Genomic DNA, 57296 nt, shown 5'->3' with positions numbered 1-57296 from the left:
CACATTGCCGGGGCTGTAAAAGCCTTGCGCAATGGTGGGGTTATTGCCTACCCCACGGAGGCAGTTTGGGGTCTTGGTTGTGACCCTCTGGATCAGTCAGCCGTTCACCGTATCCTTGCCATGAAACATCGGCGCCAGGATATGGGGCTGATCATGATTGCTTCAAATATTTCCCAGTTTGAGCCGTTTTTAAGCGGCCTGCCTACACCTTACCTGCAGAGACTTGAAGACAGTTGGCCCGGGCCGCAGACTTGGCTGGTACCCAACAATGGAGCTGCTCCCTGCTGGGTTACCGGGGGACGTGAGACGTTGGCGCTGCGGGTGACCAGCCACCCGATTGCCGCGGCCCTTTGCCAGAAATATGGTGGGCCGTTGATCTCTACTTCCGCGAATCCCCATGGTCGTCCACCCGCAACGTCCCGGCTCAAGGTCGAGCTGTATTTTCATTCTCTGCTTGATGCTGTGGTGCCTGGCCCTCTCGGTGGTATGCAAAAACCAACGCCAATTATCAACCTGTTAACCGGTGAGACGATCCGCACCGGTTGATGTACCTGCTTTATCCTTTTTTCAGAGTGTTGCGGTTGTCATTGCCGTCCTGGCAAAGCAAACTTGCGCATCCTGCATTGATGTCCAGCGAGTAAAAACCATGACCGACAAGCTAGCCGTTAAAAATTACCTGCTTGAATTGCAGAATCGCATTTGCGAGGGTTTGCAGGCAGAAGATGGCGGCAGTTGTTTTCAGGAAGACAGCTGGGTTCGTGAGGAAGGGGGTGGCGGTCGCAGCCGGGTGATTACTGGCGGCGCGGTGTTTGAGAAAGGAGGTGTAAATTTCTCCCATGTGCACGGCAACCAGCTCCCCCCATCAGCTACAGCGGCGCGGCCGGAACTCGCCGGACGCTCCTTTGAGGCCATGGGTGTTTCCCTGGTGATGCACCCGGAAAATCCCTACGTGCCGACCTCGCATGCCAACGTACGTTTTTTTATCGCCGAAAAAGAGGGAGAACAACCCGTCTGGTGGTTTGGCGGCGGCTATGACCTGACTCCTTACTACGGCAACCAGGAGGACTGCCAGCATTGGCACAGAACGGCCAAGGCAGCCTGTGAACCCTTTGGTGAAGAAATTTATCCTCGCTTCAAACAATGGTGTGACGATTACTTTTATCTTAAACACCGCAGTGAGCCGCGTGGAGTTGGTGGCCTGTTTTTTGATGATTTCAATGAGCCCGGCTTTGAGCAAAGCTTTGCCCTGATGCGTGCGGTGGGAGACAGCTATCTGGATGCTTACGGACCCATCGTTCAGCGTCGCAAGGGTGCTACCTGGGGAGAGCGTGAAAGAGAATTTCAGCTCTACCGTCGAGGGCGCTATGTAGAGTTCAACCTAGTCTATGATCGGGGCACGTTATTCGGCTTGCAGACCGGCGGCCGTACCGAGTCTATCCTGATGTCGCTACCACCCCTGGTTCGCTGGGAGTACAACTGGCAACCGGAACCGAACAGTCCCGAAGCAGAACTATATGAGATTTATTTGCAGCCCAGAGACTGGGTTTGAAGGAAAAGAGAATGACTGATCGCTACGCAGTTTTTGGTAACCCTGTTGAGCAAAGTAAGTCCCCTACTATTCATGCAGCGTTTGCTGCCCAGACCGGGCAGACGATGACCTACAGTAAACAGCTGGTTGCGCTGGATGGTTTCAGTGAGGCTGCGGAAGCCTTTTTCGCCGCAGGTGGCAAGGGCTTGAACATTACCGTGCCCTTCAAACAGGAAGCCTACAGTTTTGCAGCACGATTGACAGCGCGGGCACGGCATGCCGGTGCCGTAAACACTCTGGCGTTACAGGATGATGGCACAATTCTCGGGGACAACACTGACGGTGTTGGGATGGTGCAGGACCTTCAGGAAAACCTTGGCTGGCAGATTCGTGGCAAGAAAGTACTGGTGCTGGGTGCCGGTGGTGCCGTACGCGGTGTGCTCGAACCCCTCTTGGAGCAACTGCCACAGCATGTGGTGATTGCCAATCGTACCATCGACAAAGCTCTACAGCTGGCCAAGGGCTTTGCTGAAATGGGTTACCTGCTGGGCTGTGGTTTTGACATGCTGGAAGGGCAGCAATTTGACCTGGTCATCAATGGCACCAGCGCCAGCCTGGCAGGAGAAGTGCCACCCCTGCCAAATGATTTGCTCACCGCCGATGGTCACTGTTACGACCTGATGTATGCGGCGCAACCCACGCCATTTCTCGTCTGGGCACGGCAGCATGGGGCGCGAGCCGTGTCCGATGGCCTGGGTATGCTGGTCGAGCAAGCGGCGGAATCCTTCAAGCTCTGGCGTGGGGTCAAACCGGAGACTAAACTGGTGATATCGGAATTAAGGGACAACCTGACGTAAGGGAGTGGATCGGTGATGAAGCATATTCTGAAAGTAGTAGCTGCGGCGATCTGTTGTCAGTGGCTAAGTTTGGCAGCGAATGCATCTGAAGGCTTGTGGATCGATGTGCGATCAGCAACAGAGTATGAACAAGGTCATTTGCCTGGGGCAATCAATGTTATCCACACTGAAATCGGCTATGCCATTAACAGTCTCGCGCCAGATAAAAATCAGTCTATCAGGCTGTATTGCGGCAGCGGTCGTCGAGCGGGTATAGCGTTGCAGACCCTGGAAAATATGGGTTATACCAAGGTCAGCAACGAGGGTGGTTACAGCGAGCTGATCAATAGCCAGTAAACCAGAAGGGTTTATTCGGCGTCGTTGCGCCAGTCACCGGAGGCCTCTGCCAGATACTGATCTTTCAGTTTGACGTAATTGCCGGGTGAATAAGTGAAAAACTCCCGCTCCTTGTCGCTGACAGCCCTTAATAATCTGCAGGGGTTGCCCACGTAAAGGTTGCCGCTCTCAAGGCGTTTCCCCGGCGGTACAACGGTACCCGCACCAATAATGACTTCATCCTCGACGATAGCGCCATCATTCACGATGGCACCATTCCCGACCAGAATACGATTCCCCAGGGTGCATCCGTGAAGAATCGCACCGTGTCCAACAATGACATCATCACCGATGGTCAGGGGCCAGCCGCCCGGATTGAAGTGGCTGGCGTGGGTGATGTGAAGAACGGCCGTGTCCTGCACATTGGAGCGATTGCCAATAGTGATACGGTGCATATCACCGCGAATCACGGCACCGGGCCATACGGACACATCATCGCCCAGGGTGACATCGCCTATCACCGTGGCGGCCGGGTCCACATAGACGCGGGCTCCCAGTGTTGGGGTGATGTCTTTATGAGGGCGAATGTTGTCGGTCATACTATTTTCTCGCAAAGTTGCTGTTGATATGAAGTTATAATAACGCCCATCCGGGCACTCTCAAACCTCTCTGTGGTGTGTCTTGTGTAGTTCAATCAATATCAGCGGGCAAGTGGATTCTGTCGCCATGTACAGTCAAAAAAAACGTTTTATCGCTGGAGCTGTTTGCCCGCGCTGCAATGCAATGGATAAGATCGTTGTGTTTTCAGAAGATGGAAAAGACTACCGGGCCTGTGTCAGCTGTGATTTCAGAGAACAGATGTTTTTGCAAAGCGCTCCCCGAGAACTCGAGACGCGCGTCAATCGTACCGAAGCTGAAAAGCAGGCAGAAGTGCAACCGGTCAAGCTGATCGATCCAGGCAAGTAAAAAGCGTAATTAATTGATCAACACCCGGGCAGACTGGCTGTTGAGCAGAAGATTGACCGATAGATTATCCACCAAGCAGGGCCAGCGTTGCAGGTCGCTAGCCCAGCGACTGCTCCGATCCACCTTGCATGCCTCGGGCACCAACACCAGATCCCCTCCCTGAAGATGATCCGCAATGATGTGGACAGCATGGTCGAGCTGGTTGGCGAAGGGCTCGCCAATGAGGTGATGAATGATCAGGTTGGAGCGTGTCATGTCCATGGGAACCAGTGGCATATTATAGCGGGACATGAAGCGGTCATTGACCTCCTCAATCAGCCGGTGAGCCAGGTAGGACTCATCCATCAGTGCGTTGAGCCCATCATGGCCGTCGATGAGGTTCGGAGGTTGGATAAAAAATTCCTTGGCAATTTGCATGACCGGCTCAGTGTAGTCGGTAATGTCACACTCGCTGGCAATAGTATCTACCGCATCAATAAACTCAGGCACCTGGTCAATGTAGTGAATAATAAAATTGAGCAGGGCTGGCACAATATTTTCTGGAGGCAGCTGAATGGTGTGATGGAGCCTGGAAACTCTGGCCTGCATCAGGCGTGCAAGCTGGCCAGTGGCTTGTTCATGTGATTTGGCGGCGGCGATGGCCTGGCGGATGTTGACGGTATCCATACACAAAAACTAGTTGAGAGAAATGAAAAGGCAAAGAACATCTTGGCATAAGACATCGTCAATCCTGGTCTATCAGGTTTTGTGTGCTATCCATTGATGCCGTCGAGTGTACCGATAGAACAACCACCCCATTAGCACGCTGCGCGACGCCAGAAAGGAAAGGTAGGCGAGCCACAGCCCGTGGTTGCCCATGGGCCGGGCAAAAAACCAGACGGGTAAAAAAACCACTAGCACGGCCGCGATCATGGTTTGTTGCATGGCGTGGGTTTTTCCGCTGCCGATAAACACGCCATCGGCCATAAAACAGATAAGGCCAACCAGCGGCAGAGCAACCAGCCAGGGCCAGTAAACCAGGGCTGCCGAAGTCACTGCGGGCAGACTGGTAAACAAACTGACAATGGCGTGTGGTAACAGCCAGTAGAGAGCGGTGGCCACTAAGGCGATAACAAATCCCCAGAACGTGCTGTTGTAGCAGAGTTGAAGAAAGCGTTCCGTTTGCCGGGCACCAATAGCCTGGCCGGTGAGAGCCTCCGCGGCGTGGGCGAATCCGTCCTGGGTAAATGCCACCAATAATAGTAGTTGCATCAGGATGGCGTTAGCCGCCAAAACGGCATCACCCTGCCGGGCGCCTTGGGCGGTAAAGAAAGTCATGGTGAATAACAGCAGGGCAGTTCGCACAAATAAATGGCGATTGACGGTGAAAAATTCACGGTATTGATGCCATTTGCCCAACTGGCGCCACTGCCAGTTGTGGTCAAGGGTGCGAAGCTTGATGGATACCAGAGCCAGTGCGGTGAAGACGCCCAGATACTCGGCTGTGAGTGATGCCAGTGCGGCCCCCCGGCTGTTCCAGTCAAAACCAATGATGAACAGGAAATCCAGCACAATGTTGGCCAGGTTGACAATCAGCATGACGGCCAGGGTGGTTCGTGCCTGTTGCAGGCCCAATAGCCAGCCGATGGTGCAGTAAGTCATGAAGGTGGCTGGTGCGGCAAAGATTCTGATCAGGCAGTACTCGGTGGCTAGGGGCATGACTTCTGCTGAGGGACTAATCAGGTGAAGGACGAGGCTGACAATCGGCGTACGAAAGATGATAAGCCCCAGCCCCAATAACAGAGCCAACAGCAAAGACTGGAAGAGCAGTTCCTTGCATCGCCGACCATCGTTGGCACCCCATGCCCTGGCAGTCAGGCCCGTGCTGCCCATGCGGAGGAAGGCAAACAACCAGAACAGCAGGGTAATCACACTGCTGCCTGCGGCGACAGCAGCTAAAAAATTATCAGATGAAAGGTGACCGAGGATTCCGGTGTCCACCAAACCTAGCAAAGGTACACTCAGGCTGGCCAGTGTCATGGGTAAGGCGATCTGAAAAACCTGACGTGTTATTTGGGGGTTTAACATGGCCGGGTGCCGGAAAAAAGACTAGTTTGACAGAAAACCCCTACGTTCAGGAGGGTGAATACTCTGGAGCGAAGCAGAAAAAGTCTGCTATACTCGCGCGGTTTTCCCTGTCCAATACTGGGTGCCCGGTTGCGGCTGAGAAAACGTATTACTTTAAACTGAAAACTTGATGACTGGAGATAGGGCGATGTCAAGAAGAGCAAGTATGCTTTTCGCGCTTGTGTTTGCCCCTGCAATATCCTTGGCCTTTATGAGCAAGGCAGTGGCAGAGGAGGCACAGCGTTGGGCTGTTAATATGCCCAAGGGGGCAACCCCCGTAAGCAACGCAATCTACGATATTCATATGATCATTTTTTGGATCTGCGTGGTAATCGGAGTTGGCGTTTTCGCAGTAATGTTTTACAGCATGTTTGCACACCGCAAATCAAAAGGTGCTGTAGCGGCTAACTTCCATGAAAACACCACGGCAGAAATTGTCTGGACAGTGATTCCTGCATTGTTGCTGATCGTTATGGCAGTCCCTGCGACAACAGCCTTGTTGGATGTTTATGACACCACAGAAGCTGAAATGGATATCAAGATCACTGGCTACCAATGGAAGTGGCAGTATGAATATCTTGGTGAAGATGTCGCCTTTGTGAGTGAACTGACAACACCCGAGGAAGAAATCTACAATACCGCCCCCAAAAGCCAATACTATCTCCAAGAAGTTTCACAGGCACTTGTTCTTCCCGCCAAGACGAAAGTCCGTTTCCTGATTACCGGTAAGGATGTTATCCACTCTTGGTGGGTGGTGGATCTGGGCGTTAAGAAAGATGCGATCCCAGGGGTGGTTAACGAAGCCTGGGCGTATATCGAAGAACCCGGTATCTACCGCGGTGAATGTGCCGAGCTTTGTGGTAAAGGCCACGCCTTTATGCCGATTGTTGTGAATGTACTGGAAAAAGAAGAGTACAACGCCTGGTTGGCCAAGAAGAAAGAGGAAGTGGCAGCGGAACGTGATTTGGCAAAGAAAACGTTTACTCTTGATGAGCTCATGGCTCAGGGTGAAGCTGCTTACAACCGGTCATGCGCTGCCTGTCACGCTGGCAATGGTGAAGGCATCCCCGGCGTATTCCCCGCATTGAAAGGTTCTGCTATGGCTACAACTACTGGTGACTATGCTGCTCATCTTGATATTGTCGTCAATGGCAAGGCTGGGACAGCGATGCAGGCCTTCGGTGGCCAGCTGTCTGAGGTAGACATAGCAGCCATCATTACCTACGAGCGAAATGCTTGGGGGAACTCGACTGGCGATCTGGTGCAGCCACTTGATGTTCTTAAATTTAAGCAAGGCCAATAAGGAGGATTAAGTCATGGCACACGGTCCCGCTAAAGGTATTGGCCGCTGGCTATTTACCACTAATCACAAGGATATCGGCACGCTCTACCTCTGGTTCAGCTTTGCTATGTTTCTACTGGGTGGCACTTTTGCAATGGTGATTCGCGCCGAGCTGTTCCAGCCTGGTATGCAACTCATTAAACCTGAATTCTTTAACCAAATGACAACCATGCATGGTCTGGTGATGGTGTTTGGTGCCATCATGCCGGCCTTCGTCGGTCTCGCCAACTGGCTGATTCCGATGATGATCGGTGCGCCTGATATGGCGCTGCCGCGCATGAACAACCTGAGTTTTTGGATTTTGCCCTTCGGGTTCAGCCTGCTGGCATCCACCCTGTTCATGGAAGGAGGTGGGCCCAACTTTGGCTGGACCTTCTATGCGCCACTGTCGACCACTTATGCGCCCAGCACAGTCAACTACTTCATTTTTGGCATGCATATTATAGGCGCTTCTTCGATCATGGGCTCCATCAATATCATCGCCACCGTGCTGAACATGCGCGCACCGGGCATGACATTGATGAAAATGCCGATGTTCGTCTGGACCTGGTTGATCACTGCATTCCTGCTGATCGCTGTTATGCCGGTATTGGCTGGCGCAGTTACCATGATGCTCATGGATATTAACTTCGGTACCAGCTTTTTTGATGCTGCCGGTGGCGGTGACCCGGTACTGTTTCAGCACGTGTTCTGGTTCTTCGGACACCCTGAGGTTTACATCATTGTTTTGCCGGCGTTTGGTGTGATTTCTCATATCATTCCAACCTTTAGCCGCAAACCGCTGTTTGGTTATAGCTCCATGGTGTATGCAACCGCTTCCATCGCCTTCCTGTCGTTTATTGTTTGGGCTCACCACATGTTCTTGGTCGGTATGCCGATTGGTGGTGAGCTGTACTTTATGTACGCCACCATGCTTATTGCGGTGCCAACAGCCGCGAAGGTTTTTAACTGGATTTCTACCATGTTCCGTGGTTCCATCAGCTATGAAACACCGATGCTGTTCGCCATTGCCTTTGTGGTTCTCTTCACGATTGGTGGCTTTACCGGCCTGATGCTAGCTATTGCTGCCGCCGATGTGCAGTACCATGACAGCTACTTCGTAGTAGCCCACTTCCATTATGTTATGGTGGCGGGCGCGGTATTCTCAGGTACCGCAGCCGTATACTACTGGCTACCGAAATGGTGTGGTCGTATGTACAACGAAACCATGGGGAAAGTGCAATTCTGGATCTCCTTTATCGGGTTTAACATCACGTTCTTCCCGCAGCACTTCTTGGGTCTGGCCGGTATGCCGCGTCGCTATGCCGACTACGCTCTCCAGTTCTCGGATTGGAATATGATTTCTAGTATTGGAGCCTTTATTTACGGTGCTTCTCAGTTGCTGTTCATATTTAACGTGATTCGTACTATCAGATCAGGTACGCCCGTTAGTGAACCCAAAACTTGGGAAGGTGCAGAGGGTCTGGAGTGGACAGTTGCCACCCCAGCGCCTTACCACACGTTCGCAACGCCTCCGGAAGTGAAGTAAGAGATAGAGATAGAAACATGTCTGCTGCACCGAACAACAGAAAATTGCTGGTCAAGCTGTTATCCGGTGCAGTGTTCATGTTCATCTTTGCGTTATTTGTGATGCCGCCGCTATATAACGTGTTCTGTGAAATTACAGGCATCGGTGGCAAAACAGGTGGGCCCTATGTAGCCTCTGAAGCTGGTGTGGATACCAGCCGTCAGGTGAAAGTACAGTTTGTTGCAACCAATAATGGTGCTATGCCCTGGCAGTTCGGCCCTAAGGTGTTTGAAGTGAGTGTGCATCCGGGAGAGCCGACCGAGGTGGCGTTTTATGCCAAGAACAGTACACACCGAAATATGGTGGCACAGGCAGTACCGAATGTGACGCCATTCAATGCGGCAGAGTACTTCCATAAAACAGAATGCTTCTGTTTTAACCAGCAACCGCTGAAAGCGGGAGAGGACGCCGAGTTGCCCTTGGTCTTTATCGTTGACCGCGATTTGCCAACAGCGATAACGACCATAACGCTGTCCTACACCTTATTTGATATTACGAATCAAAGTGACGATTCGTTGGCACAAGTAAATTGATAAAAGTGCTGTGCGCTCACGCATGGCGATGATGGAGAAAATTAATGTCAACTGATAGCAACTATTACGTACCCGAGAGTAGTCGCCTGCCTATTTTTGCGGCTACTGGAATGGGTGTGATGGCCTACGGTGCAGGCTCCTGGGTACAGGGCGGTAGTGCGGCATTTTTCCTGGCCGGTGCCCTGATCATGGCCTTTACATTGTATACATGGTTCAGCACAGTCATTAAAGAAAATATGGCTGGCATGAACAGTGATCAGCTCAAGCGTTCCTATGTCTGGGGCATGAGCTGGTTTATTTTTTCCGAAGTGATGTTCTTTGCCTGTTTCTTCGGAGCACTCTGGTACGTTCGCGTACTGGCACTACCCTGGCTTGGTGGTGAGGGTGGACATGCGGAAAGCTCATTATTGTGGGAAGGCTTTAAGCCTGAATGGCCGCTGATGACCACGCCCGATATGGTTGTCAATGGTGATGCGGCTCGGTTCAAGGGCCCTGATGAGAATATGAGCTTCCCCGGCTGGGACAAGCTGTTTAGCTGGTTGCCACTCTGGAATACCGTGGTACTGCTGACCTCCAGCGTAACAGTGCATATGGCTCACACAGCCTTGAAAAATCACAACCACACCAAGTTCAATGGCTGGTTGGGTCTGACTGTGCTGTTGGGTGGCATCTTCCTGGTGTTGCAGGCTGAAGAATACATTCATGCTTACCAGCACATGGGCTTGACCCTGGAATCCGGTATTTATGGAACCACCTTCTTCATGCTGACCGGCTTCCACGGTGCTCACGTCACCATGGGCACGATCATGCTGCTGATCCAGTTCCTGCGTGGCCTGAAAGGTCACTTTACCCATGACGATGCGTTTGGCTTTGAAGCTGCATCCTGGTACTGGCACTTTGTTGATGTGGTCTGGGTAGGTCTGTTCATCTTTGTTTATGTGCTGGCTTGATCTGCCAATCTATAACCTGTTTGTTCCAAAAAAAAATGGCCAGGATTTTCCTGGCCATTTTTATCTTAGGGATTCGGTATCAATCAGCTTTGATCTAAGATTGCGTTGCTGTTTGATGCGGGGCAAGACGTTCCGGGTGTAGCTGCCTGTCCCATGGTGCCTTGCTCGTGAGTTGGCCGGAATAAATCCCCCAGGCAATGGTGCCCACGAGAGCGGTGGCCAAAATAACCCTTAAACCCAGTGCGTAGAGGGTTCTTTTTCTTGGGTTTCCGACATCTTTCATCAGGAACACCAGAGCACTGCTAAGACTGATCAATACAGCAATAAAGAGTATGATGATGATGGCTTTAAGCAACATGTGTTCAATTTCTCGTCCACCAAAAAATTGATTTAAACACAGATGTCACAACAGGCGCAGCAAGAATCCCGTTTTTCTTTCCGATGGCAGCCCAATTGGAAAATATTGCTGTTTACAGCATTTTTTCTACCCGTCACGGTCAACCTGGCTATCTGGCAACTGAACAGGGCGGAGGAAAAACAACAACTGCTGGAAGATTATCAGCAGCGAGATGTTGCGCAGCCCGTGCCGCTTGTTTCTCTGGGAGAACAGCCAGATCAACAATATGTACGAGTCCGGGTTAGGGGTGAATACGATAACCGCTCTCCCCTGCTTTTGGATAACCGGGTCCGCCATGGTCGACCAGGTTTTGAGGTCATCTCGCTTTTTCAGATGCCGACAGGTCAGTGGTTGCTGGTCAACCGTGGCTGGGTACAGGGCAGTATGGATAGAGCCGAGCTTCCCCTTATTGATGATGTTATTGGTGAGGTGGAATTGTCGGGCTATCTGTATCAGTCGCCGGGTGAGCAGATCATGCTGGGTGAAGACCGCTGGGCGGTTGAGGATGGACCAAAAATTATTCAGAATGCGGCACCGGAAAAAGTCGCTGAAAAGCTGTCGATCCCGATATACGGCTATACCCTGAGGCTCGATGAGCAAAAACCCGGAGCTTATGAGACGGGCTGGGATGTGGTCAATTTGATGCCAAGCAAACACACCGGTTATGCTGTGCAGTGGTCTGCGCTAGCCATAGCGTTGGTGGTTTTAACGTTGTTCGCCAACTCCAATTTGGGTGCAGTGATTAAAAGCCGCCGTCGTCAACAAATAAGAGAGGAAGGCTGATGACTCAGCAGGAAAAAACACGCAGTGGCCAATGGCACCTCTGGTTGTTGATTATCATTCTCGGGGGTGTCATCACTGCCGGCTTTCTATTGTTTCCGAAGACAGAAAAAGCGCGCCAAAAATTACTGGGTAGTTTAGGTACCACGAATCATGGTGAGTTTGTGTTGCCTGCGGTCTCCATGAAATCCCTTCAGCTACAGAACGCTGATCAAGCTCCATGGGTGTTTGATGAACAGAAAGTGAAATGGCGCATGATAATACCTGGCCATGCGGCTTGTAATCAGGAGTGCCAGGATCTTCTTTACCTGACTCGTCAGGTTCACATCAGCCTGGGAAAATACAGCCGTCGTTTTGAGCGCATTTACATCAATTTTGATGGACAGCTGGACTCCGATACCCAGGAATATTTAAAGCTGCACCCCTTTTTACACGTTTTGAATGGCAGTCAAAGTGAGCTGATGGAAATATTGGCAGAAACCAATACTCCGCTAAATGTTAAAGACGCCCCTCTCCGTGCCTACATGGTCGACCAAAACGGTTTAATTATGATGAGCTACACGCTGGCCGATGACGGACTCGAGATCATTGAAGATATAGAGCATCTGATGAAGTACTCACCAGGTTGATCCCGGCAAACCAGAGGCACTACTGACAGCGCGATGATCAGATTCAGCAAACCCAAGCACCAAAAAGCGGGTTTTTCTTTAGCGCTTGCCGCCACGGTGGTGGCGGCCTTGGTGCTGCTCCTCGGTGTGCTGACACGATTGTCTGATGCAGGACTGGGGTGTGAGGGTTGGCCGAGTTGTTATGGAGCATCCCTACAGGCCGGTAGTATGGATAAAGCGCCTGAATCGGTGCTTACATCGACTGCACAGATAGAGATTTTTCACCGTTACCTGGCGGCAGTATTGGGGCTGATGGTAATTATGCTGGCGATTATCTCCTGGCGTCGGCGGGAAATGGAGGAGTATCCCTTTCGGTTGCCGACACTGATACTGTTTCTGGTGGCTTGGCAGGCTGTGTTCGGCATGTGGTCGGTCACGCTGAAGTTGCTCCCCCAGGTAGTGACCTTTCACTTGATAGCGGGAATGGTGACGTTCTCATTGATCTGGTTGTTGACGTTACGCCTGGGGAGTCGACCCTGGGAGCTGAATGAGAAAACTGACCTGCAGTTGCAGCGACTCAAGCCCTGGCTGCTGGTATTGATGTCAGCATTGCTGCTACAAATTGGCTTAGGGGGGTGGACCAGTGCAAATTATGCTGCCTTTGCCTGTAGCGATTTCCCCACCTGTCAGGGAGAGTGGTGGCCTGACATGGATTTCCGGCAGGGTTTTGATTTTACTCAACCAGTCGGTCCCAGCTACCTTGGCGGCAAGCTGGAAACAGAGGCTCGGGTTGCCATACATGTCACTCATCGCATTGCGGGGTTGGTATTAGCGGTTTTGACCGTCATAATTGCCACCCCTTTGCTGAGAATAAAAAATAGTCAGGTTCGAGTGCTGACGACAACGTTCGTCATGCTCATGCTCACAGAGCTGCTGCTTGGTGTGGCTAACAATTTGTTGATGGCCCCCATGCTGACGGCATTGCTGCACCACCTGATCAGCGCATTGTTATTACTTGTTCTAGTGGCCCTGATGACCGGAATCTGGTTGGCCAAACCGAGATATCAGAGGCAGGAGTCCTGAAATGATGAATGAAGCAGAACTCAAGATGGAAAAAGCCACCTGGAGAGATTACCTGGAATTGACCAAGCCCAATGTTGTGGCCTTGATGATTCTGACTACGGTCATTGGTATGTTTCTGGCGGTACCGGGTATGGTGCCAGTGGATGTGCTGATTTTGGGCAATCTGGGTATTGCTGTTTGTGCTGGTGCGGCAGCCGTCGTCAATCATGTCGTGGATCGTCAAATTGATACCAAGATGGCGCGTACCTTCAACCGCCCGGTCGCCAAAGGCCGTGTTGAGCCTGTTCAGGCCATGCTGTTTGCCGTCGTGCTGGGCGTGGTGGGGATGGCGATTCTGCTAATTTATATCAATGCCCTGACAGCGTGGCTAACATTGGCATCGCTGGTGGGTTATGCGGTGATCTATACCCTGTTCCTGAAGCGGGCGACACCTCAGAATATTGTGATTGGAGGTCTGGCCGGTGCGGCCCCTCCCCTGCTAGGTTGGACTGCGGTCACCGGGGAAATTCACGGTCATGCCTTGCTGCTGGTGCTGATTATTTTTGCCTGGACACCGCCACATTTCTGGGCGTTGGCAGTTCATCGCAAGGATGAGTACGCCAAGGCGGATATCCCCATGCTGCCTGTTACACATGGTGAAAAGTACACCAAGCTGCATATTTTCCTGTACACCCTGATTTTGCTGGTTATCAGTGTCCTGCCCTTTGTGACGGGTATGAGCGGCTGGTTGTATCTACTGGGTGCGGTCGTCCTCGGCATTGGCTTTATCTATTGGGCCATTGTGATGATGATCGGCAAAAAGCCTGATGCAGGAATGGATACGTTCAAATATTCCATTATTTACCTCATGGCACTGTTCGTCATTATGCTGGCCGACCATTATCTGGTGACCGTGCCGACCTTTATCCAGTAGCTTTTATCTAGAAGAGACAAAGTCTGAGGGAGGCTAGACATTATGGCGCCAATCAAGGCTTTAAATACCGGCAGTGTCCGTTTAACACTCGTGGTTGTACTGGTGTTTGTGGCATTGGTGCTAACCGGGTTTGTTTACAAAATGAATCAACCTCGTATTCTCAATAAATACGAGCTGCGGGCAAATGGTGCCGTTGAACTGGATACTCCGAGAAAATTTTCTGATTTTCAGTTAACAGATCACCATGGTCAGCCTTTTACACAGGAAAACTTGAAAGGCAAATGGACGCTGATCTTCTTTGGCTTCACACACTGTCCGGATATTTGTCCGACAACCATGGCTGCCGCCGCCAGAATGTACGCTGCGCTGGATGAAGATGAGCGGGAAAATCTTCAGGTTTTGCTGATTTCTCTCGACCCGGAACGGGATACGCCAGAGCAGCTGGCCAAATATGTGCCCTACTTCAATAGCGATTTTATCGGTGTCAGTGGTAACCAGCACGTGCTGTTAAAGCTTGCCACCGAGTTGAATGTCGCCTTCAGCAAGGTGGATCTCGACAATGGTGATTACACCATTGATCACAGTGGTAACCTGGTTCTGATCAACCCCTACGGGCATTACCATGGGTTTATGAAGCCACCTTTTGAAGAAGGCAGCATGCGTCTTGCCTGGCGCTCCATTAACGCCAGTTTCTGATTTATTCCCGTTTCAGCAGTGACAGCGCAAAGAGTATTGCCGCGCTGAGCACAATAGATGGTCCGGCGGGTGTATCGGCGAACCAGGAGGCCGACAAGCCGATGAGGACGGCCAGGCTGCCAGCCAGGCTGGCATAAATTGCCATCTTTTCCGGCGTGTTAGCAAAGCGCCTGGCAGTAGCCGCCGGAATCACCAGTAAAGCTGTGATCAACAGCACGCCCACGACCTTCATAGCAATAGCGATTTCCAGTGCAATAATCAGCATCAGTGCGGTGCGCACGGCCGTCACAGGCACGCCTTCAACCCTTGCTAGCTCCTCATGGATCGTCATCGTCAGCAAGGGTTTCCACAGCCAGATGATCAGTCCAATCGCAATGGTGCCGATAAGATAGATGGTGATTACATCTCTGGGGGTGACTGTCAGCAAGTCTCCAAATAGTAAGCTCATCAGGTCGACACGCACATCTGGCATGAGTGCCATCGCCACCAGGCCTATGGCTAGCGACGAATGCGAAAGGATGCCGAGTAATGTATCAGAGGCCAGGGTTTGCTGTTGCTGCAGCATAACCAGTAACAAGGCCAGTAACAGGCAGATCACCACTACGGAGAGTGTGAGGTTCACCGATAATAACAATGCCAGTGCAACACCGAGCAGTGATGAGTGAGCGAGTGTATCGCCGAAATAGGCCATGCGACGCCAGACAATAAATGCGCCCAGGGGTCCGGTGACCGCGGCGACACCAAGCCCGGCAAGCAAGGCGTACAAGAGGACATCAATCATGGCCGCAAGACCTGTCGTGTTGATGAGCTTTACCGGCAGTGACCACGTCACCACGTAGATCGTGCTGGTGGTTGTGGTGGTGGGTGTAGGGTGCTGTTTTAGTCCCAAACAGCTCAATGAAGGCTGGGTTGCTGCTGACCTGATCCGGATGACCGTGGCAGCAGATATGCTGGTTTAAGCAGATAACTTCGTCGGTGGCAGACATCACCAGGTGAAGGTCGTGAGACACCATAAGGACGGCGCAGTCGAGACGATCTCGCAATTGGCCAATCAGGCGGTAGAGACTCTCCTGCCCTACTACATCAACACCCTGCACGGGTTCATCCAAAACCAGAAGATTTGGTTTGCGCAGAATAGCTCTTGCCAGAAGCGCCCGTTGCATCTCACCCCCCGACAGGGATTGCAGGGGTTGGTTGCCCGCCGAAGGATCAATACCAACCTCCCCCAATGCAGCCTGACACTTTTCTTTATCCGGTTCAGAGAGAGCAAGAAAGCGGTCAAGGGTAATCGGTAGCGTGGGATCAATCAGCAGCTTCTGTGGCATGTAGCCAATACACAGGTTTGAGGCCAGATAAAGTTCGCCGGCATCGGGTTTGAGCAGTCCCAGCACCAGTTTTACTAGGGTGGTTTTACCGGCGCCATTGGGGCCAATCAGGGTAATGATCTGGCCGGGCATCACTGTCAGATCGATGCCGGATAACACCGAATTGCCTCGAAAGGATTTACAAACCCCAGTCAATTGAATCAGGGGATTGCTCATGACTGGCACTCCGGACAGAGCCCAACAATTTCAATCACTTGTGATTCAACCTGGAAGTTGGCACGTTGGGCCGTCTGTTCCACGGCCGTCGTCAGGTAATCAGCACTGCATTCAGCGGCTGAGCCACACTCACGGCAAATCAGAAAAACGTCATTATGATCATTTCCAGGGAACGGGCAGCCGATATAGGCGTTCAATGATGCCAACCGATGAATCAGGCCTTGCTCAAGCAGGAATTCTATCGATCGGTACACCGTTGGTGGCAAGATGCGTTTCACCGGGGAGGTGGCCAGGGTCATCTGGTCGACAATATCGTAAGCGCCCAAAGGTCGATGACTGGCCCATATGGTTTTAAAGACAGCTTCCCGAATGGGTGTTAGCCTCACTTGGCGATCGTCGCAGAGCACCTTGGCGCGTTGCATGGCTGCCGTAACACAGCGTTTATGGTCGTGATGGTGGTAGGCCACCTTGGAATTTGTCCACATACAAATATGCTTGTAAAAATAAAATGTTATTTTATATCATTTGTGGTGGTAGGCAATCAGTAATGACACAATGATTGTTGATGGCATAATGGTAATACTGTGCAATACACAACCTGGATAATTGCAATAATATAACATAATGAAAAAATACACTTTTCTAACGATCGTTATTGTGAGCTTCTGGATGGGGGCATCAGCGGCCATGGCCGACACGAAGGCTACCGTGCTGGTAACGATTAAACCCCTGGCAATGTTGGTGAAAGGGGTCGTGGGCGATGAATTGACTGTGCAGCAGTTGTTGCCTGGCAATATTTCACCCCATGACTATGCGTTGAAATTCTCGGATGTCCGTGCCATCAATGAGGCCGCGCTTGTGGTTTGGGTGGGCCCGGAACTTGAGTCGGCGTTTAGTAAGCCGTTAACGGGGAACGGGAAAGAGGTACTGACGCTGATGAATCTTCCAGGTCTCATCTGGCCAGTCATATCCCAGGCAGAGGAAGAGGAGCATGGTGAGCACGACGCCATGCATGACCACCACAGTCACCCTGCACATGACAGGGACCCACATCTCTGGTTGAACCCGGTGAATGGCCAAATGGTGGCGCATGCAGTGGCAGAACGATTGGCAGAACTGTTTCCCGACAAGAAGGGGGCTTTTGACGAGAACTTAAGCAGATTTTCCAAGGAGATCGAGGCATTAGACGGGCGGGCAAGAAGTGCGTTGACCCCTTTGCGTGAACGGGGTTTTGTGGTGACTCACGATGGCTACGGACATTTTGTGCAGCATTATGGTTTGAAGCAGTTGGCATCGGCGCAGGTAGTTGCCGGACGTCAACAGGGCGCCAAACACGTGGCGGAGATGCTGGCACTGGGCGAACAGGTGCAATGTGTGTTTACAGAGGTGCAGCTCAACAACAAAACTGCTGAGCAGCTGGCCAGAAAGCTGGGAGTAAAAACGAGTGAACTTGATCCTATCGGACGCGATGTCCAGTCAGATGAAAACAGTTATCTGACCTTTATGGAAAACCTGATAACAGCATTTACTCAAGGATTGACTGGCAGCGGTGAATAAAAACAAATCAGAGGGGCAAGGGGTAGTAGCTCATCAATCGTCGTTCCAGCTTTTGCAGGTACTCTTCGGGATCTTTATGTGATGAGCTGCCTTCAGAGGTATATTTGCTGAGCAATCTCGAGACCCAGAAGCGGGTCGCTGAGAAACAGAGAATATCCTGCCAATATTGGCTTTCGGTGTGGTTAAAGGGGCGTTTGGCCGCATAGGCGTTTAATAGGGCGCTGCAGAGGTGTTTGTCGAGCTCACCATGGGGGTCGCAACACCATTCGTTAACAGCCTGTGCCACATCCAATAAAAACCAGTCGGTGCAGCTGAAATAAAAGCCAGTCACTGCAGATAGCTGGCCTTCCGAAAAGAACAACTGGTCAGAAAAGAGGCTGCCGATCAGCGGGCCGCTGGGAAGGTTTGGCCTGGCATCGATGGTTCGCTTGAAGCGATTGAGTTGCTCCTCGAGTAGAGACAGATCACCAATAGAAAGGTGGGGTGCCAGCTCTTTGGAGGCAAAATTTAACCATAACAGACTTCTTGGATTGTTATAACTGGCGGCGAAATGTGCTGAACTTGCGTGCATTTCGCCCAAAAAATCACCTATTTGCCTACAAATATCCGCGCTCTGGTGTTGTGGTGAAGAACCCTCGGGAATATGGAAAAGCAGGGCAGGGTTGTCGTGATACCAAGCAAGGCTGTTGCCTGAAATGGTGCGGATAACTGGTGTGACCCGCTGCCCCACGCTGATCAGGTGCTCAACCAGTGCGGCAGAGAAAAGCAGACGTTCTTTTGCACCGGGAACGGCCGCGACCATGAGGTAGTGGGCTCGCTGGGGTTGACCGCAGTGAAACCTGCATGTCATATGGTTTTTGGCAATATAGGTAGCATCAATGCAAGCATCACCCAGATGAGGGTACTGCTCCAGAAAATGTGAAATAACGTGGTTATCTGGTGCTGGAAATGACGACATATGGGAGTCCACACCCCTGATTGTTTTATCCAAGAGTAACCCCTTGGTAAGTGGAAAGAAACAATTTGCGGTATCCTTCGCCACTTCAGAGACGGTAAAAAAATAGCCATGAATAATAAAGCTCCACTGGTGTTGGTCGACGGATCATCCTATTTATATCGCGCGTTTCATGCCTTGCCTCCGCTGACGACATCCAGCGGGCAACCCACCGGTGCGGTGAAGGGCGTGATCTCAATGGTTCGACGTCTCCTAAAAGATTACCCGGGTAGCCCGGTTGTGGTCGTTTTTGACGCCAAGGGCAAAACCTTTCGGGATGAACTGTTTGAGGCATACAAATCCCATCGTCCGCCCATGCCGGACGAACTCAGGGCGCAAATTGAGCCCATTCACAAGATTATCCGCGCCATGGGTTTGCCGTTGCTGGTGGTTGATGGTGTAGAAGCGGACGATGTTATTGGCACATTGGCGATAGAAGCTGCCGCAAACCAGTATCAGGTCATTATTTCTACGGGAGATAAGGACATGGCGCAGCTGGTGTGTGATCAGGTGACGCTGGTAAATACCATGACAGACACGGTGCTCGATCGGCAGGGTGTCGTGGACAAGTTCGGTGTGCCCCCTGAGTTGATTATCGACTACCTGGCCTTAATTGGTGACAAAGCCGATAACATTCCAGGGGTTCCGGGTGTCGGTGAAAAAACGGCATTGGCCATGTTGCAAAACCTGGGGGGACTGGATTCAATTTTCGGCGACCTGGAACAGGTGCGAGAACTGGAATTTCGCGGTGCCAAGAAAATGCCGGAAAAACTGGCCGAACACGAAGAACAGGCCCGTTTATCCTACCAGCTGGCCACCATCAAAACCGATGTCCCATTGGATATGGCGGCGGCAGAGTTGAGAAATGGCGAACCCGACCAACAACAGCTGCTGGACTGGTTTCGGCAATGTGAATTCAAGACCTGGACAGAAGAGCTACTCAAAGAGGACTCTGCCCCGCAGCAGATTGACAGCCCCGAAGTGGAAAAGGACTACCAGGTGGTGCTCGATTTGGAGCAATTTAAGGGTTGGTTGAAACGTCTGGAAGACGCGGAATTATTTGCCTTTGATACGGAGACCACCAGTCTCGACTATATGCAGGCAGATGTGGTCGGCATTTCCTTTTCGGTACAGGCGCATGAGGCGGCCTATGTGCCATTGGCACACGATTACCTCGGGGCCCCTGCGCAGCTGGATCGGCGCGAAGTACTGGATGCTCTCAAACCTTTGCTTGAAGATCCGACCAAGGCCAAGTTGGGTCAAAACCTGAAATATGACATGAGCGTATTGGCTAATCAGGGTATAGCGATGCGGGGCATTGAGTTTGACACCATGCTCGAATCCTATGTGCTGGATTCCACTGCAACGCGTCATGATATGGACAGCCTTGCACTCAAATATCTGGGCGAGAAAACTATCCATTTTGAAGAGATTGCCGGCAAGGGGGCAGGGCAGTTGACCTTCAATCAGATCGCGCTGGAGCAGGCCGCGCCCTACGCGGCTGAAGATGCCGATATTACCTGGCGGTTGCACCAGACACTTTGGGGAAAAATACAGCGAGAGAGCGGACTGGATAAGGTCCTAAAAACCATTGAGATTCCCCTGATTCCCGTGTTGTCGCGCATTGAGCGCAATGGCGTAAAAGTGGATGCCGAGCGTTTGCGAAAGCAGAGTTCACAATTGGGTGAGCGGCTGGCAGAGTTGCAAACACAGGCCTTTGAAATGGCTGGTGAAGAATTCAACCTCGCGTCGCCCAAACAGCTTGGCTATATCCTGTTTGAAAAGCTGCAAATTCCTGTTCAGAAAAAAACGGCAAAAGGTGCTCCGTCCACTAAGGAAGAAGTGCTGCAGGAGCTGGCGCTGGATTACCCGCTGCCAAAGCTGTTGTTGGAGCATCGCAGTCTGTCAAAACTAAAAGCCACCTACACGGACAAATTGCCGGCATTGGTAAACCCTGTCAGCGGTAGAATTCATACCTCCTATCACCAGGCAGTCACGGCCACTGGCCGCTTATCCTCCTCCGACCCCAATCTGCAAAACATACCCGTTCGCACAGCTGAGGGGCGTCGTATTCGTCAGGCTTTTGTGGCGTCACCGGGTTGCAAGATAGTGGCCGCAGACTATTCGCAAATTGAACTGAGGATCATGGCACACCTGTCGGGTGATAAAGGCTTGAGGGATGCCTTTGCAAAGGGGCTGGACGTGCACCGTGCCACCGCAGCAGAAGTTTTTGATGTCGATGTGGAGAAAGTGACGGATGAGCAGCGTCGCAGTGCCAAAGCGATCAATTTCGGGTTGATTTATGGCATGTCGGCCTTTGGTCTGGCGCGTCAGTTGAAAATTGGCCGCAATCAGGCGCAGGAATATATTGACCTCTACTTTGAGCGGTATCCCGGAGTTCAGGCCTATATGGACCGCATCCGGCAAACTGCCGCTGAGAAAGGCTATGTGGAAACCCTTCTCGGCAGGCGCCTGTATCTGCCGGAAATCAAGTCCAGCAACGGCATGCGGCGACAGGCTGCCGAACGCACGGCTATTAATGCGCCGATGCAGGGGACGGCGGCAGATATTATCAAGCTAGCGATGATTGCCGTCGATCAATGGCTGACTACAGAGGTGCTCCGCAGCAAAATGATCATGCAGGTACACGATGAACTAGTACTCGAAGTGCCAGAAAATGAGCTGAACATCATCGAAGTCGGGCTTAATGAGCATATGGCCAATGCAGTCAAACTGGAGGTGCCGTTGATTGTGGATGTGGGCATTGGTGACAACTGGGATGAGGCCCACTAGGCATGTGGTCTCTTCCAAAAAGTCAGTGGCGGGACTTTTGGAAATAAAAAATTTTTAGTTATAAAGAAAAGCTATAGAAAACCTGAAAAAAAAGTTATTTCCTAGTGAACTAACGCGTTGCAGATATGCCTAACAAGTACGCAAGCAACATTGCTGCTTTCTCCCCAAACTAGATGCAACGCAAGCCCTGATCACTTTGATACAGGGCTTTTTTTTGTCCGCCATGGACCCTGGGTCAGGAAAGAAAAATTTTTCTACAATTTCCGGAACTAAATATCGTGTGCTTTGCCTAACCTAGTGCAAGCAACATTGCTACTTTCTCCCCAAACTAGTTGCAATGCTTGATAATCCCCAAGCAACAGCAAAGCATACCCTGACCAGCGATGGTCAGGGTTTTTTTTAGTTCGTATCCAAACTAGTCAATCGATAGTGATTCTGAAGCGGACAGCCATTGCATCAGTGTGGTTTCCAGCTCTTCGAGCCCGCTCTTCTTCAGGGATGAAAATGTTTGCAGGCTCACATGTTCGCTAAATCCCGCTGCCTGCAGTTCTCGTTGTACCTTGAGTAATACCGACTTGGCGGGTCCGTTGTTCAGTTTGTCGGCTTTGGTCAGCAGAATGTGGACAGGCATTTCCGAAAGGCTTGCCCAGCGAATCATCTGCCAGTCGTAGTCCTGTAAGGGGTGACGGATGTCCATTAACAACACCAGGCCCCGTAATGACTGTCGTCTTTGCAGGTATTCAGCCAGATGTTGGTCCCATTCCTTTTTCATGGCTTTTGGCACTTTTGCAAAGCCGTAACCGGGTAAATCCACCAGGCGGCACTGTTCTGTCAAAGAGAAAAAATTCAGCAATTGTGTCCGGCCCGGTGTTTTACTGGTTCTTGCCAGCTTGGCGTTATTCGTTAACGCATTGATTGCGCTGGACTTCCCGGCATTGGAGCGCCCAGCGAAGGCCACTTCACAGCCGCTATCGTCGGGGCACTGTGACAAGGTGGGGGCGCTCATCAAAAATTGTGCTTTGCGGAAAGAAATGACATCTGACATGGGAAACCTGTGCGAGTAAGCTGAGATCAACTATTAAGATCGGGGAGGACTTGGTATATAATGCCCCCGCTTTTTAGAAGGCAATAAAAGTTTCCTATTGTAGCGGAATGCAGAGAGCGGATTAACCAATGAAAAAAATCATTCTAGGAATGGCTGCCATGCTGGGTTTGACCCTGGCCTCTTCACTGGTCTTTGCTGGCGGCGATGCCGCAGCTGGACAGGCTAAAACAGCAATGTGTGCAGGTTGTCATGGCGCAGACGGCAATAGCCCGGCACCAAACTTCCCTAAACTGGCTGGTCAGGGAGAAAAATACCTTACCAAGCAATTGCAGGACATCAAATCCGGTGCACGCCCAGTTCTGGAAATGACCGGCATGCTCAATTCCTTCAGTGATCAGGATCTGCAAGATATCGCTGCCTATTTTGCGTCGAAAAACATCCAGATGGCTGGCGCCAAAGAAGAAAATCTGGCGTTGGGTGAGAAGGTTTACCGCGGCGGTAACCTGGAAACCGGTGTCCCGGCTTGTACTGGCTGTCATTCACCGGCAGGTAATGGCAATGCACCGGCGGGCTACCCTGCGTTGGGCGGCCAGTTCGCTCAATACACAGCGAAGCAACTGCGAGCCTTCCGCACCGGCGCCCATGATCCAAAAAATCAGGCTGCACGCACTAACGATGGCGATGCTGCCATTATGCGGGGTGTTGCTGCCCATATGAGTGATATCGAAATTGATGCAGTCTCAAACTTCATTGCTGGCTTGAAGTAACAGCTCATCACGGAAAAGGCGGCGTAAGCCGCCTTTTTTATGGTTGCATTTTAGGGAACCTGAGAGATGATAGTGGTCTATCAGGTATCGCCTTTTTATAGCCAAAGGATTTAAGCATGCGTCACTACATCTCTAACTTTTTGTTTGCTCTGGTTTTTCTGCCTCTTGTGGCTTGTCATGCCGAGGTGGCTGAGCCCTACAAAGCAGGCGTTAACTATGAAGTGCTACCCGAACCCGTTGCCACAGCGGACCCCTCCAAAATCGAGGTGGTGGAAGTGTTCTGGTATGGATGTAGCCACTGCTATGCATTCGAGCCCAAGCTCAACCCCTGGGTGGCGGCGCTGCCTGAAGATGTGAACTTTGTTCGTGTGCCTGCAGTTTGGCACCCCACCATGGCACTGCACGCCAAGGCGTACTATACGGCGCGAGCCCTGAAGGTGGTGGATGATCTGCACGAACACATCTTCGAAGCCATGAACCTGAAAAAACAGAAACTAAAAAATGAAGATGAAATTGCCAAACTGTTTGAAGGGCAAGGCGTGGACCCGGAGCGCTTCAGCAAGGTCTTCAATTCCAAAGGTATTGAAATGGCTGTGGATCTGGCGACCAGTAAACAGCAGCGTTACCGCATTCAGGGCACACCGGAAATGGTGGTTAATGGCAAGTACCGTATTTCCTCCAGGGAAAATGGCAGCCAGGAGGGCATGCTTAAAGTCGCTGCGTATCTGATCAAGAAAGAAAGAGCCGCCATGAATCAATGACTCCCGTCGGGTTGTGGGGCTTGCTAGGCCCCGCAACCATGAGCGCGTCAGACATCGCTCTCAACGCCAATCTAACCTCCAGCGCTACATAACAAAAAATTCCCAAAGACGACTTTGCGATCCAAGAATTCCCACTTAGAATGGTGCGCTTCTTTTTATCCATGCAGGCAGAATAGTAATGAAACCGACACAAAAGCCGGCCAACCCCAATTTTTCTTCAGGCCCCTGTAGCAAGCGACCCGGTTACGATGTTTCCAAACTGGATGTAAGCACTCTGGGGCGTTCACATCGAGCCGCTATCGGTAAAGCAGCCCTTGGCAGGGTGTGCGAAGAAACCGCTGAAGTGTTGGGTTTGCCAGAAGGCTATCGGGTGGGTGTCGTACCAGCTTCTGATACAGGCGCTGTGGAAATGGCGCTTTGGTCCATGTTGGGCGCAAGACCAGTCGATATCTGTTACTGGGAGTCTTTTGGACAGGGCTGGCTGACAGACGTTGTCAAACAACTGAAGTTGGAGCAGACCAACGCCTATGGCGCTGACTACGGCCTGCTACCCGACCTGGGTCAGACCAACCCAGCCCACGATATCGTCTTTACCTGGAATGGCACCACGTCCGGTGTCAAAGTCCCTAATGGTGACTGGATCAGCGATGATCGAGAAGGCCTGACTATCTGCGATGCTACCTCTGCGGTATTTGCCATGGAGATGCCCTGGGAAAAACTCGATGTGGTGACGTTCAGCTGGCAGAAAGTTCTGGGTGGTGAAGGTGCCCATGGCATGCTGATATTAAGCCCCCGCGCTGTCGAGCGACTGGAGAGTTATACCCCGCCGTGGCCTCTGCCGAAAATTTTCCGCATGACAAAAGGCGGCAAACTGATAGATGGTATTTTCCGGGGTGAAACCATCAATACTCCCTCCATGCTCTGTGTAGCTGATTATCTTGATGCGCTGGACTGGGTAAAAGCGCTGGGTGGTGTGGATGCAGCGATTGCCAAGTCCCGTGCAAATCTTGCTGTCATTGAAGACTTTGTGGCGGCCAATGAGTGGATCAATTTTCTGGCCCAGGATGATGCAACCCGTTCCAATACCAGTATCTGCCTGAGCCTGGATCTGGATGCAGATCAGGTCAAACAGGTGGTGAAGTTGCTTGATGCTGAAGGCGTTGCCTACGATATCGGCGCCTATCGGGATGCACCTGCCGGGCTCAGAATCTGGGGTGGTGCTACTGTTGAACAGTCCGACCTGGAGGCATTGATGCCCTGGATCGAATGGGCCTACCGGGAAGTTTCAAAATAATAACAGGTACCGATAATGTTTAAGGTAAGAACCTACAACCAGATATCCGCCAAGGGGCTGGATCGTTTTCCCCGTGAGAACTATGAAATAGCCAGTGAATTCAATACACCGGATGCGATTCTGTTGCGCAGCCAGAAAATGCATGACGAAGTGGTTGCAGACAGTGTCAAGGCTGTGGCCCGCGCCGGTGCTGGCGTGAATAATATCCCTGTCGCGGACTATACCCATCGAGGCATCGTGGTGTTCAACACCCCTGGCGCTAATGCCAATGCCGTGAAAGAGCTGGTCGCTTCTTCGTTGTTCCTTTCTTCCCGGGACATTTTCGGTGGCATGAGCTATGTGCAAGGTCTCACCGACATGACCGATGCTGGCGAAATGGCCAAGCTGCTGGAAAAACAGAAGAAACAGTTTGCTGGTTGTGAAGTGGCAGGTAAGCGCCTTGGCGTGGTGGGCCTCGGTGCCATTGGTGCACTGGTGGCGAACATGGCAGTCGAGCTCGGCATGGAAGTATTCGGCTACGATCCGGCGATTTCGGTGGAGGCTGCATGGCGTTTGTCACGGCGTGTGCAAAAAATGGAAAACCTGCAGAGCCTGCTGGCCCAGTCAGATTTCATTACTCTGCACGTTCCGGCCATTGATGCGACACATCACATGATCAATGCGGAGATGCTGCGCTGCGTTAAGCCCTCGGCGACATTGCTTAATTTTGCCCGTGAAGAGGTGGTAGATGTCGATGCCGTTATTGCGGCTCTTGATGAAAAACGTCTTGCCAAATATGTGACGGATTTTCCGGTTCCCGCTCTGCTGGGTCGGCCCGATGTTCTGTTGATGCCGCACATTGGCGCCAGTACGGCAGAGGCAGAGGAAAACTGTGCGGTGATGGCAGCCGACCAACTCATGGATTACCTGGAAAACGGTAATATCCGAAATTCTGTCAATTTTCCAGCGACAAAAATGGAGCGCAACGGCGGCTATCGCATCACCTTCTGCAATGAGAATGTGCCCAGGGTACTTGGCCATGTGCTGTCATTGCTTGCAGACCGTGATCTGAACGTCATTGATATGGTCAATCAGAGCCGTGATGACATTGCCTACAACATCATTGATGTCGCCAGCGAGCCTTCGGAAGAACTGTTCGCCGCAATTCGTGAAGTTGATGGCGTCGTCGCGGTACGCAGTCTCTAGTGAATAACCCTCTGAACATCGTTTTGCGATGTTCAGAGGTCAATGCATTGCGATTCTTCATCTAGCGCATTAAGTAGATCAGGCACCTGATCGAGACAATGATTTTTTATCGCGGTGTGCAGCTCGCGCACCCGGGCTTCAAGCCCTTTCAGCTGAAATACGCCGGCAATCCCCAACAGCTGGTGGACGCTCTCCCGCAAGGCTTCAATGTCATCCTGTTGCAAGTAATCTCTGGATTGCATCAGCAAACTCTTCACTTCCTGCTTGAATAGTTCTGTGGACAGGTCTGTATCGACAGCGGCGGGAGGTTCGGGAAGAGTCTTCAGTATCTGTAAATTCAGCAGTTCGCAAATATGGGTAAGCAGTTCATTTTCATTCAGTGGTTTCAGTAACAGGCTGTTGGCCCCTGCTTTAAAGAGTGACTGTTCTTCCTGTTGCAGAATGTCGGCGGTCAACGCCAGGGCAGGAATATTGGCATTGATATTGTTGCTGTTGCGTAAGGTTTTCAGGGTCTCAATGCCATTTTTCTGCGGCATGTGCACATCCACCAATAACAGGTCGAAACGGTCCTGCTGACAGGCGGCGAGGGCTTCTTTGCCGTTACCGGTCAGGGTGCAATAAGCGCCAAACCGACTGAGCAATGTGTCCAGTAGCAGGCGGGTAAACTGGTTATCTTCGGCAATCAGAATCTTGATGCCATCCAGCACATGCTCGGTATCCATAGTTGAATTGTTGGCTGAACTAGCGGACGAAACGGTGTCCAGTGCGCGGTGGAGTTCTGACAGGGGGGGTGGCATCGCCAAAAAGGAGACTGGATGCAGCTCGATACGTTCCCGCGCGTTGAATTGTTGAAAAAAGTTGAACTGGGCAGCCAGCAGAATCAACTTTGCCGGGCTGCCTTCCCTGATTTTGAGGATAATATCAGCCGGATTATTCTCTGTTGTTTGCAGTGCGGAGGCACAGATAATCACCGCATCATCCTTTTTCAGGGATGCACTTGCCTCAACGAGGTTTTCGAGGGATGCGAAGGTGACATCATTGATCCCGAAGCGGGTCATGGCATGTTGCAGGGACTGGCCCGTCAAGCTGTCTGTTTGGAAAATGACAACCCGTTGAGAGGGCAGTTGCCAATCATCAGTTTGGGTCGAGCACATCAGCGGTAGCAAAATCGAAAAAGTAGTGCCTTTGCCCTCGCCACTTTGAAGGCATATATCGCCTCCCATTAGATCCACCAGGCTTTTGACAATGGACAGTCCCAGTCCGGTACCACCGTAGCGGCGCGAAATGGAGGTGTCTGCCTGGGCAAAGGCGTTAAAGAGCTGTGCCTGGGCCGCTTCTGGAATACCAATGCCCGTATCTCTGACGTCAATGATTACATCCCGGTCATCGTTGCTTTTCAGGGAGATATATACGCCCCCTTCATCCGAAAACTTGATGGCATTGGCTATCAGGTTGCTGAGTATTTGCTGAATGCGAATAGAGTCCCCAACACGGTTCAGTGACAGCTCTGGCGCATAATCCACCACCAGATTGAGGCCCTTGTGCTGCGCCTGGGGTGTAAACATGGCAATGACCTGTTCGACACATTCAGCAAGGTCCAGAGGCTGCTCGGCCAGCTCGACGGTATCGGACTGCAGTTTGGAAAAGGCGAGAATATCGTCGATCAGTGTCAGGAGCTGCAGGGCGGCTTGATCAATAATCTGGCAGTAGTGGCGCTCGTTTTCGGCGAGCCGCGTGGTGTCCAGAAGTCGGATAAAGCCCTGAATAGATGTAATAGGTGTCCGCAATTCATGACTCATTCTTGCCAGAAAACCGCTTTTGGCCTGGTTGGCAGCCTCTGCTTTCTCACGGGAAATTTCCAGCTCACGGTTTTTGATCTGCAAGTGATCTAGTGTTTCCTGTAACTGGCGGGTGGCAAAGCGGATGCGATGCTCCAGGGTTTCCTTACCTTCGGCGACGGATGCCGCCAGTTGGTTAATACCGGCGGCCAGAACGGCTAGCTCATCATCCGTTCCGGTTTCTGCGCGGGCATGCAGATTGCCACTGGCCATTTGTCGGATGGTAGCGGTCAGCTGCTGAATGGGAGCAATAAGCGCGAGACTGAGGTAATAGGTAACGACCACTGCGATGATAAGGCCGAACAGAAACAATAGTGCTGACGTGGTGAGAATAGTTTTCTGTTTGTCGAGCATCGCCGTGCGGTCAATGGCTAGTAACACCCAGCCCACAAGCTCCGGACCAGCCATTTCTGTCGGTGATTCCTCCTGGTAATCACTGACATCAATTCCCGACAGGAAAACGGGTTTTTTGAAATACAGGTATTGGTCTGTTTGCATGGGTCCGAGATGATTGATCCCGGGTAGTATCTGCTCCAGCAAAGAGCTTTCGGCATCCTGATGCTCTTCCTGGAGCTCATCACTGTAACCTTGAGACAGGTGGCCGGCGGTTAACACTGGCTCATTGGTGCTATCAAGGAAAGCCACACCGGCAACATTGGGAATCTGCAACACGGAAGAAGCGATTTCCTGCAGCAATTTTTGATTGCGGGAATAGAGAGAGAAGTCGGAAATGGTTGCCAGGTAGTTGGATGATGATTCACCGGATTGCACAAGATTTTCGATCAGATCGGTTCGTCTCGACTCAATGGTAAACAGAGTCAGTAGCGTAATAGTGAGCAATAACGGTAGCAGTGCCACTGCTAGAAAGCGCTGATGTATGGATTTGCTCAGCAGTTGTTTGTTGCTCATGGCAGTGTCGTCTCTTGTTGCTCGAGACTACGGTACAACTCATTATCTGGGGGTAAATGGATACCCAGTGATCCTGCGACAGTGAAATTGGTGCTGATGGTGAAGTATCGGGGATATTGTGCCTGCGGCAGCGTGGTATCACCCTCAATTAGCCGGGCGACAATAAACTGACCGGCCTGCCGACCTATATCCTCCGGTGAAGAGTAAATGGAGGCCAGTGCGCCGGCATTGGTGTATGCCTTGGAAAAGCCAATCACTGGGACCTTTTGTTGAAAACTCAGGTGCAGAATCCACTTGGCAACGGCCCGGTTCAGGGGTGCATGATCAGGCAGTGCGATAAACAGGTCGCTGCCCTTTACCAGCGGGCGCAACACGGCCACGGGATTGTCTTCTGGCGTTAAATGAGCGCTATTGAGGGCAATGGCTCTTTGGCTGGTCAGGGATTTGAGTTCGTCTTCCCAGGTTTTTGAAATAGGACCAAAAACTGCGCCAAGCTGTTTGATTTCGGGTTTCAGGCGGGTGGCGAGATTAACCACGCGCTCCAGTGGCTGATCGAGGTAAATAACGGAAACTGACCTTGGGCTCCCGGCATCCTCACGCACCTTGATATTTTCGAATGCATTTTTGGGGGTAAAAATACTCAGCACAGGGGAATTGCCCGGTTCGGACAGCACTTGCTGGGTGGCTTTACTGCCGATGGCGACAATCAGCTGCCAAGTCTGTGTTAGTGCCGTATCTGCTTCTGGGCTTTGTAGGGTCAACACCCTGAAAGTCAGTGCGTTTGCCGAATCCTCGCCAGCTGCAGTTTGAAGGCTATCGGCGGTTTCCCCGTAATAGGGAGCATCACTGGATAGCAGCAATAACACTTCCGCCTGTGCCGAGTGGCCCAGCAAACAAACAAAAGACAACACTCCTCTGCTGAGGAGTGTTCTAGTGGCTTGGTGCACTCGCTGATAGAAACTCAATGCCCTTCCTTTGGCTTTGTTTGTATTTTTGAATCTACATTCAATTATTATCGAACACCGTTAAAAAAATGAAAAGATAATTAAAGTCCATGGTGAGTTTTAGGAAATAACGGGTATCAAACACATTGTTCCGGGCGTGTTCTTCGTAGTCGTCCCCCAGATTCTGGGCAATCAGAGACAGGTTCCCTGAGCTTTTGCCGATGCGAAAGTCGTAACCCAGCACGGCGTCCGTGCGAACAAACTGGTCTACGTCATTACCATCTCGCCAGTTGGCATCGGTCATGTGGTAGAAGTTGATGCTGCCTGAAAGGCCGCCGGCAATTTTCTGGTGAACCAGTAACCCGGCCTTGTGTCGGGGCACCCGGTCATTGTGATCATTGGTGGAAAGTACCGGGTCGTATGTAAACACGTAGCCGCTATCGACATCCGTGTAGGCGTAGTGTGCATTGATCAGTGTACGGTCTGAGGGTTGATAGCGAAGTTGTAGTTCCACCCCGGTCATGTCTGATTCCAGGTGTTGTCCCGCACGGCAAACCGTTCGTCGGGAAACAACACCGGAATACCGAGGTTGACGGGTTCCTGGTAGTTTTCCAGGCCATCGCGAATTTCCTCGCGGAACAGGCGCACATCAAAGGTGATTCCCATGGAAGGATATTGGGCTAGGTAGCCCAGCTCGTAACTGCGCAGACGCTCCTCTTCAATATTTTCCGACGTTCTGCGGACGGCGGTGACCAGAATCTGCTGATCCAGAATGTCGGCATTGAATTCCTTGGCCTCAGCCAGAGAGGGTGAACGTTTGCCCAGGGCATAACCTACTCTGAATGTATTGAACTCATTGAGGTGGTAGTTGATGCCGATACGGCCCGAACCGATGGTATTGACAATGCTGTTATCTTCTACTGTCAGGCCAGCGTTCAACGTCCAGTAGCGGGATGGTCGCCATTCCATATGGCTGAACAGGCGGCGGCTGGTGAGGGAAGACTGGTCATCATGGCCCAGCACCGATTCGCCCTCGATACGGTCATAGCGAATGCCTGCGCCCCAGGTGGTGCGCAAGCTATTGGTGAGTTGCAGGTGGTGTTCCAGTTCAATATCGTAGCGTTCAGACTCAATGCCGCGAAAGCCCGTGATATAGCTCTGGTCCTGAATGTTCAATCCAGGGTCAATCATCTGAAAGAATGCTGGAACCTGCGCTGGCGTAATGGTGGTATTCAACGCATCCGAGAGCAGGTCGGAAACCAGCCCCAGGTTCACATAGTTCTCGCCTTCAATTTTGTTGCGGAAGAAATGGACCTGCAGGTAGTCGGTGGTATTCAGATCACGGTTCCACTTCAATGACTGGAACTGGTTTTTAAAGTTTACCCGAGAATATTCATCAGGGTGGTCGGCGTCTCCCCAGCCCATATTGCTATGGCTGAAACCGACCTGGGCATCAAAGGTATCGATGATATTTGGGGTGTACATACCGCGGAGGGTCAGTGCGATTTTTTCCTTTCCGTCTTCCATGGGGCCCAGATCATCCCCGGAGCTGACGGAGGGGAAGCCTTCATTGTGCTCGTAATCAAGGCTGGCTCGGTAATCCAGCTTGCCTGTAGACCCGCTATAACGAATATTGCTGTTCCGCGTACTTCGCGCACCAGTGGTGGCGCTCACATGCCAGCCCTGATCCTGTACCGGTTTGCGGGTAATAATATTCACCGCACCGAGAAACGCATTGGAGCCGTAGGCCGGGGCATTGGAACCGCGGACAACTTCAATGTGGTCGATGTCGTCCAGGCTGATGCCCAGCGAACCCCATTCAATGGTGGCAAAGTTCGGGTCATAGATAGACCGGCCGTCCACCATGATTTCCAGATGATTCGGAAATTCACGGCCATAGCCATGGGTGGAAATACCGTAACGGTTACCATTGATGGAGTAGGATTCGAAACCGGGAACCAGTCGAAAAATATCCACCCAGGACAGTGCGCCAGATGCCTTGATCATTTTCTGATCGATAATGGTAACACTCGCGGGAACGTGGGACAGTGGCTGAGACATCCGCGAGGCGGAGGTTACCGCCGGCAAATCACCTAATAAATCATCTTCAGTAATAAAACCTTCGTGATTGCAGTACAGTAGCGGACAGTAAAACAGACATACCGCAACCGTCAGGTGTTTCTTTCGGGGCATTTTCTGCTCTCCGGGGAATAAATAACCTGGTTCAATATTTTATGCTGGAGGGTCTGGAATAGCATCTCTTTGTTTTTTTGCCAAATCTGTTAATCGAAAGGAGCAGATGGCAAGGGGACAGCCGCTGGGGGTGGCGGCTAAAATACCGCCTTGACCGGAGCTTAAACTATGTCGCTGGAAGATACCCGTCGGGAATACCAATATGGCCGACTGAACCGGGAGTCCTTAAAGGAGTGCCCTTTTGATCAGTTCGCCCTGTGGATGGAGCAGGCTGCCCAGTCGGACTTGTCTGACCCGACCGCGATGTGCCTGGCCACCGTGGATGCCAACGGCAAGCCTTGGCAGCGCACGGTTTTGCTGAAAGGATTCGACCGACAGGGATTTCTGTTTTATACCAACCTCGGTAGCCGTAAGGCCAAAGAAATGGCGGGGAACCCCAATGTTTGTCTGATATTTCCCTGGATGCGCATGGACCGCCAGGTGATCATTGGTGGACAGGTAGAAAAACTGACTAAAACAGAAGTACTGAAATATTTCCTTAAGCGCCCCCGTGGTAGTCAATTAGCTGCCTGGGCATCAAAACAGAGCTCCCGAATTAATTCCCGCCAGGCCCTGGAAACCCAGTTCCTACAGATGAAGGACAAATTTGCTGCCGGTGAGGTACCGGTGCCGGATTTCTGGGGCGGTTTCCGGGTAGTGCCGAGGGAGTTTGAATTCTGGCAGGGGGGTGAAAACCGCCTCCACGACCGCTTCCAGTATTTATTTGAGAATGGTGACTGGAATATTTCCCGGCTGGCGCCTTGAGGTATCAATAGGTCGCTAGAAACTATAGCGAATCGCCGCGTAGAAACTACTCGCTTCCTCGAACTGGCCGAAGAATGTAGTTTCCTCGCTGCCGCCAAAGCTGTTGAAGCCAGTTTCCAGCAGTAACTGATCGGAGGCTTTCCAGCTCACCTTGGGTCTGGCGTACCAGTCCTTGTCGGTGGGGGAGTAGTACACAAATAGCGACCAGGTAACATTCTGGTTGTGGGTCAGCCAGGTCAGTCGGTTGGTCAGCAGTTGCCGGTATTTGTCCCGTTGGGGCATGCCCGCTGGAAGACTGTCCCGGTAGTTGTCGTAATCCTCGAGCCGTTCCACGTAGTACTGCAGCGCCCCGGTCAGGCTGGGTACCAGCTCCTGTTCGTAGGCCAACAGCAGCCGGGATTCGCTGTTGTTGATCAGCGGATTGTCGCCGTTGCGGTCGTCCCGGGAGTCGTAATAACCCACTTCGCCGCTGGCGATCCCCTTGCCCAGATTACCGCGCAGACTGGCGCCCCATACCCGCAGTTCCGGGAAGGTATTCTGGCCCTTGAAGGGATCGAAACCGTTGGGGCTTTTCCAATAGCCATCGTAGCCGTAAAAAGCCACTTCAGCGCCTGCCAGATTTTTGTAGAGTCGCAGTGCCAGTTCCCGGCCATGGGGAAAGTCAGGGTTCACCGGCATGTCGCGGCCGGTATGATCGCCGATCAGCGGGTTATAGAAGGAGATGCGGCGGCCATCGATAAAGCGATCGCTGTCGAATTCTGGCACATATACCACATCCAGATTGGCGGGCTCAAAATAGAAAGCCAGCTTCACAGCATCCGATGGGGCTTTCAGGTACTCGGTATCCCGGCCGCTGAAGAAGCTGTTCCAGTCTTTGGGAAACAGGTCGTTGATAAACAGCAGGTCCCCGACCCCCCAGGTAAGAATCTGGCGCCCGGCTTTCACATCCAGGTGCTGGTTGACGGGCATCTGAAACCAGGCTTCCCGCAGGTCGAACGGGCCGCGACCGCGGTCGAGCTGCACCGATTCATCTCGCTGCACGTCGTCAAACAGGACATCGCCTGTAACGCGGGCGGTAACTGTTTCCCCGGCATAGTCGAGGGTCAGCTGTGCTCGCCCCTCGCCGATGAAGGTGTTCCGTTGATGTTCGTCGTCGTGGGTCCGCTGGCCGACTCGAGCCTCGGCAAAACCGTACACGGAGAAGGGGCTGTAGCTTTTCTCAGTATTTATGAAGCTGGTGTCATCGCCCAGTCCTGAGGGGAGTGAGGGTTCCGGGGCAGCGCTGCCGGGGAGTCCCAGTCCGCTGGGTAGGGCAGGCCCACTTGATCTCGGTGCTTGCTTTGTCGGTACGCTTGGCTCAAGCCCACCGGGTAGGGGTGGCTCTGCCGTCACGGACAGGACGGTGAGCATGGCGCCGGAGAACAGCAGGGTGCGGAGCGTGCTTTTCATCAATGACGTTTCCGGTTAACGCAGGTATTTCACTGGTGCCCGGCGCAGATAGCGTTCACTGAAAATCTCTTCCGGCAAATCGACATTGTAGGTGACTGAACTGTATGTCATCAGGGTTTTACTGCCACTGCGCAGGTCTTCCATACTGGCCTTGGTGACAGTGGGATAGCCGTCGATGTTATCGACACCCAGTGCCGTGGCCACTCGGTATTTCTCGCCATTCTTGTCAAAGTACTCCGTCTGCACCGGAATGAAACTGGTCTTGTGCACATACATCACGTAGTGGGAAAACTCCACACTGTCCGGATCCTTGGGGGTGTGTTTCAGCACATAGTAGTTGTCGGTCGTCTCCACAAGCTCGTGACTGTCGGCGTTGATATCGCGACCGCTGACATCTTCATAAAAGTAGTCGGAACCCACAAAGCTGGTGCGCTGGTCGGAGGCGGCAATGCGTTTCACCAGGTCCAGGGCGGGCAGGTAAAGCCAGCGGTCATCGTCGCGATCCAGATGCTTCCAAACCAGGAAGGCCATTTTGTTGACGTCCGCAGGGCGCTGGAAAAACACGTAAAATTGCTGGTCGCCGTTGTAGGCTTCACCGGCGATGTCATCGCTGTTGGAAACATCCCGGCGCAGGATAGTAAAGCGGCGTTCCCGCTCACGGCCCTGCTTGTCGGTGATGCTCATCAGTACCTCGGCGCGGCCGTCCTTGCCTTGGTAGTAGGCGGTTTGGTTGGTGCGGTGAACGATCTCGTCAACACTGGGGGTGTCTGCCGCGATGGCTCCTGAAAGCCACAGTGAAGCAAACAGGCCAACCGCCGGGGCTATGGCAAGGGAAAGGGTTCTGTTCAGTTTCATGGCGTTACTCCTCTACCTTGAAAATCATTTTTTTCATCAGGGTCAGGATGGCTGGCAGAATCAGCAATGTAGCGGCACCGGCGCAAAGAATAATCGAAGCGATAAATAAACCTACCGTCTGATAGGGCACCAGTGGCGCGGCTAATAAAGGCAGGAACCCTGCACCAAGAATAATGGCATTGCGGGAGATGGCTCGTGCCGGCTCGCCGAACACCAAGGGGACAGCCGCCTGCCAGCTACCGGCCTCTTCAACCAGTGAGCGCGAGCGGGCCAAAAAGTGAATCGCATAATCCACCGCCAGGCCGAGACTGAGAGCGCTTAATACCGCCACCGGCATATCATAGTCCTTGCCGATCAGGCCGATAATGCCGTAGATCAGGCCTACGGTAACGGCTAGTGGAATCATCGCCAGCACGCCGAGTATCAGTGAGCGGAACAACACAATCATCATCACCAGTACCACCAGAAATGAACCGAGGAAGGCTTCTAGCATCCCGGACACCATCTTGCCCTGCCAGACCACGTTGATATAGGTGAGCCCAAACCACTGGCTGTCGATAGCTACTGGCGGCGGATTGTTGGTAAGGAAGTCATTCAGGCTTTGCACCACGGTTTCCATGTCCTTGTTGTCACCACTACTTAATTGCAGCCACAGTACGGTGCGGCGGTAATCGGGGGTGACAAAGTGCCACAGATCGTGGGGGCGGTGACTATTCTGATAGGTGATCAGTGTCTGGGCCACTGCGTTGGCACTGTCCGGAATGCGGAACTGTGATTGTTCTCCCAGTTGCAGTTCCCGGTAGACGGTTTTCACCACATCTGTCAGGGAGTTGACCTTGCCCACTTTGGGGTTGTCCAGCAGGTCTGCCTGCAGATCTTCCATCCAGCGAAGGGCCTCGGGCTGTTTAAATAGCTCCTTGCGTTGCTGCTGCTCTTCCAGAAACAGTTGGATGTCGTCCCAGCTGTAGTAGTCGTCATCGCTGGCACTGGCCAGGCCCTGTTCTGCGCGCTCGGCCAACACATCCATAAAACTGTCAGCAGTGCTGGCATCTGCCTGCTCAATGGCTGCGGCAAATTGTTGGTAGGGTGCGGCAGTGTTGCCCGAAGCTTCACCCGCTGCCTGGCGTTCTCCCAGTTGCTGTAACAGAGTTTGCTTGTCCACAGTGCCAGCCTGATCCGGTGCGGACAGTTCCAGGTAGGCCATATAGGTGCCACCAAAGTGATCGTTCAGCACCCGGTCGGCGACCCGGATCGGGTGTTGCGCTTCGAACCAGCGCGTGGGGTTGTCATTGACCACAATTTTGCTGATGCCGTAACCGGCGACCACCACGGCGGCGAGTGTGAACAGCAGGATGATTCGTGGGCGGTGTGTGGTCAGTTTCCCGGCAGCGGTAAGTGTCCGTCCCAGCATGCTGTGGTCTTCCTCACCAACATGATGACCGTATCCCTCCAGGCGTTTTTCATCGATGAGCATGATATATGCCGGGATAAAGAGCATAGTCCACAGCCAGGCCAGGAAAACACCGATGGCAATAAACAGTCCAAATACCTGCACCGGGGGAATTGGGGTCAACATCAGCGAGCCGAAACCGGCCATGGTGGTTAGGGTGGTGAACAGCATGGGTGAAAACAGGGTGGTCATCACCTCTTCAATGGCTTTGCGCCGGTCCTTGTGGATCGGGTAGCGATCAAAAAATTCGGACAGAATATGCACCGCATCCAGAACCGCAATGGGCATGATAAAGATCGGAATCATGGAGCTCATGATGTGGATGGTATTGCCGGTGGCAATGAGCAGCCCCATGGTTACCAGGGAGCTGACCATGGCGATGATCATCGGCGATACCACCAGAATCAGTTTCTTGAAAAACCACCACAGCAACAGGAAGATCACCAGCATCGCCAGCGGTGCAGAGATGGCCATCTGGATAAACATTTCCACACCAAAGGTATCTTCGGCCACGGGCAGGCCGGTGATATGCACCTCATCGCCGTGCTCGGCCCAATTCTTAGTAAATTCCAGCAGCTCAGAACGAATCCGATAGGACAGTTCTTTTTTGGTAATCGGCAGGTACAGTGCCAGTGCCTGACCATCTTCGGAAACCAGAGTCCCTTCCAGGAAAGGAATGCGTTTGGCCCGCTCAAGCACCTGCTGGGCGGCAATATCATCTGCCGGCGCTGTAGGCATTAGCCAGGAGAAATTGACGCTGCCAAGCCCCCCCTGTTCGATATTGTCGACGGTGGAGGGCGCGATCAGGTCAATACCGATGACCCCTTCGCCATCCCACTGCAGGCGTTTAGCAAACTCTGTCAGTTCATAGACGCGGCCTAGCGAAGCGGCATTGAATACCCCCATGGGGTGTCGATTATTCACGATGCCGACGACGACCATATCGTTGAGATCGAAGCGCTCCTTGGCCTCGTGATGAAACACTCTCACTGGCTCATCCTGAGATAGCATGTTCTCCGGATCCGTATCGACAGTGATGTGGTGAAACTGCTGAAATTTCTCCGGCCATATGGAGGGGACTGCGGCCACAGTGATAACTAGCAGGGTGGTCAGTGTCATAAACCAGGCCACCCATTTGGAACGATTTAGTGCCAGATGCACCATTCCTGCACAGAGATTTTTCATCATAGTGGTTCTGCTTCCTCGCCAGTTGCCACTTCATCACAGACTTCGGTTGACTAATATATTAGTTTTTGCTTATATTAGAGTCAACTAATATATTGTTGTCTGCCAAGAGCTGTTTATGAATAAAAGCATGGATTTGGAAACGCTGCAGGAAAATGCCACCAAAGCGTCTGCCCTGCTCAAATCGTTGGCAAATCCGTCCCGCCTGATGGTGCTTTGTGCGTTGGTCTCGAGGGAGCATACCGTCACAGAGCTGGAAACGCTGACCGGACTGAGCCAGTCCGCCCTGTCACAGCACCTGGCGAGGTTGCGAGATGAAAAGATTGTCACTACGCGCCGTGACGCGCAGCGCGTGTTCTATCGTTTATCCAATCCGAATGTAACGGCCATACTGGAAACGATGTATGGCATTTATTGTGGTGTGGATAAGCAAGGTTAACGATTCACTGAGCGAGGGCTGAGTCATGGCTAAAATTGTGATTATGGGGGCGGGTATTGGCGGTGTATCGCTGGCCTATGAACTGCGTGAAGCGCTGGGGGCAGAGAATGACATCATGGTGGTTTCTGATTCCCCGGAGTTTCAATTTGTCCCGTCAAACCCCTGGGTGGCTGTGGATTGGCGCAAACGCAAAGATGTGGTGATCGAGATCGAGCCTTGCCTGAAGCGTAAAAAAATCGGTTTTTCCCCAGTGGGTGTCAGAAAGGTACACCCCCAACAGAATCAGATAGAGCTGAACGACGGCTCAATGATGGATTATGACTACCTGGCCATCGCCACTGGCCCGCGACTGGCCTTTGATGAAATCGAGGGCCTGGGCCCGGTGAACGGCTATACGGAGTCCGTGTGTCATGTGGACCACGCAGTGACTGCACGGGAAAAGTGGGAAGAATTTATCAAGGAGCCCGGCCCTGTGGTTATTGGCGCTGCGCAGATGGCCTCCTGCTTTGGCCCAGCCTATGAGTTCTCTTTTATCGTTGATGCTGATCTTCGCAAGCGCAAGCTGCGCCACAAAGTGCCTATTACCTATATCACCTCTGAACCCTATGTGGGTCATATGGGGTTGGACGGTGTGGGTGACTCCAAGAGCTTGATGGAAAGCGAGTTTCGCGATCGCCATATCGACTGGATTACCAATGCCAAGATCGTGAAGATTGAAGACGGAACCATGATCGTGGCGGAACACAACAATGATGGCGAGGAAATCAAACGTCACGAGTTACCCTTCAAATATTCCATGATCCTGCCAGCCTTTACAGGCATTGAAGCGGTCATGGATGTGGAAGGCCTGGTCAACCCTCGGGGTTTTGTACTTGTTGACGACCAGCAGCGCAATCCTACCTACCCGAATATCTATGCTGTTGGCGTTTGTGTCGCCATCGCGCCCCAGAAAGCCACGCCTGTTCCCACTGGCGTGCCGAAAACCGGTTATATGATCGAGTCCATGGTGGCCGCCACGGTGAAAAACATCCGATCCTGTATCGCCGGAGAGCAGCCGGTGGCAGAGGCCACCTGGAATGCCATTTGTCTGGCGGACATGGGGGACACCGGCATGGCCTTTGTTGCGCTGCCGCAAATCCCGCCGCGCAACGTTACCTGGGCGAAAAAAGGGAAATGGGTGCACCTGGCGAAAATCGGCTTTGAAAAGTACTTCATGCGCAAAGTGCGTAAGGATGATACGGACCCCATCCATGAGAAATTTATTCTCAAGATGATGGGCATTGAAAAATTGAAATAACAGGAGTGGTTGCTATGAACGTTGATCGACTGGTGTTTCGCATTGCCGGCTTGTTTGTTCTGGCAAGTCTGCTGCTCAGCCAGCTGCACTCTATGTACTGGCTGTGGTTTACCGCCTTTGTGGGAATCAATATGTTCCAGGCCTCATTCACAGGGTTTTGTCCCATGGCGATTCTGTTGAAAAGAGTGGGCATTGAGACAGGCTGTGCATTTAAATAGGTCGCAGTTCAGCCCATAAAAAAGCCCGGCATCTGCCGGGCTTTTTTGTTGAAGTAACGGTGCTTATTTGCGCTTCATCGACATAAAGAATTCGTCGTTGGTTTTGGAGTCTTTCAGCTTGTCGATCAGGAACTCGATAGCATCCGCGTCTTCCATGCCGTGCAGGAGCTTGCGCAGAATCCATACCCGTTGCAGCTCTTCCTCACCCATCAGCAGGTCTTCACGGCGAGTGCCGGAGCGGCGGATATTGATAGCCGGGTAAACGCGTTTTTCCGCTACCTTGCGGTCCAGGTGCAGCTCCATGTTACCGGTGCCCTTGAACTCCTCATAGATCACTTCGTCCATTTTGGAGCCGGTTTCCACCAGTGCGGTGGCAATAATGGTCAGGCTGCCACCCTGCTCGATATTACGTGCGGCCCCAAAAAAGCGTTTTGGACGCTCCAGGGCGTGGGCATCCACACCACCTGTCAGCACCTTGCCTGAGGAGGGTTGCACAGTGTTGTATGCGCGCGCCAGGCGGGTGATGGAATCGAGCAGAATCACCACATCCTTCTTGTGTTCCACCAGGCGCTTGGCTTTTTCTATCACCATGTCAGCAACTTGCACGTGGCGGGCCGGGGGTTCATCAAAGGTGGAGGCGATCACTTCGCCACGCACAGAGCGTTGCATCTCGGTCACTTCCTCGGGACGCTCATCGATCAGCAGTACGATGATGTAGCACTCGGGGTTGTTGCGGATGATAGCCTGCGCGGTGTGCTGCATGAGGATGGTTTTACCGGCTTTGGGCGGTGCCACAATCAGGCCACGCTGGCCTTTGCCGATGGGGGAAATCAGGTCGATGATGCGTCCGGTGAGGTCTTCGGTGGAGCCGTTGCCCGATTCCAGTACCAGTCGCTCGTCAGGGAACAGTGGGGTCAGGTTTTCAAACAGAATCTTGTTGCGGGCGTTTTCCGGCTTTTCAAAATTGATTTCATCCAGCTTGAGCATCGCAAAGTAACGCTCTCCCTCCTTCGGGGGCCGGATTTTTCCGGAAATACTGTCGCCGGTACGCAGGTTGAAGCGGCGAATCTGACTGGGGGAGACGTAGATGTCATCTGGCCCGGCCAGGTAAGAGCTGTCTGCTGATCTCAAGAACCCAAAACCATCGGGTAGAATTTCGAGTACCCCATCGCCGTAGATATCTTCGCCGCTTTTGGCATGTCGTTTGAGGATGCTGAAAATGACATCCTGTTTGCGGGAGCGGGCGAGATTGTCGAGGCCAATGCCTTGGGCAATTTCTAAAAGTTCATCAATGGGTTTGGTTTTGAGTTCGGTTAAGTTCATAAATACTGACATGGTAATTGTAGGGATTTGGACGGGCTGATTGCCGGTCGAGAAATGAGCTGGTGTCCTGGAAGGGCTTGCCGGAATTATTAGTTTAGTTGTTTTTTCTCGTCGAAGGACATCGACTTGGTTGAGATGCAGTATAGGCGGGGCTAGATTAAAGCGCAATAACTGTTGCGGTGGTAAACGCTACCACCGCAACGGTTTTATTAAAGGCTTGCGTCAATAAACTCTACGAGCTGTGTTTTCGACAGTGCGCCGACCTTGGTGGCCTCAATATTGCCATCCTTGAACAGGATCAGCGTCGGAATACCACGAACATTAAACTTGGCAGGGGTTTCCTGGTTGGAATCCACATCCATTTTGCAGATTTTTACTCTGCCAGCGTATTCATCTGCCAGTTCGTCCAGAATGGGTGCAATCATTTTGCAGGGACCACACCAGGCAGCCCAGAAGTCGACCAGTACCGGGGTGGTGACATCCAGCACTTCGCTGGCAAAGCTGCCGTCGGTAATGTGAACGATGTTGTCGCTCATGGAATTCTCCAGATTAATGAGTATTAAAGGATTAGGGGGTAGAATTTGTGAAATCATACCACCCGCATAAGGCGAGTAACAAATGCCTGGTGGACAAAGAAACCCGCAAAGGTAATTCGTGAATAATATTTCAGATAGCGGCCATACGTTGGCGGCCATTGATCTAGGGTCCAACAGCTTTCACATGATAGTGGCCCGTGTAGCCCACGGCGAAATGCGCCCGATTGAACGGTTCGGGGAGCGGGTCCAGCTGGCCGCTGGCATGAAATCCAATCGACTCGCTGAAGACGCTATCGAGCGCGGCCTCAATTGTCTTGCCCGTTTTCGCCAGGTGATTGAAAAACTGCAACCCTCGGCCGTGAGGATTGTGGGCACCAATGCCCTGCGTGCAGCCAAGAATGCCAAAGCGTTTATCAAGCCAGCGGAGGCACTGATCGGTTTTCCGGTAGAAGTCATCTCCGGTCGAGAGGAGGCGCGGCTTGTCTATCTGGGTGTGGCTCATACCCTTGCCGATGACGACAATTCGCGGCTGGTAGTGGATATTGGCGGCGGCAGTACGGAGTTTGTGATCGGGCAGCGTTTTGAATCGAAGCTGCGCGAGAGTCTGCACATGGGTTGTGTGACTTATCGCGACCGTTTTTTTCCGGGTGGAAAAATTTCCGAAAAACGCTTTGCCAAGGCCTACCAGGCGGCGTATCAGGAAGTGTTGTTGATCCGCAAAGCCTATAAACAGCATGGTTGGGACAACGCGGTCGGTTCTTCCGGCACTATGCGCAGTGTCGAAGCAATTCTGATGCAACAGGGTTGGTCAGCGGAGGGTTTCGATGCTTCCTGCCTGGCAGGCCTGCGCAAGTTTCTGTTGTCCCATAACCATATTGATGAACTGACGGATCTGCCAGGTCTGAGTGAGCGGAGGCGCGGCGTGATTGTGCCTGGTGTGGCGATTATCTGTGGCGTTTTCGATGCCTTGGGGGTGGCACATATGAACACCTCGCCCGGCGCACTGCGGGAAGGGGTAATCTACGAAATGATGGGCCGTGAAGTCCATGAGGATGTTCGGGAGCGAACCGTGTCTTCCCTGATGCGCCGTGCGGAAGTGGATCAGCAGAATGCCGACCAGGTAGAGTCTATGGCCATGCTGCTGTTTGAGAAAGCGGCGCAGGAATGGCATCTAACAGAGACGGATAGGGACCTGTTGCGATGGGCATCCCGTTTACACGAGGTCGGGTTGAGTGTGGCGCACACACAGTTCCACAAGCATGGGCAGTATCTGATTGAGCATTCGGATCTGCCTGGCTTCAGCAAGCAGATGCAGTGGATATTGGCACTACTGGTGCGCAGTCACCGCCAGAAATTCCCGACGGAAAACCTAGTCGGCCTTGATAAGGCACAAGTACTGTATCTGAAAAAGCTTTGCGCGATCATGCGCCTGGCGGCTGTGTTCAAATACGTGACTGCCGTGGAAGGGGAGCCGCTCTTTTCCACCACGGTTCAGGGTTCCGAGATCGTGCTCGGTTTTGATGAAGGCTGGCTGGAGCGTCACCCCCTGACCAGCGATGCATTGTCTGCCGAGCGCCAGGTGCTGAAAAAAATTGGCTTCCAGCTGCGCTTCAATGGAATCTGACAGGAACGGTTAGTCGGTCAGTTTGCTGAGCAATTCCATTTGTGCAGACAGTCTGGGTTGGTTGTTTTCGGGCTGGTTGAGAAGGTAGCTGCCATCCGATTGCATTTCCCAACTCTGGCAGTTGTCCTGTAAGTAACTTTGCAGGTCGCTGCGGATTCTCGCCTGCAGGCGACCACTCAGAATCGGAAAGCAGATTTCTACCCGGTGCATCAGGTTGCGCTCCATGACATCGGCGCTGGCACAGTAGATTCTCGGCGTGGCATTGTGGAAATAGTAAACCCGGGAATGCTCCAGAAAACGGCCAACAATTGAGCGTACGCGAATGTTTTCTGAAACCCCTTCCAGGCCGGGGCGCAGGCAGCACATGCCGCGAATAATCAAATCAATTTGTACGCCTGCCATGCTCGCTTCGTAAAGCGAGGTGATAACTTTCGGTTCTGTCAGGGCATTGACCTTGATGATGATATGGGCCTCTTTGCCCTGACGGGCGGCTTCCGCCTCTTCTTCAATCAGTCTCAGCAGGTTTTTCTTCAGGGTGAAAGGGGCGCTGAAGAGTGTTTTGATGCGTTCCGCTTTGCCCATGCCGGTAAGCTGTTGAAAAATCTTATGCACATCACTACTGAGATCGGGGTCGGCACTTAACAGGCTGTAGTCGGTATAGAGGCGTGCATTTCCAGCGTGGTAATTGCCGGTTCCAAGGTGCACGTAGCGGCGCAGTTGTTGGTTTTCCCGTCGCACAATCAGCAGGGCCTTGGCGTGGGTTTTATAACCCACCACTCCATAGGTGACCACTGCTCCGGCTTCCTGCAGGTGTGTTGCCAGCTGCAGGTTATCCTCTTCATCAAACCGTGCGCGCAGCTCAATCACCACGGTGACTTCTTTCCCGGCGCGGGCGGCTTCTGCCAGTGCATCCACCACTTCCGACGAGGAACCGGTCCGATACAGGGTCATTTTGATTGAAAGCACAGCGGCGTCTTTGGCAGCCTGGCGCAATAGGTCAATGATCGGCGTAAATGACTGAAACGGGTGATAGAGGAGAATGTCTTCTTTTCTCACCGAGTCGAGAATGTTGTGATCGGAGCCGCGCAGTGATTTGGGGATTGACGGAATAAAACTGGGAAATACTAATTCGCTGCGATTCAACATTTGTCGCAATTGCATCATGCGACCGAGATTCACGGGGCCATCGACCTGGTAGAGTTCATTCTCGGTCAGGTTGTACTGATCCAGCAGAAAGCTGACCAGCTCTTCCGGACAGTGCTTGTCGACCTCGAGCCGCACAGCACTGCCAAAGCGCCGCGAATGCAGCTCCCCGCGCAACGCCCGGGCAATGTCTTCAACCTCTGCGGCATTGAGATCCAGGTCGGCATCCCGGGTGATGCGAAACTGGTAGCAACCGGTAGCCGTCATGCCGTTAAAAAGGTCGTCGATATGGGCGTGCATCAGGGAAGACAACAGGACAAAATTATCGCCGTCTTCACAGAGTTCGTCGGGCACGCGAACCAGCCGGGGCAGGGAGCGTGGAGCTGGCACGATGGCCATGCCGCTATCCCGTCCAAAGGCATCTTTGCCCTCCAGCGACACAATAAAGTTGAGACTCTTGTTCACCAGACGGGGAAACGGGTGTGCCGGGTCCAGTCCGATCGGGCTGATAACGGGCATTACCTGGTGGCGAAAGTAATCTTCTGCCCAGTTGGCAATTTCCGGGCTCCAGCTTTGTCGGTTGAGTACACGGATTTTCTGGGACTGGAGTGCCGGCAACAGAACCTCGTTGAGGATCTGGTATTGCTTCTCAGTGGCTAATTTGCACTGTTCGCTCAGGGTGTCCAGCACATCCTTGGGGCGCATGCCGTCAATGCTGACGGTTTCCCGGGAAAAGCTGATCTGACGCTTGAGACCCGCCAGGCGGATTTCGAAAAACTCATCCATGTTGCTGTTGAAAATCATCAGAAACAGGAATCGTTCCAGCAGCGGGTACTCTTCATTGAGCGCCTGTTCAAGAATCCGCAGGTTAAACTGCATCATGCTGATATGACGGTTGATGAAAAAGTTGGCGCTGTTGAGATCCGGCTTGTTAGCGTCCACGTTTGGCTCCTGTACAGAATGGTTCTGCGGCTGAGTCACATTGTCCATAGGAAAGCGTCCGGGCGAAAAGCGTTATTTTCTGTCTCTTATATGACACTTCTTTGACATTTTTATGACGTTGCTTCCCGATAGGGGAATGACGGTCATACTGAACCCTAATGTCATTACAGCCTCTAAGCAGACTGAAAAACATAAAACTCTGGACAATCCATGCCCATAAAAAAAATAGCCATCCTGATAGTTATAGCCCTGGTTGTGGCGGCTTACCTGCTTTTAGATGGTCAGCAATATCTGCATCCTCACTTTTATCAGGCACTCTATGCCGAGCAGCCGCGACTGACGGCGGCGGTCTATTTTGTCATCTATGTGGTAGCCACCGGCTTTTCACTGCCGGGGGCAGCACTGCTGACAGTGATTGGCGGTATGATCTTCGGACTCTGGACGGGCGTGCTGCTGGTGTCCTTCGCCAGCTCTCTTGGTGCCACACTGGCATTTGTGGTGTCGCGACTGTTGTTGCGTGACTGGGTACAGGCTCGTTTCAGCCGTTACCTCGGTGTGGTCAACCGTGGCATTGAGAAAGACGGTGCTTTCTACCTGTTTTCTCTGAGGCTGATACCGGTCATACCCTTCTGGGTGATCAACCTGGTGATGGGGCTGATGCCCATCCCCGTATGGCGCTTCTACTGGGTCAGCCAGTTGGGGATGCTGGCGGGCACCATTGTCTATGTGAATGCCGGCGCTGAAATTGGCTCCATAGAAGAGTTGTCGGCAGCCTCTATTCTGACGCCGGGCCTGTTGCTGTCCTTTTTGTTGTTGGCGATGTTCCCCTATGTGGCTCGTGCACTGCTGGATGCCATCAAGCGCCGTCGGGCTTACCGCGGTTATACACGTCCGGCCAACTTCGATCGCAACCTGGTGGTCATCGGTGCGGGCAGCGCTGGCTTGGTGAGCGCATATATCGCCTCTGCTCTGAAGTCGAGGGTCACACTGATTGAAAAACAGCGCATGGGTGGTGACTGCCTGAATACCGGCTGTGTGCCCAGCAAGTCCCTGATACGTGCCTCCCGCGCGGTAAAAGAGATTCAGCGTGCGGCAGAGTTCGGGATTGATGTCGGCACCCCTAGTGTCGACTTCGCCCGGGTCATGGGCCGGGTAAAAAAAGTGATACGACAAGTAGAACCCCATGACTCTATTGAGCGCTATTCCTCCCTGGGAGTGGACTGTGTTCAGGGCGACGCCAGTATCTGTTCACCCTGGGAGGTGATGGTCAATGGTCAGGTCATTACCACAGCAAATATTATTATTGCCTCTGGTGCGAGCCCTCGTATTCCGCAAATTCCCGGTCTGGACCAGATCAATTATCTGACCTCCGAAACCATCTGGGAGTTGGAGGCATTGCCGCAACATCTACTCGTTATGGGTGCCGGCCCCATTGGTTGTGAGCTGGCACAGGCGATGCAACGCCTTGGCGCCAGGGTGAGGCTGGTTGGTCCACACCTTCTGCCACGTGAGGATGAAGATGCCGCCCAGCAGGTGTTGGCTGCTTTACAGGATGAGGGCGTGGAGGTATTGCTCGGATACCGGATTGGAGAATTCGATACCCGTGGCGGCGAGCAGGTGGCACTGGCCACAGACTCAGACGGTAATCGGTGTGAAATCGTGTTTGACCAGGTTCTGGTTGCGCTGGGTCGTCAGGCCCGCACCGGGAATATGGGGCTGGAAAAGCTGGAGATCGAGCGTAACCCGGATGGCACATTGGTGGTGGATGAATACCTTCGTACCCGATTTCCCAATATCTATGCCTGTGGCGACGTTGCCGGACCCTATCAATTTACCCATGCCGCTGCCCACCAGGCATGGTATGCAACAGTGAATGCCCTGTTTGGCCGCTTTAAAAAATTCAAGGTGGAATACCGGGTGATGCCGCGGGTGACATTTACCGACCCGGAAATTGCCCAGGTCGGCTTGACGGAAAAAATGGCCAGGGAGCAGGGCATTGAGTATGAAGTTACCCGCTATGGGTTGGATGACCTGGATCGAGCGATGGCAGAAAACAGTGCCAGTGGTTTTGTGAAAGTGCTCACGATGCCGGGCAAGGATCGCATTCTTGGTGCCTGCATTGTTGGCGCCCATGCGGGCGAACTGATTGCCGAACTGGTGCTGGCCATGAAGCAGGGGATTGGCCTGAAAAAAATTCTCGGTACCATACACAGTTACCCAACCATGAGTGAAGCCAACAAATTTGCAGCGGGTAACTGGCAGAAGGCCCATAGCCCAGAGCGATTATTGCGCTGGGTTAAAAAATTCCATCGCTGGCAGCGCCATTAACAACAACTCCGCCCTTACAGGTGGTACTGGAAGAACGATGTACGACACGGTTAAAGATTATTACGGCAAAGAGCTGCAGAGCTCGGCGGATCTGAAAACAGATGCCTGCTGCACGGTGGACAGTGTTCCCCAGCACCTAAAGCCGATCATGGCGAAAATACACCCGGAGGTTACAGGTAAATACTATGGCTGCGGCCTGGTGGCTCCCCAGCTGCTGGATGGTTTGCGGATTCTGGACTTGGGCAGCGGCTCAGGGCAGGACTGTTATGTGCTGTCCGCTATGGTCGGCGAACAGGGCGACGTGGTGGGCGTGGACATGACGGACGAACAGCTGGCGGTGGCCAACCGGCACATCGAGTTCCACCGCCAGGCATTCGGGTTTTCCCGGCCCAATGTGCGCTTTATCAAAGGCTATATCGAAAAGCTCGATGAATTGGGTCTCGAAGACAACAGTTTTGATGTCATCGTCTCCAATTGTGTGATCAACCTGTCTCCGGACAAGCGGGCGGTACTTGAACAGGCCCACCGATTGCTTAAGCCGGGCGGTGAACTATATTTTTCCGATGTGTATGCGGATCGCCGAGTGCCTGAGTCCTTAAGCCATGATCCTGTGCTCTATGGCGAATGCCTTGCGGGTGCACTGTACTGGAATGACTTTGTGCAGTTGGCCAAAGCAGTGGGCTTTGCCGACCCGCGCCTGGTGGAAGATCGCCCATTGGCAGTTAATAGTGATGACATCCGCAGAAAAATTGGTGATATGCAGTTTTATTCCGCCACCTATCGCCTGTTTAAACTCGATCAGTTGGAACCCGCCTGCGAAGATTACGGACAGTCTGTGACATACCTCGGCACCATTCCCAATGCGCCAGAATTATTTATGCTGGACAAGCATCATATTATAGAGACAGGAAAACCTTTTCCCGTGTGTGGTAACAGCTATCGCATGTTAAATGAAACCCGATTTAAAAATCATTTTAAGTTTTTCGGAAATTTTGAAAGTCATAGGGGTATTTTTAAAAATTGCGGAACAGATTTGCCATTTGACAGTAATAAAAAAATATCGGGAAGTTGCTGTTAGATTGTCAGGACAATTTTTCTAAAACAGAATTAAGAAATCGATGACCTTTTTTTGTGGTGCATATTTTTTCAGGATTATTTTCGATTAATCCCATGGCAATAAGTTCGTGGTATTTCTGTTCAATATGGCTGAATGCAGTGCCTGTTCTATCTGGATAAAATTCTCTTTCTACACCGTCAGTTAGGCGCAGGGCGTTCATCATGAATTCCAGCGGTAATTCGTCTGTCGAAATATTATTACATTTGGCAATAAAAGAATTTTCCCTGCCTAAATAATCTGAAGGGTGGCGCGTTTTTGAGAGGCGAATAATTCGTTGTTCATCAGGTAGTGTGATTTTTCCATGTCCCCCTGCACCTATCCCTATATAGTCGCCAAAAGCCCAATAATTGACATTGTGAGCAGATTTTTTATTGTCTCGACAAAAAGCCGATATTTCATATTGAAAATAATTGCTGCTTTGTAATTTTTCCAGACCCTTTTCATAAATATTTTCCAGTATATCTTCTTCAGGCAGCGTCGGAGGGTGTCGATAAAATTCCGTATTCTGCTCAATGGTTAACTGATACCAGGATATATGAGTGGGCTGTAATTCAATGGCCTGTTGCAGGTCGTTAAGTGCTTCAGATTCGGTCTGCCCGGGCAAGCCATGCATCAGGTCCAGGTTGAAATTCTCGAATCCGGCCTGCCGAGCCATACCGACCGCGTTGATCGCCTGCTCTGCACTGTGAATACGACCCAGTCGTTGCAGGTGGAGATCGTTAAAACTTTGAACACCGATGGACAGCCGATTAACGCCGACACTGTGAAAGGCGCTGAATTTTTCCTGCTCAAACGTACCGGGGTTGGCTTCCAGGGTAATTTCGATATCGCCATCGAAACCAATGCGTCGACGGGCGGCCTGAATGATGCGACCGATGCTTTCTGCGGAAAAAAGGCTGGGCGTGCCGCCCCCGAAAAAGATGGATGTCAGGCGGCGGCCCTGGGCATAGGGTTGCTCGCTATCAAGATCGCGAATCAGAGCCTGTACATAGGCTTCTTCGGGGAGAGATTCCCCAGCGGCATGGGAGTTGAAATCACAATAGGGGCATTTGCGCACACACCAGGGAATGTGAACGTAAAGCGCAAGGGGTGGCAGAAAAAGTGGTGTGTGTTCCATGGGGCGGATTTTAGCACCCCGGCGAGTCAATAGTGGGCTTTACCTGCTCATATCAAGGGCGGTAACTGGCGACGCTAGAAGGAATAGGAGATCGACAGCGAACCGTATTCATGGGGGTCCTGCTGTTCCTCAAATTCACGGGTGCGGAAAACCTTGGCGTAAGAGATTTTCCAGCCATCCACCAGGAAACTGAAACCGATGGCGGCATCGGAAACCACGGGTCGACGGTCAACGCTGTGGCTGCTCTCAAAGGTATTACCGTCCAGAAAAATATCTCTGGCTACCAGGCGGGTATCAAAAGAAATGAATGCGTGTAGACCACAGATCAGGCGCTGGCAGTACCGGGCATCACCCCTGCCGGGGGAGCTGTTATCACCGCCGGGGCGCAGTGAGGCCGTGCCAAAATCCTCGGGTAATTGCCAGCCAATGCGGTATTCCCCACCCAGATTGAGATAGGTGGCGATATTGCCAAGGCTGACACCGCTGTGGGCGATGAAGTCCTGGTGGGGCCATTGGTGGGTGAGCTTAAAGCGGTGCTTGTGCTCGTAAACCAGCTGTAATCCCAGTTCGTTTTCAAGCTGGTTGTCCCAGCCATTGAATTTATCGATATTGCGAATATCGTGAACCAGGTCCTGGGCATTTTCTGCCAGCGAGGCTGGGCCCACCATGCCGAGGTTCATTTCCAGGCTGTCCAGTTGCTCCTCGTCGCGAATATGGTAGGCAAAGCCGAGATACAGGAAGCCCGCATAGGGCCGGTCATCCTCGATGAGTTCGCTGGCGTATTTGTCGGATGGGGTAAACATGGTTTGCCCGAGACTGATGACCAGGTTGCGCTCCAGTTCCTGCTGATCTTTCAGCCCATGAAAAAAACGCAGTCTGCGGTTGGTTTCTTTTACCCATGCCGGCAGGCTGGGATCTTCCAGGTAGGATGTCAGGTCGGCGGAGATGCAGGATAAGCGGATGCCATTGGTATAGTGGCGATCGGTTTCGCCAAACATGTCATTCTCCAGGTATAGGTTAAATGTCTGGCAAAACCGTGGGCGTTCTTCCTCTGCCAGCCCCAACAGTGGCATGAGAATGACGAGCGTTAAAAACCAATATTTCATACAGATTCCTGCCTTGAGATTTCCATTATGGTTGCCGGGGGCAATGCGGGCAATGTCATTGAATAATGCTCTGCACAGCGTCAAGATGCAGTTTTGCTGGCCTGGGGACACACAGTGAAGGGAATAAAGACCGCGGACTTGCTGGCGTCAAAACGCTTTTTGCCCCTGTTTCTGACACAGTTTTTCGGTGCCCTCAACGATAATCTGTTTAAAAACGCCCTGCTGGTGATGATTGTCAGTGCCAGCATTGTCAGTGCCGAACAGGTAAACACGGTGGTAAATCTCGCTGCCGGGTTATTTATCCTGCCCTTTTTTCTGTTTTCTGCCCTGGCCGGTCAGCTGGCAGACAAGTTCGAAAAATCCCGTATCATTCGCGCCATCAAATTTGCCGAAATTATCATCATGTTGGTGGGAGCCCTGGCGTTCTATTTGGGTATGCTCTGGCTGCTGTTGGCGGTTCTATTTTTCATGGGCACCCAGTCGGCTTTTTTTGGTCCGGTCAAGTACGCCATTCTGCCGCAGCACCTGGGCAATGATGAGCTGATTGCTGGCAATGCCAGGGTGGGTATGGGCACCTTTGTGGCCATACTCATTGGTACCATTGTCGGCTCCCTGATTGGGGGTTCAGCCCAGGTGCAGTGGCTTGCTGGGGGAGTGGTTCTGGTAGTTGCGCTTGTGGGGTGGTTGAGCAGCCGGAAGATCCCATTGGCAGAACCGTGGGCCAAGGGATTGAAAATTGATTGGAATATCCCCCGTGTCAGCTGGCAGCTGATTCGCCTGGCGACAGAGAAGCAGACGGTATTTCTGGCCATACTGGGCATCTCCTGGTTCTGGATGTTGGGGGCGACCTACCTGACCCAAATGCCGAATTTCACCAAGACCGTGCTGAAGGGTGAGCCGGGGGTTATTGCCCTGGTGCTGTCGGCCTTTACGGTCGGTGTGGCCATGGGTTCCATGTTGTGTGACAAACTCAGTGGGCCTCGGGTGGAAATTGGCCTGGTGCCCCTCGGGGCGCTGGGTTTGAGCCTGATGGGCATCGATCTGTACTTTGCGGCCGAGTCCTATCAGGTGGACGCAGTGGTCAGTCCCATGGTGTTTCTCGCTAGTGGCGACAGCTGGCGGGTAATGGTGGACATTTTGTTGCTGGGTCTGTTTGGAGGGCTTTATATCGTCCCTCTTTACGCGATGGTTCAGGCCCGCACCGCCCCGGAAAAAAGGGCGCGTATTATCGGCAGCAACAATATTCTCAATGCCTTCTTTATGGTGCTGGCCAGTGTGTTGGGCATTCTCTTTCTGGGCGTCGCGAAATTCAGTATCGCCGAGCTCTATCTGACCGTCGCCTTTATGAATATTGCCGTGGCGCTGTTTATTTTTTTACAGGTACCAGAATTTACCATGCGCTTTCTGGTGTGGTTAATGGGGCACAGCCTTTACCGGGTCAGTCACAGTGGTCTTGAGCAGATTCCTCCCCGCGGCGCTGCGATCATTGTCTGTAATCATGTCAGTTATGTGGATGCCCTGTTACTGGCGGGCGCGGTGCGTAGGCCCATCCGCTTTATCATGTACAAACCCATTTATGAGTTGCCGGTACTGAATTTTATTTTTCGCACCGGCGGTGCGATTCCCATCTGTTCTCAAAAGGAAGATCCCCAAGCTTACGAGCAGGCCATGCAGAGTATTTCAGATGCTCTGAAGCAGGGGCAGTTGTTGTGTCTGTTCCCGGAGGGCAAACTGACCGGGGATGGCGAGATCGACGTGTTCAAACCGGGCATTGAACGTATATTGGCCCGGGATCCGGTACCGGTAGTGCCAATGGCCCTCAAGGGCTTGTGGCGGAGTTTTTTCAGTCGCAGTAACGGTGGTGCCTTTCGCAAGCCCTTTCGACCAGGTTGGAGGCAGGTTTCGGTACTGGCCAGCGCCCCGCTGTCACCGGAATCAGCCACTGCGGAGACTTTGCGAGCAAAGGTGATGGCGTTGCGTGGTGCGGACCAGTAATGCTGGATGAACCAGCATAAAGGAGAACAGAGATGGGTAAACTGAAACTGCACTGGCAAATGTTAATTGCCATTGTCGCCGCGATTCTGGTGGGGCTACTGGCTGGGCAGGAAAGCGCTCTGTTGGGCATCCGCTTATACGACCTGTTCGGCTTTGTCGGCACTTTGTTTCTCAACGCCTTGAAAATGATCATCGTACCGCTGGTCATGTCGTCGATCATTGTCGGCATTGCCGGCCTCGGAGGCAGTGAAAATCTTGGGCGTCTGAGCGCCAAAACCCTGGGCTTTTACATGTCGACCAGCCTGTTGTCGATTACGGTGGGATTGTTGCTGGTGAATCTTCTGACTCCCGGCATTGTCGATGGTGAAGCAGCGGGTAGCCGCCTTAACCTCAGCGAGCCCCAGGCGGTTGAAGAACAATTATCACGGGTGGATGGTCGTGGGGCGGGGGATATCACGGCGGTATTCTTACGCATGGTGCCCCCCAACATCGTCAAGGCGGCCGCCGATGGCCAGATGCTCGGGCTGATTTTCTTCAGCCTGCTGTTCGGCGTCTTCATGACGCGGATTACGCGGGAGCACAGTCAGACCATGTTGAGCTTCTGGAACGGCGTATACGAAACCATGATGCAGGTCACTCTGTTTATCATGAAGTTTGCTCCACTGGGGGTGTTCGGCCTGGTGGCCAAAACGGTGGCGGCGACTGGCTTTGATGCATTTCAGCCGTTGCTGGTGTTTTTCATTACCGTGGCATTGGGGCTGGCCATCCATGTGTTCATCACCTTGTCGCTGATACTGCGTGCTGCGGGCATTCACCCGGTACGACATTATCGGGCCATGCTGCCGGCGATGTTGACGGCATTTTCCACAGCCTCATCTTCCGGCACACTGCCGGTCACCATTGAGTGCGTGGAAAAAAATGCCGGTGTCTCCAACCGCACCAGCTCTTTTGTGTTGCCGCTGGGCGCCACCATCAACATGGACGGCACGGCACTTTATGAATGTGTAGCCGCCATGTTCATTGCCCAGGCCTATGGATTGGAATTGAGCTTTGCAACGCAGTTTGTGATTGTGCTGGTTGCCTTGCTTACTTCCATTGGTGTCGCAGGTATCCCTGCTGCCAGCCTGGTGGCGATTACCGTGATTCTGGGGGTGATCGGTTTGCCTCTGGAGGGTATTGGTATGTTGCTCGTAACTGACCGCATTCTGGATATGATGCGCACCGCTGCCAATGTTTTCAGTGATTCCTGTTGTGCGGTGGTGATTGCCAGATCTGAGGGCGAAGACAATGTGCTGAGTGGGTAAGCGATGTATCCTTTATGAAGATATACCCTGCATAAAAAAAAAGCCCGGCATTAGCCGGGCTTTTTTATGGCGGTCATGTTTAAGAACTTCAGCTGAAGATACCCTTGAAGAAATAGAAAAACAAAATGGCCAGGCCGGCTCCGGCGGGTAGGGTGACCAGCCATGACATAAAAATGGTACCGACAATACGCAGGTTTAGAGCGGCGATGCCGCGGGCCAGGCCGACGCCCAGGACAGCACCCACCAGTGTGTGGGTGGTAGAAATAGGCAATCCGGTACCGGAAGCTAAAACCACAGTGGCAGCGGCACCGAGTTCGGCAGCAAAGCCGCGACTAGGGGTTAGTTCGGTAATCTTTCGGCCGACGGTACCCATCACCTTGAAGCCGTACGTTGCCAGACCGAGAACGATCCCCACGCCACCCAATAATAAAATCCAGTGTGGCATGACGCTTTTGGCTTCGACGGTACCTGCCTGCACGACATTGACCACGGCGGCCAGAGGACCTACCGCATTGGCGACGTCATTGGAGCCGTGGGCAAAGGCCATGGCACAGGCGGTGAACACCATCAGGATGGCAAATACCCGTTCCACGTTGGCGAAACGGTTATCCTTTTCAGCGGCCTCGTCAGCTTGCACGCGGCTCAACAAGATCGTACCCAGTGCCATCACCACCAGGCCTATCACTAATGCAATGAGAGTGCATTCGCCGAAGCCTAGTTTAATGCCGAAGTCTTTGAAAACGTGTTTCAGTCCTTTCAGCATGGTGACCATGGCGATCAGAAAGCCCACTGCAAACATGTAAAAAGGAATGATTTTTTTGGCCCGGACGAAGGGGTTGTCCTGGGTCAGAATCAGCCTCTGTACACTGCGGAAAAGCATGTAGGAGATGGCACCAGCCAGTAGTGGCGAGACGACCCAGCTGGCAACAATGCTTCCCACCTTACCCCAGTTGACGGCGTCGGCGGAAATACCCACCGCTGCAAAACCGACAATGGCGCCGACGATGGAGTGGGTGGTGGATACGGGCCAGCCCATGACACTGGCCAGTAGTAACCAGGTGCCCGCTGCCAACAGAGCTGACATCATGCCGAACACCAGTAGGTCCGGGGAACCGGCCATGACAGCCGGGTCAATGATGCCCTTGCGGATGGTTTCAGTGACCTCACCTCCAGCGAGGTAAGCCCCGGCAAACTCGAATATCATGGCGATCAGGATCGCTTGCTTGACAGTCAGAGCCCTGGAACCCACCGAAGTACCCATAGCGTTGGCGACATCGTTGGCACCAACTCCCCAGGCCATGAAGACCCCGAATATACAGGCCAGAATAATCAGTATCTGGCCGTACTCAGCAAATAACGTCATGGGTTGTTCTCGTTAATTGTTGTTATAGGTTTAGCGGGCAAGCAGCAGTTGCAGTTTGCCACCCACACTTTGGGATAGGTCGGCTACTTCGCCAATGATATCGATCACCTGGTATAGGAACATGGCATCAATGGGCGGTAGCTGTTTTTCTTTTTCGAAAAGACTGTGACGAATATCCTGTTCGAGTTGGTCTGTGCGGTCTTCAAGAACATCCAGTTCGCGGATAAGTTTTTCCACAAAATCCACTTCCTTGCCGATAAAGCCGACTTCGAGCAGCTCATCAAGCTCGTTAATGGCTTTATGTGCCTGACGGCATGCTTCCACAGAAGTAGTGACAAACTCGGTCATCTGGCTTTCAAGTCCTTCCGGAATGGACATTTTTCTGCCCAACATGAGCCCGGCAATATCCTTGGAGCGATTGGCGATACGGTCTTGCTGGCTGAGCATATTGAGCAGATCGCTGCGGTCCATAGGCATGAACAAGCTTTTTGGCAGGTGCAGGCGCAGCTTGCGCTTCATGGCATCCGCTTCATGTTCCAGCTCGGACATGCGATCAAAAATCTGTTCAGCCTGTTGCCAGTCGTTGGCAATGGCGGAGGACATGAAGCTGCAAAGGAGTTCGGTGCAGGAAACGACTACGGTCATGTGGGATTGCAGGGGACTGATAGGTGACTTACCGAAAAGACTGGAAAGCGGGTTATTGAAAACCATGGAGCGTCCTCCTTAATGTGTAGGGCGCGAGTATAGGTAGCTGAAACAAAAATGTCACATATAGGGGGTGGAAACCGGTAATTTCTTATACTCGAAGTAACGTTGCTCAGACTTGGCCATAGCGTTCACCGTCTCCCAGCCAGCGCTGGATAATCAGGTTGGTAGTGTGCGGCGAAGTTTCCAGCAATTGCCTGGCCAGGCGTTTGACCTCCGGCAACAAGTGGCTATCCCTTTGCAGGTCTGCGATACGAAGTGACATCTCACCGGTTTGACGGGTGCCGAGAACTTCACCTGGGCCGCGCAATTCAAGGTCTTTTTCGGCGATACGGAAACCGTCGTTGGTTTGTCGCATGATACTCAGGCGCTCACTGCCCTGTTTTGACAGCGGTGGGCTGTAGAGCAGCACGCAGTGACTTTCCAACTTGCCGCGTCCGACGCGGCCGCGGAGTTGGTGTAGTTGCGCCAGGCCAAGACGTTCCGGATCTTCGATGATCATCAGGCTGGCGTTGGGCACATCGACACCGACTT

General features: G+C 52.4%; 52 protein-coding genes and 1 pseudogene (1 of these 53 running past the window's edge). 29 read left to right on the top strand and 24 right to left on the bottom strand.

Annotated elements, in window-relative coordinates:
* From ACYZYZ_RS03780 to ACYZYZ_RS03765, 4 genes are all read left to right on the top strand, one after another.
* Window positions 1-546 carry the 3' portion of an L-threonylcarbamoyladenylate synthase type 1 TsaC gene (locus ACYZYZ_RS03780; RefSeq protein ID WP_305170368.1) on the top strand. 18 nt of this gene lie to the left of the window's left edge, so only the last 546 of its 564 coding nucleotides appear in the window; its start codon lies off the left edge, out of view; it ends in the stop codon at window positions 544-546.
* 100 nt (window positions 547-646) lie between these two features.
* Window positions 647-1549 (top strand): oxygen-dependent coproporphyrinogen oxidase, encoded by a 903-nt coding sequence (gene hemF / locus ACYZYZ_RS03775; RefSeq protein WP_461483300.1) that lies wholly within the window; start codon window positions 647-649, stop codon window positions 1547-1549.
* A gap of 11 nt (window positions 1550-1560) precedes the next feature.
* Entirely contained in the window at window positions 1561-2385 is an 825-nt protein-coding gene (aroE, locus tag ACYZYZ_RS03770; protein ID WP_461483299.1) for a shikimate dehydrogenase, read from the top strand.
* 15 nt (window positions 2386-2400) lie between these two features.
* Window positions 2401-2721, top strand: coding sequence for a rhodanese-like domain-containing protein (locus tag ACYZYZ_RS03765; RefSeq protein WP_461483312.1), 321 nt, complete (start codon window positions 2401-2403; stop codon window positions 2719-2721).
* Window positions 2722-2732: 11 nt separating this feature from the next.
* Here ACYZYZ_RS03765 and ACYZYZ_RS03760 read toward each other — a convergent pair whose 3' ends face one another.
* Window positions 2733-3299, bottom strand: coding sequence for a gamma carbonic anhydrase family protein (locus ACYZYZ_RS03760; RefSeq protein ID WP_305170372.1), 567 nt, complete (start codon window positions 3297-3299; stop codon window positions 2733-2735).
* 127 nt (window positions 3300-3426) lie between these two features.
* On the opposite strand from ACYZYZ_RS03760, the gene ACYZYZ_RS03755 reads away from it, so the two are divergent.
* Window positions 3427-3666, top strand: a complete 240-nt coding sequence (locus tag ACYZYZ_RS03755; RefSeq protein ID WP_305170373.1) for a YheV family putative zinc ribbon protein — start codon at window positions 3427-3429, stop codon at window positions 3664-3666.
* A 9-nt stretch (window positions 3667-3675) separates the two neighbouring features.
* Here ACYZYZ_RS03755 and ACYZYZ_RS03750 read toward each other — a convergent pair whose 3' ends face one another.
* Window positions 3676-4332, bottom strand: coding sequence for a hypothetical protein (locus ACYZYZ_RS03750; RefSeq protein WP_305170374.1), 657 nt, complete (start codon window positions 4330-4332; stop codon window positions 3676-3678).
* Between the two features lie 72 nt (window positions 4333-4404).
* The gene (locus tag ACYZYZ_RS03745; protein WP_461483298.1) at window positions 4405-5733 is read right to left on the bottom strand and encodes an MATE family efflux transporter; all 1329 of its coding nucleotides are present in this window, start codon (window positions 5731-5733) and stop codon (window positions 4405-4407) included.
* A gap of 187 nt (window positions 5734-5920) precedes the next feature.
* Between ACYZYZ_RS03745 and coxB the strand changes: the two genes are divergently transcribed.
* Genes coxB through ACYZYZ_RS03725 form a run of 4 tightly spaced genes read left to right on the top strand, consistent with a single transcriptional unit; the run spans window position 5921 to window position 10164 of the window.
* Window positions 5921-7075, top strand: coding sequence for a cytochrome c oxidase subunit II (gene coxB / locus ACYZYZ_RS03740; RefSeq protein ID WP_461483297.1), 1155 nt, complete (start codon window positions 5921-5923; stop codon window positions 7073-7075).
* 13 nt (window positions 7076-7088) lie between these two features.
* Complete coding sequence (gene ctaD / locus ACYZYZ_RS03735; RefSeq protein ID WP_461483296.1) at window positions 7089-8642, top strand: cytochrome c oxidase subunit I; 1554 nt, start codon at window positions 7089-7091, stop codon at window positions 8640-8642.
* Window positions 8643-8659: 17 nt separating this feature from the next.
* On the top strand, window positions 8660-9214 hold the full coding sequence (locus ACYZYZ_RS03730; protein WP_461483295.1) for a cytochrome c oxidase assembly protein: 555 nt from the start codon (window positions 8660-8662) through the stop codon (window positions 9212-9214).
* A 44-nt stretch (window positions 9215-9258) separates the two neighbouring features.
* The gene (locus ACYZYZ_RS03725; protein ID WP_461483294.1) at window positions 9259-10164 is read left to right on the top strand and encodes a cytochrome c oxidase subunit 3; all 906 of its coding nucleotides are present in this window, start codon (window positions 9259-9261) and stop codon (window positions 10162-10164) included.
* Window positions 10165-10258: 94 nt separating this feature from the next.
* Here ACYZYZ_RS03725 and ACYZYZ_RS03720 read toward each other — a convergent pair whose 3' ends face one another.
* Window positions 10259-10522, bottom strand: coding sequence for a twin transmembrane helix small protein (locus ACYZYZ_RS03720; RefSeq protein ID WP_461483293.1), 264 nt, complete (start codon window positions 10520-10522; stop codon window positions 10259-10261).
* A 42-nt stretch (window positions 10523-10564) separates the two neighbouring features.
* Between ACYZYZ_RS03720 and ACYZYZ_RS03715 the strand changes: the two genes are divergently transcribed.
* From ACYZYZ_RS03715 to ACYZYZ_RS03695, 5 genes are read left to right on the top strand one after another with little or no spacing between them, the layout of a single operon-like run.
* Window positions 10565-11344, top strand: a complete 780-nt coding sequence (locus ACYZYZ_RS03715; RefSeq protein ID WP_461483292.1) for an SURF1 family protein — start codon at window positions 10565-10567, stop codon at window positions 11342-11344.
* Entirely contained in the window at window positions 11344-11970 is a 627-nt protein-coding gene (locus ACYZYZ_RS03710) for a hypothetical protein (RefSeq protein ID WP_461483291.1), read from the top strand. The genes ACYZYZ_RS03715 and ACYZYZ_RS03710 overlap by 1 nt, the downstream gene beginning before the upstream one ends.
* 33 nt (window positions 11971-12003) lie before the next feature.
* Window positions 12004-13032, top strand: coding sequence for a COX15/CtaA family protein (locus ACYZYZ_RS03705; RefSeq protein WP_461483290.1), 1029 nt, complete (start codon window positions 12004-12006; stop codon window positions 13030-13032).
* Window positions 13033-13036: 4 nt separating this feature from the next.
* Window positions 13037-13945 (top strand): heme o synthase, encoded by a 909-nt coding sequence (cyoE, locus tag ACYZYZ_RS03700; RefSeq protein ID WP_305170549.1) that lies wholly within the window; start codon window positions 13037-13039, stop codon window positions 13943-13945.
* 42 nt (window positions 13946-13987) lie between these two features.
* The gene (locus ACYZYZ_RS03695; protein WP_461483289.1) at window positions 13988-14641 is read left to right on the top strand and encodes an SCO family protein; all 654 of its coding nucleotides are present in this window, start codon (window positions 13988-13990) and stop codon (window positions 14639-14641) included.
* A gap of 1 nt (window position 14642) precedes the next feature.
* On the opposite strand, the gene znuB is transcribed toward ACYZYZ_RS03695, so the two are convergent.
* From znuB to ACYZYZ_RS03680, 3 genes are read right to left on the bottom strand one after another with little or no spacing between them, the layout of a single operon-like run.
* The gene (znuB, locus tag ACYZYZ_RS03690) at window positions 14643-15422 is read right to left on the bottom strand and encodes a zinc ABC transporter permease subunit ZnuB (RefSeq protein WP_461483288.1); all 780 of its coding nucleotides are present in this window, start codon (window positions 15420-15422) and stop codon (window positions 14643-14645) included.
* Window positions 15415-16182, bottom strand: coding sequence for an ATP-binding cassette domain-containing protein (locus tag ACYZYZ_RS03685; protein ID WP_461483287.1), 768 nt, complete (start codon window positions 16180-16182; stop codon window positions 15415-15417). The genes znuB and ACYZYZ_RS03685 overlap by 8 nt, the downstream gene beginning before the upstream one ends.
* Window positions 16179-16667: a Fur family transcriptional regulator gene (locus ACYZYZ_RS03680; protein WP_461483286.1), complete on the bottom strand. Its 489-nt coding sequence runs from the start codon at window positions 16665-16667 to the stop codon at window positions 16179-16181. Before ACYZYZ_RS03680 ends, ACYZYZ_RS03685 begins: the two co-directional genes overlap by 4 nt.
* Window positions 16668-16806: 139 nt before the next feature.
* On the opposite strand from ACYZYZ_RS03680, the gene ACYZYZ_RS03675 reads away from it, so the two are divergent.
* On the top strand, window positions 16807-17739 hold the full coding sequence (locus tag ACYZYZ_RS03675) for a zinc ABC transporter substrate-binding protein (RefSeq protein WP_305170389.1): 933 nt from the start codon (window positions 16807-16809) through the stop codon (window positions 17737-17739).
* 7 nt (window positions 17740-17746) lie between these two features.
* Here the strand turns inward: ACYZYZ_RS03675 and ACYZYZ_RS03670 are convergent, their stop codons facing one another.
* Window positions 17747-18697, bottom strand: a complete 951-nt coding sequence (locus ACYZYZ_RS03670) for a phosphotransferase (protein WP_305170390.1) — start codon at window positions 18695-18697, stop codon at window positions 17747-17749.
* A gap of 108 nt (window positions 18698-18805) precedes the next feature.
* Between ACYZYZ_RS03670 and polA the strand changes: the two genes are divergently transcribed.
* Entirely contained in the window at window positions 18806-21526 is a 2721-nt protein-coding gene (polA, locus tag ACYZYZ_RS03665; RefSeq protein WP_461483285.1) for a DNA polymerase I, read from the top strand.
* Window positions 21527-21941: 415 nt separating this feature from the next.
* On the opposite strand, the gene yihA is transcribed toward polA, so the two are convergent.
* Window positions 21942-22571: a ribosome biogenesis GTP-binding protein YihA/YsxC gene (yihA, locus tag ACYZYZ_RS03660; protein WP_461483284.1), complete on the bottom strand. Its 630-nt coding sequence runs from the start codon at window positions 22569-22571 to the stop codon at window positions 21942-21944.
* A gap of 128 nt (window positions 22572-22699) precedes the next feature.
* Here yihA and ACYZYZ_RS03655 point away from each other — a divergent pair, with 128 nt between their 5' ends.
* From ACYZYZ_RS03655 to ACYZYZ_RS03640, 4 genes are all read left to right on the top strand, one after another.
* Entirely contained in the window at window positions 22700-23338 is a 639-nt protein-coding gene (locus ACYZYZ_RS03655; protein ID WP_461483283.1) for a c-type cytochrome, read from the top strand.
* 116 nt (window positions 23339-23454) lie between these two features.
* Window positions 23455-24099, top strand: coding sequence for a thiol:disulfide interchange protein DsbA/DsbL (locus tag ACYZYZ_RS03650; RefSeq protein WP_461483282.1), 645 nt, complete (start codon window positions 23455-23457; stop codon window positions 24097-24099).
* Window positions 24100-24277: 178 nt separating this feature from the next.
* The gene (locus tag ACYZYZ_RS03645; RefSeq protein WP_461483281.1) at window positions 24278-25393 is read left to right on the top strand and encodes a phosphoserine transaminase; all 1116 of its coding nucleotides are present in this window, start codon (window positions 24278-24280) and stop codon (window positions 25391-25393) included.
* Window positions 25394-25408: 15 nt separating this feature from the next.
* On the top strand, window positions 25409-26578 hold the full coding sequence (locus ACYZYZ_RS03640) for a phosphoglycerate dehydrogenase (protein WP_461483280.1): 1170 nt from the start codon (window positions 25409-25411) through the stop codon (window positions 26576-26578).
* Window positions 26579-26610: 32 nt separating this feature from the next.
* On the opposite strand, the gene ACYZYZ_RS03635 is transcribed toward ACYZYZ_RS03640, so the two are convergent.
* The 4 genes from ACYZYZ_RS03635 to ACYZYZ_RS03620 all read right to left on the bottom strand — a co-directional run bounded on the left by ACYZYZ_RS03635 (window position 26611) and on the right by ACYZYZ_RS03620 (window position 32462).
* Window positions 26611-29325: an ATP-binding protein gene (locus ACYZYZ_RS03635; RefSeq protein ID WP_461483279.1), complete on the bottom strand. Its 2715-nt coding sequence runs from the start codon at window positions 29323-29325 to the stop codon at window positions 26611-26613.
* A complete protein-coding gene (locus tag ACYZYZ_RS03630) occupies window positions 29322-30233 on the bottom strand; it encodes an ABC transporter substrate-binding protein (protein WP_461483278.1) in 912 nt (303 codons plus the stop codon). The genes ACYZYZ_RS03635 and ACYZYZ_RS03630 overlap by 4 nt, the downstream gene beginning before the upstream one ends.
* A gap of 97 nt (window positions 30234-30330) precedes the next feature.
* On the bottom strand, window positions 30331-30792 hold the full coding sequence (locus ACYZYZ_RS03625; RefSeq protein ID WP_461483277.1) for a hypothetical protein: 462 nt from the start codon (window positions 30790-30792) through the stop codon (window positions 30331-30333).
* Entirely contained in the window at window positions 30789-32462 is a 1674-nt protein-coding gene (locus ACYZYZ_RS03620) for a TonB-dependent receptor plug domain-containing protein (protein WP_461483276.1), read from the bottom strand. Before ACYZYZ_RS03620 ends, ACYZYZ_RS03625 begins: the two co-directional genes overlap by 4 nt.
* A 168-nt stretch (window positions 32463-32630) precedes the next feature.
* Between ACYZYZ_RS03620 and pdxH the strand changes: the two genes are divergently transcribed.
* Complete coding sequence (gene pdxH / locus ACYZYZ_RS03615; protein ID WP_461483275.1) at window positions 32631-33266, top strand: pyridoxamine 5'-phosphate oxidase; 636 nt, start codon at window positions 32631-32633, stop codon at window positions 33264-33266.
* A 15-nt stretch (window positions 33267-33281) separates the two neighbouring features.
* On the opposite strand, the gene ACYZYZ_RS03610 is transcribed toward pdxH, so the two are convergent.
* From ACYZYZ_RS03610 to ACYZYZ_RS03600, 3 genes are read right to left on the bottom strand one after another with little or no spacing between them, the layout of a single operon-like run.
* A complete protein-coding gene (locus ACYZYZ_RS03610) occupies window positions 33282-34715 on the bottom strand; it encodes a hypothetical protein (protein WP_461483274.1) in 1434 nt (477 codons plus the stop codon).
* A gap of 15 nt (window positions 34716-34730) precedes the next feature.
* Entirely contained in the window at window positions 34731-35570 is an 840-nt protein-coding gene (locus ACYZYZ_RS03605; RefSeq protein ID WP_461483273.1) for an outer membrane lipoprotein-sorting protein, read from the bottom strand.
* A gap of 4 nt (window positions 35571-35574) precedes the next feature.
* Entirely contained in the window at window positions 35575-38208 is a 2634-nt protein-coding gene (locus ACYZYZ_RS03600) for an efflux RND transporter permease subunit (protein ID WP_461483272.1), read from the bottom strand.
* Between the two features lie 115 nt (window positions 38209-38323).
* On the opposite strand from ACYZYZ_RS03600, the gene ACYZYZ_RS03595 reads away from it, so the two are divergent.
* Genes ACYZYZ_RS03595 through ACYZYZ_RS03585 form a run of 3 tightly spaced genes read left to right on the top strand, consistent with a single transcriptional unit; the run spans window position 38324 to window position 40159 of the window.
* Window positions 38324-38644, top strand: coding sequence for an ArsR/SmtB family transcription factor (locus tag ACYZYZ_RS03595; RefSeq protein WP_305170406.1), 321 nt, complete (start codon window positions 38324-38326; stop codon window positions 38642-38644).
* Between the two features lie 25 nt (window positions 38645-38669).
* Window positions 38670-39941, top strand: a complete 1272-nt coding sequence (locus ACYZYZ_RS03590; RefSeq protein WP_461483271.1) for an NAD(P)/FAD-dependent oxidoreductase — start codon at window positions 38670-38672, stop codon at window positions 39939-39941.
* A 14-nt stretch (window positions 39942-39955) separates the two neighbouring features.
* A complete protein-coding gene (locus ACYZYZ_RS03585; protein ID WP_305170408.1) occupies window positions 39956-40159 on the top strand; it encodes a YgaP family membrane protein in 204 nt (67 codons plus the stop codon).
* A 63-nt stretch (window positions 40160-40222) separates the two neighbouring features.
* On the opposite strand, the gene rho is transcribed toward ACYZYZ_RS03585, so the two are convergent.
* Together rho and trxA are read right to left on the bottom strand one after the other, a co-directional pair.
* Window positions 40223-41482, bottom strand: coding sequence for a transcription termination factor Rho (gene rho, locus ACYZYZ_RS03580; RefSeq protein ID WP_461483270.1), 1260 nt, complete (start codon window positions 41480-41482; stop codon window positions 40223-40225).
* A gap of 209 nt (window positions 41483-41691) precedes the next feature.
* Window positions 41692-42018, bottom strand: coding sequence for a thioredoxin TrxA (trxA, locus tag ACYZYZ_RS03575; RefSeq protein WP_461483269.1), 327 nt, complete (start codon window positions 42016-42018; stop codon window positions 41692-41694).
* A gap of 118 nt (window positions 42019-42136) precedes the next feature.
* Between trxA and ppx the strand changes: the two genes are divergently transcribed.
* Window positions 42137-43642: an exopolyphosphatase gene (gene ppx / locus ACYZYZ_RS03570; protein ID WP_461483268.1), complete on the top strand. Its 1506-nt coding sequence runs from the start codon at window positions 42137-42139 to the stop codon at window positions 43640-43642.
* A gap of 9 nt (window positions 43643-43651) precedes the next feature.
* Here the strand turns inward: ppx and ppk1 are convergent, their stop codons facing one another.
* Window positions 43652-45727, bottom strand: coding sequence for a polyphosphate kinase 1 (gene ppk1 / locus ACYZYZ_RS03565; protein ID WP_461483267.1), 2076 nt, complete (start codon window positions 45725-45727; stop codon window positions 43652-43654).
* 210 nt (window positions 45728-45937) lie between these two features.
* Between ppk1 and ACYZYZ_RS03560 the strand changes: the two genes are divergently transcribed.
* Together ACYZYZ_RS03560 and ACYZYZ_RS03555 are read left to right on the top strand one after the other, a co-directional pair.
* Entirely contained in the window at window positions 45938-48055 is a 2118-nt protein-coding gene (locus ACYZYZ_RS03560) for an FAD-dependent oxidoreductase (RefSeq protein ID WP_461483266.1), read from the top strand.
* A 37-nt stretch (window positions 48056-48092) separates the two neighbouring features.
* A complete protein-coding gene (locus tag ACYZYZ_RS03555; protein ID WP_461483265.1) occupies window positions 48093-49133 on the top strand; it encodes a methyltransferase domain-containing protein in 1041 nt (346 codons plus the stop codon).
* A 4-nt stretch (window positions 49134-49137) separates the two neighbouring features.
* On the opposite strand, the gene hemW is transcribed toward ACYZYZ_RS03555, so the two are convergent.
* On the bottom strand, window positions 49138-50289 hold the full coding sequence (hemW, locus tag ACYZYZ_RS03550; protein ID WP_461483264.1) for a radical SAM family heme chaperone HemW: 1152 nt from the start codon (window positions 50287-50289) through the stop codon (window positions 49138-49140).
* A 74-nt stretch (window positions 50290-50363) separates the two neighbouring features.
* Window positions 50364-51395, bottom strand: coding sequence for a lipid A deacylase LpxR family protein (locus ACYZYZ_RS03545; protein WP_305170417.1), 1032 nt, complete (start codon window positions 51393-51395; stop codon window positions 50364-50366).
* Window positions 51396-51509: 114 nt separating this feature from the next.
* Between ACYZYZ_RS03545 and ACYZYZ_RS03540 the strand changes: the two genes are divergently transcribed.
* Together ACYZYZ_RS03540 and ACYZYZ_RS03535 are read left to right on the top strand one after the other, a co-directional pair.
* Window positions 51510-53390 carry an MFS transporter gene (locus ACYZYZ_RS03540; protein WP_305170419.1) on the top strand — a complete coding sequence of 627 codons (1881 nt, stop codon included), beginning with the start codon at window positions 51510-51512 and terminating at the stop codon, window positions 53388-53390.
* 32 nt (window positions 53391-53422) lie between these two features.
* Window positions 53423-54694, top strand: a complete 1272-nt coding sequence (locus ACYZYZ_RS03535) for a dicarboxylate/amino acid:cation symporter (protein WP_305170420.1) — start codon at window positions 53423-53425, stop codon at window positions 54692-54694.
* Window positions 54695-54782: 88 nt separating this feature from the next.
* Here ACYZYZ_RS03535 and ACYZYZ_RS03530 read toward each other — a convergent pair whose 3' ends face one another.
* From ACYZYZ_RS03530 to ACYZYZ_RS03520, 3 genes and pseudogenes are all read right to left on the bottom strand, one after another.
* Window positions 54783-56057, bottom strand: coding sequence for an inorganic phosphate transporter (locus tag ACYZYZ_RS03530; protein WP_305170421.1), 1275 nt, complete (start codon window positions 56055-56057; stop codon window positions 54783-54785).
* A 30-nt stretch (window positions 56058-56087) separates the two neighbouring features.
* Window positions 56088-56768 carry a TIGR00153 family protein gene (locus tag ACYZYZ_RS03525; RefSeq protein ID WP_305170422.1) on the bottom strand — a complete coding sequence of 227 codons (681 nt, stop codon included), beginning with the start codon at window positions 56766-56768 and terminating at the stop codon, window positions 56088-56090.
* Between the two features lie 106 nt (window positions 56769-56874).
* A pseudogene (locus ACYZYZ_RS03520) lies at window positions 56875-57296 on the bottom strand (ATP-dependent DNA helicase RecG); the annotation flags it as partial.

Source organism: Porticoccus sp., assembly GCA_023261185.1.
GTDB classification, from domain to species: domain Bacteria; phylum Pseudomonadota; class Gammaproteobacteria; order Pseudomonadales; family Porticoccaceae; genus Porticoccus; species Porticoccus litoralis.
The sequence above is the reverse complement of the archived record's forward strand: the minus strand, read 5'-3'. Positions and strand labels throughout refer to the sequence as shown.

Coding starts and splice junctions, on each gene's coding strand:
- ACYZYZ_RS03605 (WP_461483273.1), bottom strand. CDS start 35,570: ATGAAACTGAACAGAACCCTTTCCCTTGCCATAGCCCCGGCGGTTGGC.
- ACYZYZ_RS03525 (WP_305170422.1), bottom strand. CDS start 56,768: ATGGTTTTCAATAACCCGCTTTCCAGTCTTTTCGGTAAGTCACCTATC.
- ACYZYZ_RS03650 (WP_461483282.1), top strand. CDS start 23,455: ATGCGTCACTACATCTCTAACTTTTTGTTTGCTCTGGTTTTTCTGCCT.
- ACYZYZ_RS03645 (WP_461483281.1), top strand. CDS start 24,278: ATGAAACCGACACAAAAGCCGGCCAACCCCAATTTTTCTTCAGGCCCC.
- ACYZYZ_RS03545 (WP_305170417.1), bottom strand. CDS start 51,395: ATGAAATATTGGTTTTTAACGCTCGTCATTCTCATGCCACTGTTGGGG.
- ACYZYZ_RS03725 (WP_461483294.1), top strand. CDS start 9,259: ATGTCAACTGATAGCAACTATTACGTACCCGAGAGTAGTCGCCTGCCT.
- ACYZYZ_RS03635 (WP_461483279.1), bottom strand. CDS start 29,325: ATGAGCAACAAACAACTGCTGAGCAAATCCATACATCAGCGCTTTCTA.
- ACYZYZ_RS03720 (WP_461483293.1), bottom strand. CDS start 10,522: ATGTTGCTTAAAGCCATCATCATCATACTCTTTATTGCTGTATTGATC.
- pdxH (WP_461483275.1), top strand. CDS start 32,631: ATGTCGCTGGAAGATACCCGTCGGGAATACCAATATGGCCGACTGAAC.
- cyoE (WP_305170549.1), top strand. CDS start 13,037: ATGAATGAAGCAGAACTCAAGATGGAAAAAGCCACCTGGAGAGATTAC.
- ACYZYZ_RS03625 (WP_461483277.1), bottom strand. CDS start 30,792: ATGACCGGGGTGGAACTACAACTTCGCTATCAACCCTCAGACCGTACA.
- ACYZYZ_RS03585 (WP_305170408.1), top strand. CDS start 39,956: ATGAACGTTGATCGACTGGTGTTTCGCATTGCCGGCTTGTTTGTTCTG.
- ACYZYZ_RS03620 (WP_461483276.1), bottom strand. CDS start 32,462: ATGCCCCGAAAGAAACACCTGACGGTTGCGGTATGTCTGTTTTACTGT.
- ACYZYZ_RS03765 (WP_461483312.1), top strand. CDS start 2,401: ATGAAGCATATTCTGAAAGTAGTAGCTGCGGCGATCTGTTGTCAGTGG.
- ACYZYZ_RS03750 (WP_305170374.1), bottom strand. CDS start 4,332: ATGGATACCGTCAACATCCGCCAGGCCATCGCCGCCGCCAAATCACAT.
- ACYZYZ_RS03595 (WP_305170406.1), top strand. CDS start 38,324: ATGAATAAAAGCATGGATTTGGAAACGCTGCAGGAAAATGCCACCAAA.
- rho (WP_461483270.1), bottom strand. CDS start 41,482: ATGAACTTAACCGAACTCAAAACCAAACCCATTGATGAACTTTTAGAA.
- ACYZYZ_RS03705 (WP_461483290.1), top strand. CDS start 12,004: ATGATCAGATTCAGCAAACCCAAGCACCAAAAAGCGGGTTTTTCTTTA.
- ACYZYZ_RS03670 (WP_305170390.1), bottom strand. CDS start 18,697: ATGTCGTCATTTCCAGCACCAGATAACCACGTTATTTCACATTTTCTG.
- ACYZYZ_RS03730 (WP_461483295.1), top strand. CDS start 8,660: ATGTCTGCTGCACCGAACAACAGAAAATTGCTGGTCAAGCTGTTATCC.
- ACYZYZ_RS03745 (WP_461483298.1), bottom strand. CDS start 5,733: ATGTTAAACCCCCAAATAACACGTCAGGTTTTTCAGATCGCCTTACCC.
- ACYZYZ_RS03655 (WP_461483283.1), top strand. CDS start 22,700: ATGAAAAAAATCATTCTAGGAATGGCTGCCATGCTGGGTTTGACCCTG.
- znuB (WP_461483288.1), bottom strand. CDS start 15,422: ATGATTGATGTCCTCTTGTACGCCTTGCTTGCCGGGCTTGGTGTCGCC.
- ACYZYZ_RS03715 (WP_461483292.1), top strand. CDS start 10,565: ATGTCACAACAGGCGCAGCAAGAATCCCGTTTTTCTTTCCGATGGCAG.
- ACYZYZ_RS03560 (WP_461483266.1), top strand. CDS start 45,938: ATGCCCATAAAAAAAATAGCCATCCTGATAGTTATAGCCCTGGTTGTG.
- ACYZYZ_RS03530 (WP_305170421.1), bottom strand. CDS start 56,057: ATGACGTTATTTGCTGAGTACGGCCAGATACTGATTATTCTGGCCTGT.
- ctaD (WP_461483296.1), top strand. CDS start 7,089: ATGGCACACGGTCCCGCTAAAGGTATTGGCCGCTGGCTATTTACCACT.
- yihA (WP_461483284.1), bottom strand. CDS start 22,571: ATGTCAGATGTCATTTCTTTCCGCAAAGCACAATTTTTGATGAGCGCC.
- ACYZYZ_RS03555 (WP_461483265.1), top strand. CDS start 48,093: ATGTACGACACGGTTAAAGATTATTACGGCAAAGAGCTGCAGAGCTCG.
- ACYZYZ_RS03640 (WP_461483280.1), top strand. CDS start 25,409: ATGTTTAAGGTAAGAACCTACAACCAGATATCCGCCAAGGGGCTGGAT.
- hemF (WP_461483300.1), top strand. CDS start 647: ATGACCGACAAGCTAGCCGTTAAAAATTACCTGCTTGAATTGCAGAAT.
- ACYZYZ_RS03710 (WP_461483291.1), top strand. CDS start 11,344: ATGACTCAGCAGGAAAAAACACGCAGTGGCCAATGGCACCTCTGGTTG.
- hemW (WP_461483264.1), bottom strand. CDS start 50,289: ATGGAACACACACCACTTTTTCTGCCACCCCTTGCGCTTTACGTTCAC.
- ACYZYZ_RS03535 (WP_305170420.1), top strand. CDS start 53,423: ATGGGTAAACTGAAACTGCACTGGCAAATGTTAATTGCCATTGTCGCC.
- ACYZYZ_RS03600 (WP_461483272.1), bottom strand. CDS start 38,208: ATGATGAAAAATCTCTGTGCAGGAATGGTGCATCTGGCACTAAATCGT.
- ACYZYZ_RS03610 (WP_461483274.1), bottom strand. CDS start 34,715: ATGAAAAGCACGCTCCGCACCCTGCTGTTCTCCGGCGCCATGCTCACC.
- ACYZYZ_RS03760 (WP_305170372.1), bottom strand. CDS start 3,299: ATGACCGACAACATTCGCCCTCATAAAGACATCACCCCAACACTGGGA.
- aroE (WP_461483299.1), top strand. CDS start 1,561: ATGACTGATCGCTACGCAGTTTTTGGTAACCCTGTTGAGCAAAGTAAG.
- ACYZYZ_RS03755 (WP_305170373.1), top strand. CDS start 3,427: ATGTACAGTCAAAAAAAACGTTTTATCGCTGGAGCTGTTTGCCCGCGC.
- ACYZYZ_RS03680 (WP_461483286.1), bottom strand. CDS start 16,667: ATGTGGACAAATTCCAAGGTGGCCTACCACCATCACGACCATAAACGC.
- ACYZYZ_RS03685 (WP_461483287.1), bottom strand. CDS start 16,182: ATGAGCAATCCCCTGATTCAATTGACTGGGGTTTGTAAATCCTTTCGA.
- polA (WP_461483285.1), top strand. CDS start 18,806: ATGAATAATAAAGCTCCACTGGTGTTGGTCGACGGATCATCCTATTTA.
- ACYZYZ_RS03695 (WP_461483289.1), top strand. CDS start 13,988: ATGGCGCCAATCAAGGCTTTAAATACCGGCAGTGTCCGTTTAACACTC.
- trxA (WP_461483269.1), bottom strand. CDS start 42,018: ATGAGCGACAACATCGTTCACATTACCGACGGCAGCTTTGCCAGCGAA.
- coxB (WP_461483297.1), top strand. CDS start 5,921: ATGTCAAGAAGAGCAAGTATGCTTTTCGCGCTTGTGTTTGCCCCTGCA.
- ACYZYZ_RS03590 (WP_461483271.1), top strand. CDS start 38,670: ATGGCTAAAATTGTGATTATGGGGGCGGGTATTGGCGGTGTATCGCTG.
- ACYZYZ_RS03675 (WP_305170389.1), top strand. CDS start 16,807: ATGAAAAAATACACTTTTCTAACGATCGTTATTGTGAGCTTCTGGATG.